This window comes from Hyphomicrobium sp. CS1BSMeth3 (assembly GCF_900117415.1).
Taxonomy (GTDB): domain Bacteria; phylum Pseudomonadota; class Alphaproteobacteria; order Rhizobiales; family Hyphomicrobiaceae.
Map to the genome: position 1 here is coordinate 1 of NZ_FPEI01000002.1, position 57671 is coordinate 57671.

Consider the following 57671-nt stretch of genomic DNA (forward strand, 5'->3'; position numbering starts at 1 on the left):
CTGGCTGGCCTACAAGAACTACTCGCTCGACTCAGCGCAGTTCAACGCGACGGTCGGCGGTGCGGAAGACCTCCACATGTTCACGGCTGGTACCCGCATCCGCTTCTGATCCGAAGCAGATCGAGACGCACAGCTAACGGAAAGGGCCGCCCGAGGGCGGCCCTTTTCATTTGCCCGCTTTCCGCGCGCGCACGCCGTACTACAGCGCCGGACCTCAAATCGACCCACGGTTCGGGCCGGGCTCAGTATTGCATTCTGAGGTCCAAAGACGCTTTAGCCTTATGGGGTTCCAAGGCAACTTTGGACTTGAAATTCGCTCCCTGCCCGCCATCGACGGGCTGCGAATTTCACGTCCGTTGCTTTAGCCGCGCACCAGCCAGACGATCAACACCCCGAGCGCCAGGACCACAACGCCGGTGATGCGCAACACCGCCTCCGGTGTCTCGACCACCGACTGGAGGATACGCGTCGTCAGTGATGGGAACGCGGCCCAGAGAAGGCCCTCGATAACGAGAACCAACCCGAGGGCCGCGACCAGATCGCTCATCTTTGCCCGGTGGTCTGGGGCGCCGGCGTCGGCGTGCCCGACGGGTTGTTGAAGTAGCGGAAGAACTCGCTATCGGGCGAGAGCAGCATCCGCGTATCACCCGACTTGATGCCCTGCTCATAGGCCTGCATCGAGCGATAGAAGGAGAAGAAGGCCGGATCGCGGTTGAACACCTCGGCGAAGATGCGATTGCGCTCGGCATCGCCTTCACCGCGAAGCTGGTCCGCCTTGCGGCGCGCCTCGGCGCGGATGGTGATCGCATCGCGGTCTGCGTCGGCCTGGATCTTGTTGGCCGCGGCACGCCCTTCGGCTCGGAGCTCCTCGGCCTCCTTGAAGCGATCGGCCTTCATGCGGTCGTAGACGCTCTGGAGGTTCTTCTCCGGCAAGTCGGCGCGCTTGATCCTGACGTCGACGACCTCGAGACCGAACTCCTGCCCCTGCTTGTTCACCTCGGTCGCGATCTGCTTCATCAGCGCCTCGCGCTTGTTGCGCACGATGTCGATGAAGCTCGCCGTGCCGAGCACGCGGCGCAGCGTCGACTGCACGATCGGCCCGAAGCGCTGGGGCACGTAGTATTCGCTCGTCACCGCCTGATAGAACTTCAGGGGGTCCTTGATCCGGTAGCGCGCGAACGCATCGACGAGGAGCAGCTTCTGATCCGCCGCCGGCACTTCCTGCGGGGTCATGTCGAGGTCGAGAATGCGCTTGTCGAAGTACTCGACGGTCTCCACGACCGGGATCTTCCAGTGAAGACCAGCGCGATCGATGACCCGCTTCGGCTTGCCGAACTCGAGAACAAGCGCCTGCTCGTTCTGGTTCACGATGAAGAACGCGAAGTAGGCGAGCAGCGCTGCACCTACGATCACCGCGATAAGGAAGGAGAAAATAGCACGCATGGTCACTTCACTCCCTGCGGCTGCGGCTTGCGCTGAAGCTGGTCCAGAGGCAGGTATGGCACCACGCCCGAGCCGACTTTGCTGTCCAGGATGATCTTGTCGGCACCGCCGAGCACGCGCTCCATCGTCTCGAGATAGAGACGCTCGCGCGTCACCTGAGGCGCCTTCTGATACTCGGCGAGCACCGCGCCGAAGCGGGACGCTTGGCCGATCGCCTCCTCGACGGTCTGCTTCCTGTAGGCTTCCGCTTCCGCCATGATGCGGTCCGCGGCGCCGCGCGCCTCGGGCACGATCTTGCTGGCATACGCCTGCGCCTGATTTTTCAGCGTCTCGAGATCGATCTTGGCCGCCTGGACGTCGCGGAAGGCGTCACCCACGGACTGAGGCGGGAACACGCGCTGCAGCGAGACCTCGTCGATGATGATGCCCGATTGATAGCTGTCGAGCGTATCCTGCATGAGCTTTTGAACCGATGTCCGGACAGCGCCCAGCTCGCTGGTCAGAATGCGCTCGAAGTCGCTCTTGCCGACCACCTCGCGCATGGCGCTCTCCGCCACGTCCTTCACCGTCTGCTCGGGATTCTGGATGCGGAAGAGGTACTTCTCGGCATCCTGAATGCGCCAGATGACGACGAACGGCACCTCGACGACGTTCTCGTCGCCGGTCAGCATGCCGCTTTCCTCGGGCACGTTGGTCGTACCCGTGGTCCCGCGGCGTACGACGCTCGAGCGGAAACCGACCTCGATCGTGTTCTTGCGGGTCACCTTGGGGAGACGGACTTCCTCGATCGGGTAGGGCAGGCGGAAGTGCAGGCCCGGCGGCTCCTGGCGCACGAACTCGCCGAAGCGCAGAACGACGCCAAGCTCGTCGGGCTGAACGCGGAACGTGAACGCATAAAAGCCAGCAACGGCGATGCCGATGGCCGCGAGGAGGAAGAGCAGCGGGCCCGGAATGCCCGATCCCGGCATCACCTGCTTGAGGCGGTCCTGGCTGCGCCTCAGAAGCTCTTCAAGGTCAGGTTGCTGGCCGCCGCCGCCGCCGGACGGGCCCTGTCCCCAGGGGCCACCACCGCCGCCGCCTTTCCATCCGCCGCCCCCGCCTCCTTGATTGCTCCACGGCATTACCACGCCCTTCTTCGCTGTTGGGAAATAAGCAGATGCCGGACTAAGAGCCTCGCTCCAGCTCCGCCCGGCATGTTGCTCTCTATATAGGTCGCTTTCGCTTATAGGCTATTCCGTCCGCCTTTCGCAAATTACGAGGCGGTCATCTTACTGGCTCGTTTTCGCCCACGCCCCGGCGCGGCACCAAGGTTGCGGCAGCCCGGCGAGCCGAGTATGAGTACGCCCGCGCTGCGTCGCCCGCGGCCCCCATCCGCGGCCTCTCGGGCGCGAGCGCTGGTCACCGGGCGATCCCGCAGCCGGGACACTTGAACTTAGCCATTATGGCACGGCCGGACAACCTGCGGCTGTCGAGAGCACGTTCTGCACCGGGAGAGCCATGACGACGGTCGTGATGAAGTTCGGGGGCACGTCGGTCGCCAATGTCGAGCGCATCCGCAACGTCGCTCAGCACGTCAAGCGCGAGGTCGACGCCGGCAACCGCGTGGCCGTCGTGGTCTCGGCCATGGCCGGGACCACCAACCAGCTCGTCGGCTGGGTCCGCGAGACGTCCCTGCTGCACGATGCACGTGAATACGATGCAATCGTCGCCTCGGGCGAGAACATTACCGCCGGCCTCCTGGCCATCGCGCTCCAGTCGATCGGTATTCAGGCCCGCTCATGGCAGGGCTGGCAGATCCCGGTCCTGACGGACTCGGCGCATGGTGCTGCACGCATCATCGACATCCCCGGCGAGAAGCTGCGCGAGCGGCTCGACTCGGGCGAGGTCGCCGTGGTCACGGGCTTCCAGGGCATCGAGCCCAACCGCAACCGCGTCGCGACCCTCGGGCGGGGCGGTTCCGACACGAGCGCCGTCGCCCTGGCAGTTGCCTTGCGCGCCGACCTTTGCGACATCTACACGGACGTGGATGGCGTTTACACGACCGACCCACGCGTCGTGCCCAAGGCGCGCCGGCTCTCGCGCATCTCCTACGAGGAGATGTTGGAGATGGCGTCGCTCGGGTCCAAGGTGCTCCAGACGCGGTCGGTCGAGCTCGCCATGGTCCACAGGATGCGGACGCGCGTCCTTTCGAGCTTTACGCCGCCGGACGAGATCCCGGCTGCACATCCGGACACCTGGCACGAAATCGGCACGATTGTTTGCGACGAGGATGAAATCGTGGAACAGCAAGTCGTCAGCGGCATCGCCTTCTCTCGCGACGAAGCCAAGATCACGCTTCGCAAAATCGCCGACCGACCGGGCGTGGCCGCCGCCATTTTCGGGCCTCTCGCCGACGCCAATATCAACGTCGATATGATCGTGCAGAACCTGTCCACGGACGGCAAGAACACGGACATGACCTTCACGGTGCTCCAATCGGATCTCGTGCGCTCGCTCGAGGTCGTGAAAAGCGCCGCCCGCGACATCGGGCACTTCGACGTCGAGAGCTCGGGGGATGTGGTCAAGGTATCCGTGATCGGCATCGGCATGCGCAGCCACGCGGGCGTTGCCGCGCGCATGTTTACGGCGCTGGCCGAGAAAGGGATCAACATCCAGGCGATCTCGACCTCGGAGATCAAGATCAGCGTCTTGATCGACCGCGCCTACTCCGAGCTTGCCGTGCGCACGCTCCATTCGCTCTACGGGCTCGACGCCGAGTAGGCGCCAGACGACAGGTCCCAAGGCCGGCAGGCGCCGCACGGGCGCCTGGCCTAGAAGGTCTAGAAAGACGGCGAGCCCCGGACTTGGGTAGTTCTGCCTGATCTTCGGGATCGCGGCTGAAGACGAACGTCGCATATTCTTGAGACACGAGACGTCGTCACTATTGGCAATGGGCCCGGCTGAAGGAGATCGGGCAGGGACAATCGCCGCGAGTGGCCGATCTGGGTCTCGCTCGGGCACGGCGTGGGAATGGCAGGGCCGAAATGATCAAGGCACCGTTCCAGGATGAGCATGTGCCGCCCACCGAGCCGGGGTTGCGGATCATCCTGCGTCGCCTGCGCGAGATCATCGAGGAACCAGGCGACGGACAGAGCCGGCTCGACAAGATCGTGCGCCAGATCGCCGGTCTCATGGTGGCCGAAGTCTGCTCGATCTACCTGAAGCGCCAGGACGGCAGCCTCGAGCTCTTCGCCACCGAAGGTCTCAACGTAACGGCCGTCCATCGCACCTTCATGAAGCGTGGCGAGGGCCTCGTCGGGCGCTGCGCCGAGATGGCCGTGCCCATCAACGAGCCCGATGCGCAGAGCCATCCGGCCTTCTCCTACCGGCCGGAGACGGGCGAAGAGATCTATCATTCCTTCCTCGCCGTGCCGATCCTGCGGAGCGGCGACGTCCTCGGCGTGCTCACGGTCCAGAACAAGACGCCGCGCGAATACTCCGACGAGGACGTCGAGATCCTCCAGACCACCGCCATGGTGCTCGCCGAGCAGCTCGTCTCGGCTGGCATTCCCGGCGCCAACATGGCCATCGAGTTCAGCCGGCGCGTCGGACACGTGGTCAGGGGACAGTCGATCTCCGATGGCATTGCGCTCGGCCATGCCGTGCTGCATCAGCCGCGCGTCGTCGTCACGCGGCTCACGGCCGATGATCCCAACGCGGAGTCCCTGCGCCTCGAAACGGCCATCACCGAGCTCAAGGCGACCGTCGATGAGATGCTCGGCTCCGGCGACCTCGCGCGCGAAGGCGAGCACAAGGACATCCTCGAAGCCTACCGCATGTTCGCCAACGACCGCGGCTGGCAGCGTCGCCTCAAGGAGGCCATCCAGTCGGGGCTGACGGCGGAGGCGGCAGTCGAGCGCGTGCAGAACGAGACGCGGGCGCGGATGCTGCGCCAGCGCGATCCCTACTGGCGCGACCGCGTGCGCGATCTCGAGGATCTCTCGGACCGCCTGCTGCGCATCCTGACCACGCCGAACGCAGGCGGCAGCGCCGCCGACAAGCAGCTCCCGCACGATGCCATCGTCATCGCGCGCAACATGGGAGCCGCCGATCTCCTCGACTACGACCGCACGCGCCTGCGCGGCCTCGTCATCGAGGAAGGCGGCGGCCAGAGCCATGTCGCCATCGTTGCGCGCGCGCTCGGCGTCGTGGCCGTGACGGATGTACGCCGCGTGATCGAGCGCATCGACGCGGGCGATCCCGTCATCGTCGACGGCAACACGGGCGAAGTTTTCGTGCGCCCCACGGGCGACGTGATCCAGGCCTACTCGGACAAGGTGCGTTTTCGCGCGCGCCAGCAGCGCCAGTACCGCTCGCTCGTCGGCCGGCCGGCCATTACTGCGGACGGCGAGCGCATCGCGCTGCAGATGAATGCCGGTCTTCCCGATGACCTCATCCATCTCGAGCAATCGGGCGCCGAGGGCATCGGGCTTTTCCGCACCGAGCTGCAATTCATGGTGGCGGCGACCTTCCCGCGCGGCGATCGCCAGACCCAGGTCTATCGCGCCGTGATCGAAGGCGCGGAAGGCAAGCCCATTACCTTCCGCACGCTCGACATCGGCGGCGACAAGGTGCTGCCCTACATGCGCCAGCACGCGGAGGACAATCCGGCGCTCGGCTGGCGCGGCATTCGCATGGGGCTCGACCGCACCGCGCTCCTGCGGACACAGCTCCGCTCGATGCTGCGTGCCGCGGAAGGTGCCGATCTGCGCGTGATGATCCCGATGGTGTCGGAGCCCGAGGAAATCATTGCGGCGCGCGCCATTCTCAATCGCGAGATCGAGGTCCTGCGCCGCCGTGGCGTGGGTGAGCCGACGCGCGTCCAGTTCGGCATCATGATCGAGGTGCCGTCGCTGCTCTTCGCGCTCGACCAGGCATTGCCGCTCGTCGATTTCGCCTCGGTCGGCAGCAACGACCTCATGCAGTACTTCTTTGCGTCCGACCGCGGGAATCCGAAGGTCTCGAGCCGCTTCGACGTGCTCGCACCGTCCTTCCTGCGTGCGCTCAAGAGCGTCACCGAAGCCGGCAAGCGCCTCGGCGTTCCCGTGGCGCTCTGCGGCGAGATCGGCGGCCGCCCGCTCGAGGCCCTGGCGCTCATCGGCGCCGGCTTCCGCACGCTGTCGATGGCGCCAGCGAGCATCGGCCCGGTCAAGACCATGGTGCTCGGCATGCACGCCGCGCGCACCGAGGCGGCTGTCGCCGAGCTCATAAACAAGGGTGGCCACAGCATTCGCGATGGTCTTGCGGCCTTCGCAGCAAGCGAAGGCATCGAAATCTAGGGAGGTATAGAGGAACGACCATGAGCGAGCGCGACATCGACATCAGCGTTGCCGACGAGATCCAGGTCATCCGCTTCACCCGACCCGACAAGAAGAACGCCTTCACCGGCGGCATGTACGATGCCATGTCCGAGGCGCTCGATCGGGCCGAGAAGGACGACGGCATTATCGCCAACGTCTTCATCGGCTCAGGCGGCATCTTCAACGCCGGCAACGACATCAACGACTTCATCCGCCGATCCAAAGCTGGCGGTGGCGAGGGCATACCGACGCCGTCGCTGAGCTTCATCCGGCGCCTGCCCAAGGTGACCAAGCCCATGATCGCCGCCGTCGACGGACTCGCGATCGGCATCGGCACGACCATGCTCTTCCACTGTGATCTCGTGTACGCGAGCCCGACGGCGAGCCTCAGAACGCCATTCCTCGATCTCGGTCTCGTGCCCGAGGCGGCATCGAGCCTCACGGCCGTCATGCGCATGGGCAATGCGCGCGCCTTCGAGCTGCTCTGCCTCGGCGAGCCCTTCAATGCCGAGCGTGGCAAGGAAGCCGGTATCATCAACGCCATCGTGCCGGCCGCGGAGCTGGAAGCCACGGCCATGAAGGCCGCGCGGCGTCTCGCGTCCAAGCCGCGGGCCGCGCTGCTCGCCGCACGGCGCCTCATGCGGGGTGATCCGGCGGCTCTCAGCGCCCAGATCGAGGCGGAATCCGAGGTCTTCAAGCAGTGCATGAGCAGCCCCGAGGCGCAGGAGGCCTTCGCGGCCTTCTTCGAGAGGCGACCGCCCGATTTCGCCAAGGCGCGGGCCAAGGCAAAGGGCTGAGGCCGCAACTCGCGCTGCATCCGCCGCAATCCCGCTGTTAGACTGGCGGCATGGATTTCTCGAAGGGCCATTTCCGACTGCTCGTGGCGGGTCTTCTCGCGCTGATGGCGCTTGCAGGGGCGCCCTCTGCCAGCGCGAACTGGCTGACGCGCATCCTGAAGCACGCGGACGATGGCGTCCCACACCGGACCGGTAAGCGCCTTGCGGCGATCGACGAGGCGGGCGCACATCTGAAAACGCTGCCGGCGGCGCGGCGGTCGCGCGCCGTCGCGGTCGAGCTGAGCGACGAAGGCCACTGGCGCCTGCGCAATGCCGAAGGCGAGATGTTCACCGCCGCGACGCCGGATGAGCTCAAGCGTGGCTTGCGCGTACTCACGCCCCTCAGCGAGGAGGCCGCCAAGCAAATCCTGCTTCTGAGCGGCAACACGCTCTTCAAGGACAGGGCGAAGCTCAAGGAATTGCCGGCCGATGCCGAGCTCACGGCGCTCATCGAGAGCCGCGTTTATGGCCTCCATCGGCGCATGGTCAACGGCGTCGAGCGCTACAGCCTCGATGTCGGCGGCGGCGTGCGTGTGCCCGTTCGCAGTAGCACCGAAGTCCATGAATTGCTCTGGCAGCTCGCGCGGCCGGTCGAGCTTTCGACGATCCGCGTGCTGGCACTGGAGCCGGGCGCGACGGGCCTCCTGAAGCGCACGCGGCCAGGAGATCCGGCACCGGCCCGCGTCGCCGTCGAGAGCGTCGATCCCGAGCGGTTGCCGCACATGATGAGCGCCGTCGCGCGCAGCACGGTCGTGATCACCGGCCGCATGAACGGACAAGCTCTGCTGTACCGGCCCTCTAGCGGCCCCGAGCGCACGCTCGCGCTCGATGAGCTACGCCAGGCGGCAGCCACGCACGACGTCAACCTCGTGGTCATCGAGAGCGGGAGTGCCCGCCAGCCGGGGACGCGCAACTGGTTCTGGCAGCGCGTGGCGCTCACCTCGCTCGATGGCCCGCGCGCAAAGCCCGCGCTTCCGGACCTCATCGGCCAGCTCACGGGCGGCATTCCTGTCGAGATCGACGCCGTCGTCATGCAGGAGTTGAGAACGGCCTTCCAGCTCATGGGGCTGGCGCGGGGAGCCGCGGGTGGGTGGACGGCGCCCGTCAGCGAGACGTGGCGTGATCTGGCGCCGGAAGTGACGGGTACGATCGTCGCCAGCGGACTGCGGCTCGATCTCACCAGCCGGGGGCGCCAGCGTGAGCTCGATGCGCGTCTCGTGCCCGGCATCCCCTCGCTCGTACAGATCGGCTACCTCGTGTTCCTGGTGCTCGGTCTCGCGGGCTTGAGTGTCGCGCGTGATTGGTGGCAGCGCCTCTGGCCTCTGGAAGCACGGTCCGACTATCCGCGCCGCGCCGGATACTGGGCTGCGCGCGGAGTCCGCGGCACGATCTTTCTGCTCATGTTCATGCCGCTGGTTGCGGTCGTGAGCGCCCCCGTCGCGTTCGTGCGCGGGACGTGGCGGTCGCTCGTCGCCATCGGCACGATCCTGGCTTATCCGTTCACGCGCCGACGGGCTGCCTGAAGGCGTGTCTGCCGGGACACGCCACCTTGGCCCCGCGCGCCCGCTTCTCGTTGATTTTATTAGATTTGTTTCTTCATGAAGGCCCGCGGATATTCTGGCCATATAAGAGCAAAGCCGGCATAATTCCGATTCGGTATTCAGCGACAGGCAGCACAAGCCCTGGCGCCTTGGTTTTCACCAGTTCCGCTTAGGACCAACGCGCCGCCGGGCCATTTGGCGATTCCCGGGACGGGATGGACACGACGGAACGCACGGGCAGACGGCGGCTGGCACGCGAGGATCTCGTCCTCCTGCTGATGGCGGCGGTTGCCTCCGTTTCCGTGCTGGCCATCGCAGCCTTCGACACCAGTATTCAGCTCTTCGGCACGATCAGGCTCGGCTGGCTGCTGACCGTCACGGTTCTCACTGGCGCCGCGGTCGCCATGGTCATGCTGATCTGGCGTTCCTGGCTGCAGCAGCGCTTGCGCCTTTGGCAGCGACGCGACGAGGTCGTCGAGCTGCGCCGCAGCCTCGCGGCCGCCGAAGCCATCATCAAGGCCGAGCCGCAGGTCCTGATCTTCTGGCAGCAGGGTGAGAACATGCGCGTTGCCGCGCATACGCTGACCACGGTGCCGGGCCTTCCCGAAGATCCTCAGCTCCTCATGCGCCTCGGCGCCTGGCTCGAGCCGGAGTCGGCGCGTGATCTCAAGGCCAAGCTCGATACGCTTTTCACGCAGGGCCAGCCATTCAACCTGCTGCTCCGCACGGGCGCCGGCGGGGATGTCGAGGCGGACGGACGCGTCTCGGGCGGCCGCGCCATCCTGCGCTTCCGGGACATCGCCGGTTACCGCAAGCAGGTCGCCGAGATCATCTCGCAGCACCGCCAGCTCGCCCGCGACATCGGCCTCGGCCGCGCGCTCTACAATGCCCTGCCCCATCCCGTATGGATCCGCGGCGGCAGCGGCCAGATCGAGTGGGTGAACAAGGCCTACGTGCGCGCGGTCGGCGCCAAGAGCGAAGTCGAGGTCACGGACCGCCAGCTCGAGCTCCTGGAGACGCGCCAGCGCGAGGAGCTCGCCAATGTGCTCGTGCGCGGGGAAAGCTTCCGCAAGCGCATGCCGCTCATCATCGGCGGCGAGCGCCGCCATCACGACATCGTGGTGCTGCCGTTCGGCGAGGCGAGCGTCGCCTGCGCGATCGACGTCACGGCCATCCAGAGTGCCGAAAGCGAGCTCGACCGGCTCGTCGCCACCTTCTATCGCACGCTGGACCGCGTCTCGACCGCCGTCGCCATCTTCTCGCGCGATCAGCGCCTGAGCTTCTTCAACGATGCCTTCGCCAAGCTCTGGCAGCTCGATGCGGACTGGCTCAGTCAGCGCCCCATGCACGGCGAGTTGCTCGATCGCCTGCGCGAGCGCAGCCGCATCCCCGAGGTCGTGAACTACCGCGAGTGGAAGACGAAAGTGCTCGCCGGCTACAAGACCGGCTCCGAGCCCGAGGAATGGTGGCACATTCCCGATGGCCGCTCGGTGCACGTCATGGCCGAGGAGCGCCCCGACGGCGGTATCACCTATCTCTATGAGGATGAGACCGAGCGCCTTGCGCTCGAAAGCCGTTACAATGAGCTGATCCGCGTGCAGCGCGAGACGCTCGACCATCTCGCGGAAGGCGTCGCGGTGTTCGGCACGGACGGCCGCCTCAAGCTCTTCAACCAGGCCTTCGAGCGCATCTGGAAGCTCGGCCGCCGCATGCTGCAGGACGAGCCGCACATCGACGAGATCATCCGTCAGTGCCAGATCCTGCACGACGAGCCGACCGAGTGGGGCAACATCGCCCAGGCGGCAACGGCCTTCTCCGACCAGCGTCAGCACGCAACCGGCCAGATGACGCGCGCGGATCAAAGCGTGATCGATTATGCTGCGCTGCCGCTGCCGGATGGCGGCACGCTCGTCAGCTTCGCCGATGTCACGGTCACCAAGCGCTACGCCCGCGCACTCGAGGAGCGCAATGAGGCGCTCATCGCGGCCGACCGGCTCAAGAGCCAGTTCATCAGCCACGTATCTTATGAACTGCGCACGCCGCTCACGAGCATCATCGGCTTCACGGAGCTGCTCGAGAGCCCGCGCATCGGTGAACTGAACGAGAAGCAGAGGGAATACCTTTCGGCCGTCTCGCGCTCGTCCGAGACGCTGCTCTCGACCATCAACGACATTCTGGATCTCGCCAACATCGACGCAGGCGCCCTGGAGCTTCGCCTTGCTCCGGCCAAGGTCGTCGGGCTCATCGAGGCGGCGGCGCTCGGCGTCAAAGAGCGCATGAGCCGCATTCATCTTGCGCTCGAGGTCGAGGTCGCCGAGGATGTCGACGAGTTGATCGCCGACGAGGCCCGCGTGCGCCAGATCCTCTACAATCTGCTCTCGAATGCGATCGGCTTCTCCGATCCTGGCGGCTTGATCCGCCTTTCGTGCGTTCGCGAGGGCCAGATGATCGCGTTCACCGTCACCGACCAGGGTGCCGGCATTCCGCATGACCAGCAGCGCGACGTGCTCGGACGGTTCGTCTCGAGGAGCCGCGGCTCCAAGCATCGCGGCGCCGGCCTCGGCCTGCCGATCGTGAAGAGCCTGGTCGAGCTGCATGGCGGCACCATGAGCCTCGTCAGCGAGCCGGGCGAAGGTACGTCCGCCACTGTGCGCTTCCCCGAGCATGGGCCGCGGCCGGGGACGGAGGCGGTGAGGTCCCTGTCCATCGCATGAGCGGCTCCTGGATCGTTGAAGGCGTCGACGAGGCGCGGCTCACGCGATTGGCCGAGCTGATCGCGCTCAAGGTGCGCGCGGGCGATCTCATCACGCTGACCGGCGATCTCGGTGCCGGCAAGACGACCTTCGCGCGCGCGCTCATCCGCGCCATGCTTGGCGATCCCGAGGCCGAGGTGCCGAGCCCGACCTTCACGATCGTCCAGCCCTATGCGACCGCGCGGATCGACGTCGCGCATTTCGATCTGTACCGGCTGACCGACCCCGCGGAGCTCGACGAGATCGGTTTCGATGAAGCTGTCACCGGTGGCCTCGCGCTTGTCGAGTGGCCCGAGCGGGCCGAGGGGCGCCTGCACGGTCATCATCTGGATATTGCGTTGAGCGCGGGGGCATCGGCAGAAACGCGGACGCTCAGTCTGACGCCTGATGAGCATTGGACGGCGCGCATCGAGCGCTTGCGCGAAATCGATGACTTCCTCGCCGATCGCGAGGGGACAGTGCACTATCTGCAGGGCGATGCTTCGACGCGCGCCTATGCGCGGCTCATTAGCGACGGCGGATCGCTCGTGCTCATGGACAGCCCGCGGATGCCGGACGGACCGCCGATCCGCGATGGCCTCCCGTACAGCCGCATCGCGCATCTCGCCGAGGATGTCACAGCCTTTCATGCCGTTGCGGAAGCGCTTGCCGCCTGCGGCATGATCGTGCCGACGATCCGTGCCTTCGATCACGAGCGCGGCCTGCTGCTGATCGACGATCTCGGCGATCTCACGTTCGGCCGTGCAATCGAAAGCGGGATGGATCAGCAGGCGTTGTGGTCTGCCGCCGTCGACGGGCTCGTCGCGCTCCGCGCGCATCCACCGCGGGATCTGCTACCGGTACCTGGCGGCGCCGATCATTTCCTCAACCGCTTTGATCGCACCGCGCTGCTGATCGAGGTCGAGCTGCTGACGGACTGGTATTGGCCCGCGGTCAAAGGCGCGCCCATGCCGCCTGATGCGAAGGCCGAGTTCCTCCGCCTCTGGAACGCTCAGATCGACTGGCTGGAGACGCTGCCGCTCGGCTGGGTGCTGCGCGACTATCACTCGCCCAATCTCATGTGGCTCAGCGACGGCCGCGTCGGCGTGCTCGATTTCCAGGATGCCATGCGCGGCCCCTGGGCCTATGACGTCGTGTCGCTGGTTCAGGACGCCCGTCTCGACGTGCCCGAGAATGTGGAACGCGCGCTGCTCGTTCACTATCGGAGCGAGGTCGCGCGCCGCGAGCCGGATTTCGATGCGGCCACCTTCGATACGGCCTACGCGGTGCTTGGCGCGCAGCGGAACAACAAGCTGCTGGGCCTCTGGAAGCGCCTCGCCAACCGCGACGGAAAGCACGGCTATCTCGCGCATCTTCCCCGCACATGGCACTACCTGGAGCGCAATCTGCGCCACCCCGCTCTCGCCGATCTCGCGCGCTGGTTCGATCGGCACTTCCCGCCAACCGCACGGGAACGAAACTCATAAAAGGCGGGGGTTCGGGGGTGTCCCCCGACTAGGGGTGCGGGGACTGGTCCCCGCGTCGCGAAGCGACCTTCGTGCCTTTGGCACGAACAGGGCTGCCGCCCTGTAACCCGCATCGTGCCGAAGGCGCGTGTCTCCGACACGACGGACCCCCCCCGGAACCCCCGCCTTTTTTTGACTATTTCCTCGCGAGCGAATAGCGCTTCCTCCATGACGCCACCGGATGAACAGCCGCAACGCCTGGACCTCGCGCTCGTCGCCCGCGGGCTCGTCGCGACGCGCGCCAAAGCGCGTGACCTCATTGCGCGTGGCGAAGTGCGCGTCGATGGCGAGGTCGCGCACAAGCCAGCCATGAGCGTGCGTGAAGAGCAGACGATTGTCGTTGATGCGGCGGCGGCGGCGCAAGTGTCGCGCGGGGCGGTGAAGCTTACGGCGGCGTTGGACCACTTCGGGCTCGATCCTGCTGGGCGGATCGCGCTCGATGTCGGGGCGTCGACGGGCGGTTTCACCCAGGTGCTGCTAAAGCGGGACGTGACACGCGTCTATGCGGTGGACGTCGGCAAGGGACAGCTTCATGCCTCGCTGGCGGGCGATACGCGCGTCGTGGCACTCGAAGAATGCGATGCGCGAACGCTGGATCGCACGATGGTGCCAGAGGCGATCAACGCGATCGTCGCGGATGTGAGTTTCATCTCATTGAGGAAGGTACTGCCGGCGGCGCTGGGGCTCGCGGCGCAGGGATGCTGGCTCATGGCGCTGGTGAAACCGCAGTTCGAGGTGGGGCGCGAGGGCGTCGGCAGAGGCGGCATCGTGCGAGATCCGGCTTTGCGGGAGAAGGCGCTGGCGGATGTGCGCGACTGGCTGGCGGCGCAGGAGGGCTGGACAGTGCTGGGCACGATGCCGTCGCCGATAGAAGGTGGATCGGGGAATGTCGAGTTTCTACTGGCGGCAGTGCGGTCATGAGCGAGATTGTAGAGATCACCGGGCTTGGGGCCGAAGGCGATGGCGTCGCAACAAACGCGGCGGGCGCACCGATCTTCATTCCGCAGGCTCTGCCGGGCGAGAGGTGGCAGGTCGAGGAGGGTTACGCACCCGAACCCGTGGAGCTGCGGCCTGATCGGCGCCGGCCGCCTGATCCGGATGACGAGCCGTGTGGCGGGTGCGTTGCGCGCCATATGCCGCTCGCAATGTACCAGGAATGGAAACGCGAATTCCTCGTGCGCGCGCTGCGCCAGCAGAATATCTCGGCCGACATTCAGCCGTTGATCACGGTTTCCGAGCACACGCGCAGGCGCGCGACATTCAATGCGCGCCGCATTCGTGGGGCAATGCGCATCGGCTACCACGGTCGGCGTTCGCACGATCTGGTTGCGGCCGAGGATTGCCCAGTACTGGACAAGCGTATTGTCGAGCTGCTGCCGGCGCTCGCTCAGCTCGCCAGTGTCGTGGCGGGGCAAGAGGAAGAGACGCGCGTCGCGATCACGCTGACCGATACGGGTGCGGATGTCGATCTGGAAGGCAATGAGCGGGCCTTGAGTGCTGCGGCACGGGCGAAGATCGGCGAGATCACAGGAGCGGCGCGCATGGCGCGCGTTTCCGTGGGCGGCGTGCCGGTGATCGAGCGGCAGGCGCCTGTCCTGCAGTTTGCGGGCAAGGCCGTGACACCGCCACCGGGTGCTTTTCTTCAGGCCGTACCCGAAGCCGAGCAGGCGATGATCGATCTGGTCACCGCGGCGCTCGGCAAGGCAAAACAGGTCGGCGATCTCTTCTGCGGGCTCGGCACGCTAACGCTGCCCATTGCGCAGAAGGCACGCGTGACGGCATTCGATGCCGATCGCAATGCCATCGCGGCGCTCAATGAAGCGCAGCGTAAGAACCAGGGGCTCAAGCCCTTCACGGCGAAGCCGCGCGATCTCTTCCGCGATGCGCTCTCGCCCATGGAGATGAAGGATCTCGACGCGGTCGTGCTCGATCCGCCGCGCGCAGGGGCGAAGGCGCAGTGCGAGCGGCTCGCGCAGTCCAAGGTCAAGCGTGTGGTGATGGTCTCGTGCAACCCGGCGACGTTGGCGCGCGACCTGCGCATTCTGATCGACGGCGGCTATCGGCTCGATGCGATCACGCCGATCGACCAGTTCCTCTATTCGCCGCACCTCGAGGCCGTTGCGGCGCTCACGCGCTGATCACTCCGCCACCGACTTTTCCTTCTCCCCGTGCTTACGGGGAGAAGGTCAGGATGAGGGGCGGCACAAGCTCAGACCTTGGCGTATGCCGCCCCCCTCATCCCGACCCTCTCCCCATTGAAGGCAATGGGGAGAGGGAGAAGTGAGTTACTCCGCCGCTTTCGGGAGCGCTGGCACCTCGCATCCGGTGACGCAGCAGCGGCCGGGCTGCTTCGAGACGCGATCGCCCGTATCGAGCACGCCGCGGTCCAGCAAGCGCTCGACGATCTCGCGCTTCTCGCCGACAGGGTAGTTGCGCCAGATCTCGCGCTTCATGGCTTCCGGGCTGCCGCCGCCGTGCAGCGAGATGAGGCTCATCCAGCCGCCGGTGTAAGAGGCTGTGAGGTCTTCCATCAGGCGCGCCACTTCGAGGCGCTGCGACGCCGGCACGTCCGGGCGACCCGCGAGAACGGCAGCAAGCGAAGCCTGCGTCTCGGGATTGTGGTCCTCGTCAGGACCGGGAAGCGCCACGATCAGGCCGCCCGAGACATAGTGCGCAAGGCGGTGCATGTCGTAGATCTGCGTTGCGAGCAGGAGCTTGCCGACATTCGAGAAGACCGCGTCCGGCATGACCGAGCCTGCGGGATCCTTTGCCGCGTAGACGGACGCCGCGACGCCGCACGCGAAGAAGCCCTCGACGATCTTGATCAGATCGACCATGGCATCGCGGATGTGGCCGTGCTTGGCCGGGTCGAGCCCGTTGGCCTCGATCATGAGCGCGCCGGCGCCGATCAGCAGATCGCCGAAGCCGGCGCGCGCGCCAATGCAGGAATGGCGGTGATGCGTCGCGTAGCTCGTCGTGAGGTAGCCTGCTTCTTCGTACTGGCCATCGGCGAACACGCGCTCCCAGGGCACGAACACGTCGTCGAACTGGACGACGGCCGTGCACTGGCCATAGCGCGCGGAGAACTTCGCGGCGCTCTCGCCGGGCCGGCCGGCCGGGCGCGAGATGATCGTCACGCCTTCGGCGTCGACGGGCACGGCACAGCAGACGGCGAAGTCGGCGTCCTCGGCCGTCATCGTGCGACAAGGCATGACGAGCAGCTCATGCATGTACGGCGCGCCAGTGACGATCGCCTTGGTGCCGCGGATCACGATGCCATCGCGGCGCCGCTCCTTGATGTGCACGTAGACATCGGGATTTTCCTGGCCACCGGGACGCCGTGAGCGATCGCCTTTCGCGTCCGTCATGGCGACGCCGAGCGTCAGATCCTCGTCCTGAACGCGGTGGAGATACGCGAGGAAGCGCGCGTGATAGTCCGTGCCGTTGTTGGCATCGATGCGCCGCGTCGCCTGGAAGATGGCATTGAGGCCGTCGTGGCTGAGATAGCGCTGCGCGCATCCGCTCTCGCAGCACACGAGCCGCACGGCTTCCAGCTTGTAGAGAAGGTCGGTCGACGTCTCGCAGATGTGCAACATCCGGTTGACGGTCTTGCCGGACGTCATCTGCCGCGCGGTCATCAGCGGCGCGTGCTGCTCTTTGAGGGCGAAGTCATAGGTCACGCCGACGGCGGCGACGCCTGGGGCGAGCAGCGGCTCGTCCGCGACGCTTTCGACCTGCTGCCCGTTGATGAAGACCCGCGGGCGATAGCGGCGGAGGGATTCCCGATAGTCGGCGGCCGACATCAGCATTTGGGCGCTCCTTTGTTGAAAGCGCGTTTCCTCGCCCGGAAGTCTAGCACGCCGCATTTCCGGCAACAGCCGTCAACGCGGCGGGTCAGAGCCTCCGCCCCTACAAGAACGCAGCCTGCCTGTGCGCTCACGCAGGGCTCAGGGCGATGACAAGGCGAGGAAAAATGAGCTATGAGCAAACTATCCGATAGGCAGCTCCGAGGGTGCAGAAATGCAGCTTCATACGAAACGCGCACTCACCTCGCGGGTCCACGAAGCGCCGGACTTTGCCGCCGCCCAGGAACTCTATCACAGCAATGGCTGGACGGACGGCCTGCCGATCGTTCCGCCGACCGAGGCGGCCGTCGAAGCGTGCCTCGAATGGGCCGGCATGGACCCGGACCAGCTCCTCGGCATAGAGCCCGTGCGCGGGCAGCCGATCACCGCCGAGAAGCTTGCCATCAATGCTGTCATGGCCGGCTGCCTGCCGATGCACTTCCCGGCAGTGGCGACGGCATGGCAGGCTATGCACAAGGATGAGTTTCTGCTCCACGGCGTGACATCGAGCACGGGCGGATGTGCGATCCTCGTGATCTTGAATGGTCCGATCCGCCTGGAGATCGGCGCCAACGCCACGTTCAACGCGCTCGGCAATAGCGATCGTGCCACGGCCGTCATCGGCAGGGCGATCCGGCTGGCGCTCATCAACCTGATGGACGTGCGCCCCGGCGGCATCGACCGCGCGACGCTCGGGCATCCCGGGAAATACTCCTACTGCCTCGCCGAGGACGAGGAGGACATGACCTGGGAGCCGCTGCACATCCAGCGCGGCATGCCAGAGGGCACGTCCGGCGTCACGGTGTTTGCGGCCATGGGCCCGCGCCAGATCATGAATGAGTGGACGACCGATCCGAAAGAGATCCTGGAGACGTTCGCCGCCGAGATGCGCGCGAACCAGCTCCATTACTCGATCTATGGCGGCAACTACGTCATCGTCATTCCGAAGCAGCTCCGCGATCACATCCAGGCCGCCGGATGGACCAAGAAGAACATCGCCGAGTACATCTTCGAGCGCGCGCGCGTGGAGCGCGGCGAATGGGCCAATGTCGGCAAGGGCTCGGTCGTTCGCGATCGCGCGAGCAAGGTGCACCCGGCACTGCAGTCGCCCGATGATCTGCTGGTGGTGGCCGCCGGCGGTCCGGCGGGCGGGTTCGGCGCCGTGATCCCGCCGTGGATGGGCAGCAAGACGCGAGCCGTGACGGCGGCGATCGGCGTCTGCGTCGATTGCGAGCCGCCGAAGCCCGTCAAATGAGATTTCCGGTCCCCGAGGCCGGTAAGAACAAGAAACTCAAGAAAAGGATACGCTGATGAGACTACTCGATCCCACGAATGAGACGATGGCGGCGGGCCTCACGCCCGCACCGCGTCTCGCTTCGCTCGAGGGCCTGACTGTCGGCATCATCACCAATGCCAAGGAAGGCACCAAGGGCTACTTCGGCCACCTCGATCGGATGCTGCGCGAAGAGATGGGCGTCGCCGACGTCGTCTGGCGCGAGAAATCCAACTACAGCGCGCCCTGCGATGCCCATATCGTGCAGGAGATCACGAACTGGCACGCGGTCTTCGCCGGTGTCGGTGATTGAGGGAGCTGCTCGTCGTGCAGTCTGCATGACACGATTGTAGCTGAACGGCTTGGTGTCCCCGCGGTCGGCGTGATGACGACGCGCTTCGTGAGCGCGGCCGAACTCATGTGCCGGGTGCTCGGCGCACCGGATTTCAAGTTCGCGGTGATCGATCATCCGATCTCCAGCGCCTCGGACGAGCTGCTGCGCGCATATGCGCGGGCGACCATCGATCAGGCGCGCGAGCTGCTGCTCGCCCGCTAGTACAAAGCGGCCTGGACACTGCTCGGGGTCTTAGCGATTCTGGGCAGGCCGGGCCGTTGAGCTATGATGGACGGTACGTCTGAACAGAACCGAGTTACCAGGAGCGAAAATGGCCAAGCAGCGCGAGATGATCCTGATCGGGTTCCTGCAGGCCCAGAATTGCTCCAACTACGTCGGCTCGTGGCGCCATCCGCATTCGGCGACCGACTTCCTCGGGCCGGAATATTTCATGCGCATTGCGCGCACGCTCGAGTACGGCAAGTTCCACCTCGGCTTCTTCGACGACCGCCTCGCCATGCCGGACATCCTCGGCAGCGACCATCGTGAGGCGGTCGCGAACGGCGTGCGCGTCGTGAAGATGGATCCGACCACGATCCTCTCCATCATGAGCACGGCGACGTCGCGCCTCGGCCTCGGCTCGACCTACTCGACGACCTATTACGAGCCCTTCCACGTCGCGCGCGTGTTCGCGACGCTCGACCTCATGTCGAACGGGCGCAGTGCTTGGAATGTCGTGACGTCGCTCAACGATTCGGAGGCCGAGAACTTCTCGCAGTCCGAGCATCCCCAGCACGATCTGCGCTACGACAAGGCCGACGAGTTCATGGAGGTCGTGCTCGGGCATTGGGACTCCTGGGAGGACGACGCGATCGTCATCGACAAGGAGACGGGCCTCTTCGCCCACCCCGACAAGGTCCACCGCCTCGACCACCAGGGCCGCTGGTTCCGCTCGAAGGGGCCGCTCCCGGTGCCGCGCAGCAAGCAGGGCAGGCCCGTCGTCATCCAGGCCGGGCAGTCCGGACGCGGGCAGGTCTTCTCCGCCCGCTGGGGCGAGCTGGTCTTCTGCGTCTATCCGAACATCGATATCGGCAAGAAGAACTACGCGACATTCAAGGATCTTGTCACAAAGTGCGGCCGCAATCCCGACGAGGTCGGCGTGGCGCCGGCCATCTACGCCGTCATCGGCGAAACCAAGTCCATGGCCGAGGATAAGATGGCGGTCATCGACAAGCTGGCGAAACCGGTGGATGGGCTGGCGCTGCTTTCGGAGGCCCTGAACTTCGACTTCTACTCGAAGGGGATGGACGAGGCCTTCAACGACGACGAGCTGCAGCGCATCTCAGGCCTGCGCGCCATTCTCGATCGCGTCGTCAATCTCTCGGGCAAGAAGAACCCCACCATCCGGGACTTCGTTGAGTTCTCGAACCGCGGCACCGTGCGCGAGTTCCCGCGCTTTGTGGGCACAGCCAAGGATGTCGCCGACGGGCTCGAGGAATGGTTTACGGGGCGTGCCTGCGACGGCTTCGTGGTCGCGGCGACCCACCTCCCGGGGGGCTATGAGGACTTCGTGCGCATGGTCGTGCCGGAGTTGCAGCGCCGCGGCCTGCACCAGAAGGACTACAAGGGCCCGACGCTCCGCGACAACCTGGGGCTCGCCAAGGCCGAGATCGGTGACTGGAAGCTCAAGAGCTGAGCCACCCTCGCTGATCAAGAATGCGGCTGGGCGGCTTGCATCGCCGGCGCGGTCAGATACCCTGCGTGGCGCCCGCGCAGGAGCGGTCGACGAGGAAGAGCATGGACTCCGACAAATACCGCAATGTGATGCGCCATCAGGCCGGCGCAGTGACGATCATCGCCGTCGGATCCCCGGGCAACCGCACTGGGTTGACCGCAACGGCCGTCTGCTCGCTGACCGACAGTCCACCCATGGTGATCGCCTGCGTGAACCGCAATGCGAGCGCGCACGCGCCGATCCATTCGGGGCAGAGCTTCTCGATCAATCTGCTGGCGAGCGACCAGAACGAGCTGGCGCGCCGCTTCTCCTCCAAGAAGCTCGAGGGCGAGGCGCGTTTCGATCCTGATACCTGGGACACGCTCGTCACCGGCGCACCGCTCCTGAAGGGCGCCATTGCCAACCTCGACTGCGAGGTGGCGCAGGAGCACTCCTTCGACACGCATACGATCTTCATCGGCCGCGTGCGCGACTGCCGCTTCCGCGCGGATGTGGAGCCGCTGCTCTACTTCCGCGGCGACTTCTGGGATCTGAAGGCGAGGTAGTCTTCTTTCCGCGGACTGCGGGGAAGATGCCCAAAGAAGGATTAGCCGTCACCCACTAATTGATGCAAGATCCTCGGATTGGTTCGTCCTTATTCCGGGGGGCACTATGCGGCACTGGATATTTGTTGTGGCAGCAGTAGTTGTCGGCAGTGTCGTTGGATACTTGGTTCGGGGAAACGTCACCAACAAACAAACCATTCACTTCTCGAAGTACGCGGTGACCTCCAATCAACTAGGCTGTAAGGCCCAGGCGAGCGCAACACTGTTTGTGAGCATGTTTGATAATACCATTGAGGCTGAGAGTGGCCGTGCTACGGATGTCGTCGCCTTAAATATCGACACCGTGGCGAAGCGCATTTCCTTCCTGACAGCTGCGGCAGTTCGAAATGGGACCATGGATGGCGACAAGTTCGTCATCGTTCACGAAGATGATCGAAAAATCTCCGCGGTACACGTCAATGACATGGGTGGCGTTAGCGCCGTGATTGTGATCAAGGAATCCGGGCTAGCGATTTGGACCAAGGCAGCTGACGTTTTGTTCACAAATGCTCAAGCATACATTCTTCAATGCTCATAGCAGCCATCGCGCCACGAATTCTTGGCGACATTGGCTAGGACTATCTCTGCGTTCGGGCAGCAGGTGGAACATCACGCCAAGCCTCCAGCGACACAGCCCCATCCTCCGCCATCCAGCCGGCAATGCGGCGCGCGATCTCGGCTTCGCCGTGCTCGGGCGGCAGTAGCCCGTAGTGGCGCGCGAGCCGGGTCAGCGCGGTTCTCAGCAGCATCTTGCCGGAGCGCATGGGCAGGCCGTTCGTGCGCTCGATGTCATCGAGACCGAGCATGTGACCGCACACATCGATGAGTGGTCCGGCGAACTCGGGGCCAACAGCCCTGAGCGCACGCTCGACACGGACTTTCGCCGCGATAACCGTATCAGCAATGTCGATGCCAGCGCCGGGCGACGCACGGCGACTGCCTGCATCGCCGGGAACGCCGGTCCACACCGACGTCACGCGCGGCGTCATGCGCGCCCGCCAGAGATCGCCGGCGAGACGTTCGCCGGCCGCAAGCTGCTCGGCGCTGATGAGGGGCTGGCCATCCTTGTCGCGGCGGCTGTGCAGCCAGGCGAGTGAACCACCCGCATCACGCGAAGCCCCATGATGGACGTCGCGTGATTTTTCCGCAGGCCGGCGCGCGACGGGCAGCGACAGCGCGCGACCACTCGATTGCGGCGACGCTGCCGCACGCGCTGCAACGCCTGACGCGCGGGCGGCGCGCACGACCGCAGCACCAGCGCGCGTGATCTTCCAGCCCCAGCCGTCACCCGCGGCCTCGATCCAGCCCTGTGACGCAGCAGCTTCGGCATCCTCAGGCGCGAAGGCTGCGGACGGCGTCGCCACATCCGCACGGCTCGAGACGACGATCGCAACCGGATCCTCGGGATTGCCGGATGCCATCAGAACCGCACCCGGCCGGGCCAGCGCCGAGAGAAGCGGCAGGCATCGCGAACGAAGCCTCTCGTCCGATGGCGCCGCCGCCACCGGCAATTTCGCAGCATTGGTCATGGCAATCACTCCGCGTGGAGGTCCGGACGCATGGCGTCGACAGAGGCGAGATGCTTGGCAATGGCTTCGAGCAATTCGAGCGTGCGGTCGAAATCGGGATTGTCGCGCGCATCCTCGACGAGGGCGCAAGCATGAGCGACGGTGGTCCGGTCGCGGCCAAAGGCCCGGCCGACCGTCGTCAGCGTCAGGCCGAACGTGACGTGAGCGAGGTACATGGCCACCTGCCGGGCGAAGGCCACACGCGAGCTGCCCCGCGTTGGATGGCCGAGAAGCCCCTTATCAATTCGGTAGACCACCGCGACGGCCTCCCGGACCGAGCGCACCTTGGTCTCCAGCGCGCTCTGCGCCCCGTGTTCCGATCGATCTACATGCCGGCCCGAGTACAGGATCGGCCCGGGCGCCTCTATTGCTATTGAGGTCATAAGCCGGCTACCTCCGTTGGCTGCGCATCCTCGATTCAACTTTTGTTAGTAGGAACAAATGCCTACGCTGCCCGTAGTGTACGGACGGAATAATTGAACGGGGATAACTCACGGATTGGAACCAGCGGATGTGGTTTCGGCCGGGTTTTCTCGAAGGCAGCACGAGCCACGGGCTCGGGAGCTGTGCGGGGCGGGGGAACGTCGGGTGGACAGTATTTCGGCGCCTCGCTAAGAAGTGAAGGGAGGCCTTTCAGCACGGCGCAGATACGTCGGGGCACCCGCCCGTGGGCGGGCCAGCTCGGCTTGTATGCGCTGCGGTTCGGCGGCCGGCCCGAGAATGTGCCTTGAGCCTTGACCGCAGCGCCTTCGAGCGCGCGCTCTGTGCAGGCTCTTGCCCAAGAGAAACTATTCAGGTGCGCTTTCCCGCGCCCCATCGATGCGAGCCCGCGACATGACCGGCGTCAACCAGATCCGCTCCACGTTCGTCGACTTCTTTGCCAAGAACGGCCACGAGCATGTGCCCTCGTCGTCGCTCGTCCCGCGCAACGACCCGACACTGATGTTCACGACCGCCGGCATGGTGCAGTTCAAGAACATCTTCACGGGTGCCGAGACGCGGCCCTACAAGCGCGCGGTCACCTCGCAGAAGTGCGTGCGTGCCGGCGGCAAGCACAATGATCTCGACAACGTCGGCTACACCGCGCGTCACCACACGTTCTTCGAGATGCTCGGCAATTTCTCGTTCGGCGACTACTTCAAGGAGCTCGCGATCGAGCTTGCCTGGAACCTCGTGACGAAAGAGTACGGGCTCGACAAGAAGAAGCTCTACATCACCGTCTATCACACGGACGACGAGGCCTTCGGCATCTGGAAGAAGCTCACGGGCTTTGCCGACGAGAAGATCATCCGCATCCCGACCTCGGACAACTTCTGGGCCATGGGCGATACCGGCCCGTGCGGTCCCTGCTCGGAAATCTTCTTCGATCATGGGCCGAAAATTCCAGGCGGCCCTCCAGGCTCGGCGGAAGCGGATGGCGACCGCTTCATCGAGATCTGGAATCTCGTCTTCATGCAGTACGAGACGCTCGAAGGCGGCGAGCGCATCGACCTGCCGAAGCCCTCGATCGATACGGGCATGGGCCTCGAGCGCATCTCGGCCGTGCTGCAAGGCACGCACGACAACTACGAGATCGACCTCTTCAAGGCGCTGATCGCGGCGTCGGAAGAGGCGACCGGCGTCAAGGCCACGGGCGAGCACAAGGCCTCGCATCGCGTGATCGCCGACCACCTGCGCGCGACGAGCTTCCTCATTGCGGACGGCGTGCTGCCTTCGAACGAGGGGCGCGGCTACGTGCTCCGCCGCATCATGCGCCGCGCCATGCGCCATGCGCACCTGCTCGGCGCGCGCGAGCCGCTCATGTACCGCCTCGTGCCGGCGCTCGTGCGCCAGATGGGCGATACCTACACCGAGCTCGTCCGCGCGCAGCCGCTCATCACCGAGACGCTCAAGCACGAGGAGACGCGCTTCAGGAAGACGCTGGAGCGCGGCCTCGTGCTGCTCGACGAGGAGACATCGGGCCTCAAGAAGGGCGCGACCTTCTCCGGCGCGACTGCTTTCAAGCTCTACGACACCTATGGCTTCCCGCTCGATCTGACGCAGGACGCACTGCGCGCGCGCGGCATCGAGGTGGATACGGCCGGCTTCAGCAAGGCCATGGAGCACCAGAAGGAGGAAGCACGGCGCGCCTGGAAGGGCTCGGGCGAAGCAGCGACCGAAACCATCTGGTTCGAAGTGCGCGAGCAGGTCGGGCCGACGGAATTCCTCGGCTATGAGACCGAAACGGCGGAAGGCGTCGTCAAGACCGTGATCGCCGGCGGCAAAACCGCGGCGGCCCTCAAGATGGGCGAAGAGGGCGCGCTCGTCCTCAACCAGACGCCCTTCTATGGCGAGTCGGGCGGCCAGGTCGGCGACCAGGGCGTGATCAAGGGGCCGAAGGGCGCGATCTTCCGCGTGACCGATACGCAGAAGAAAGTCGGCGATCTCTTCGTGCATTTGGGCGTCGTCGAGAGCGGATCATTCGCGACCGGCGATGCAGTCGAGCTCGTCGTCGATCATGGACGCCGCTCGGCGACACGGTCCAATCACTCCGCGACGCACCTCCTGCATGAGGCGCTGCGCGAGGTCCTCGGCACGCACGTCGCGCAGAAGGGCTCGCTCGTCTCGCCTGATCGCCTGCGCTTCGACTTCTCCCACACGAAGCCGATGTCGCCGGAGGAAGTGGCGCGGGTCGAGGAGATCGCGAACACGATCATTGCGCAGAACGCGCCCGTGGAGACGCGGCTCATGGGGCTCGAGGACGCCATGCAGTCCGGCGCCATGGCCCTTTTCGGCGAGAAGTACGGCGATGAGGTGCGCGTCGTCTCCATGGGGCTGCCGCAAGCGGGGTCGAACAAGGCCTGGTCGGTGGAGCTTTGCGGCGGCACGCACGTATCGCGCACGGGCGACATCGGCCTCGTCCACGTCATTGCCGAAAGCGCGAGCGCGGCAGGCGTTCGCCGTATCGAGGCGCTGACCGGAGATGGCGCGCGGGCCTATCTCGTCGCCCAGGAGGCGCGGGTGCGGGAGCTTGCCAGCCTGCTGCGCACGAAACCCGAGGATGTCGTCGACCGCGTTAAGCAGATTGTCGAGGAGCGCCGCCAGTTCGAGCGCCAGCTCGCCGATGCCAAGCGCCAGATCGCCCTTGGCGGCGGGGGCAATGGTGCCGCGGGTGCCGAAGCGCCACAGGCCATTCGCACGATCGGCCAGGTGAAGATGCTCGCGCGCACGGTTCAGGGGCTCAACCCGAAGGATCTGCGCGGGCTCGTCGACGACGGCAAGAAGCAGGTCGGCTCCGGGATCGTCGCCATCGTCGGCATCACGGAGGACGGCAAGGCCGGTCTCGCCGTCGGCGTCACCGACGATCTCACCAAATCGCACAGTGCCGTCGAGCTCGTGAAGGTCGGCGCGGCCGCACTCGGCGGCAAGGGCGGCGGCGGTCGGCCGGACATGGCGCAGGCCGGTGGCCCCGACGGCTCGAAGGCGGCGGATGCGCTGAGCGCAATCGAAAAGGCGCTCGCCGGTTAAGGACGAGCGCCACTTTCCTGAACACGCAGAAAAACGCGCGCGCGTGCGGCATCCCCGATGCCGGACCGCGCCGTTTCGCGTTTAGTGCCAGGGATTTCGGATCAGTGGATTTCGGATCAGTTCTTGGGGGCGGGCGCAGAAGGCGCCGGGCCGCCGGGGCCGGGTGCTGCTGGCGGTGCCGGCGAGGCCCCGCCACCACTACCCGGCCTGTCGGGTGAATCGGGACCGTCGTAGTAGAGGAACCCGTCCTCTATGGCCACGATGTCCTCGGCCTCCACCTCGTACTCGTCTTCCTCGCCATCGTTGAGGCGAACGATGCACCCCTTCATGCAGACCTTGTCGAGCACCCCCATCGGCGGGATCGTATGCTCGGCGGTGGTCCCGCCCTCGGTGATCGTAACCTTGACGTCTTTGGTGTCGCGATTGGTGATGCTGGCGGCTTCGGCAGCGATGCTGCTCATGAGCAGCGCTGCCGCGCCAGACATCGAGACAAACCTCGATGGCATTTAGTGTCGCTCCGTTGCGTTAAGACAACGGAGATAGTCTTACCGCTTTGCGGCTTTCTTCGCACGCTTCACGGCGACCTTCTTGCCCGCCTTCTTGGCCGGCTTCTTGGCGGGCTTCTTCGCCGCCTTCTTCGCTACCTTCTTCGCAGCGGACTTCTTCTTTGCGCTCTTCGTCGCGACTTTCTTCGCCGCAGCCTTCTTCGCTCTCATTGCCATTTGAAAGGCTCCTTTCCAGCTATTCAACTTGTAGTGTGGTGCCGATGCATCATCTAATGTGTGCAATGAATGAACATCGCAAACGCAAAATTTCGCTGTCATCTATCGATCATTTCGATACATCACGTCGATCGACATCACTTGAGCGAGATCACACACCATGGACATCGCGCTCGCACGCACCTTTCTGATGATCGCTGAAACCGGCAGTTTCATTGAAGCTGCGCGCCGCATGAACATCACGCAATCGACTGTCTCGTCGCGCGTGCGCAACTTGGAATCGCTGCTTGGCCGTCAGCTCTTCGAGCGTTCGAAGGTCGGCGCGCAGATCACGCCGGCCGGCGAACAGTTCCAGAAACACGCACTCGCCATGGTGCGTGTATGGCAACAAGCCCAGCTAGATGTGGGTTTTTCGGGCCAACACGACCAGCATCTCGCAGTCGGCGCAGAAGCGGCGCTGTGGCAGGGACTGCTCATCTCCTGGATCGCAAACCTCAAGGCCGACTACCCCGAGCTCGCGCTCACGGCGGTCACCGATACGGGGCCGATGCTCACGCAACGCCTGCTCGATGGCACGCTCGACGTTGCCGTCGTTTACCAGCCGCTGCAGTCGCCGGGGCTTCTGATCGAGCATCTCTTCGAGGAAGAACTCGTGCTCGTGTCGGGTGGAAGAGGCGACGCGCGACGGCGAACGGACGACTACATTCTTGTGGATTGGGGCCCGGACTTCCGCGAAGACCACGCCATTGCCTTCCCAAAACGGGCCGGCGCGCGACTCACTCTCGACATCGGACCGCTCGCCATCGACTACGTTCTCAACAGCGAAGGCTCGGGCTATCTGCCCTATCGTCTCGTGCGCGGACACCTCTCGCGCGGGCGCCTGAAGCTCGTCGCGCGTGCCCGCCGCTTCAGTGTGCCGGTGGGGGCCCTCTATCCCGAAGCGCGAGAGGAATCCGAGTTCGCCCCCATCCTCGACAGCCTTCGCGCCCGCGTCGCCCGGCTTGCTTGATCATTGTCCACTAAGCTGCGCCACGTCCTGCTCGCTCAAACCACAAACAAACGAGGAACGTCCCAATGACAGCGCTTACGCCCGAGAACCGCGAGAAGCTCAGGAAGATCAGCGTCGCCACGATCACGACGGCGCTCTTCAAGCGCAACCTCCGCAATCAGTTCATCCAGGATGTGCGCCCGGTCGGCACAAAGGCGCCGCAGATGGTCGGCGAGGCCTACACACTGCGCTACATTCCGGCGCGCGAGGATCTCGACCACATCGGCGTCTTCGAGGACCGCTCACACCCGCAGCGCCGCACGATCGAGGAGTGCCCGCCGGGTCACGTGCTCGTGATCGACAGTCGCAAGGATGCAAGGGCAGCTTCCGCAGGCGGCATCTTGGTCACGCGGCTCATGATGCGCGGCGCGGCCGGCATCGTTACGGACGGCGGCTTTCGCGATTGTCCCGAGATCGCCGAGATGGCCTTCCCCGTGTATCAGAACCGCCCCGCACCTCCGACCAACCTCACGCGCCAGCGCGCCGTCGACATCAACGTGCCGATCGGCTGCGGCGATGCGCCCGTCTTTCCCGGGGACATCATCGTGGGTGATGGCGAAGGCGTGGTGGTCATCCCCGCGCATCTTGCCAACGAGATCGCCGAGGAGGGCCACGAGATGACGGCCTACGAGGACTTCGTCATGGAGAAGGTGCGCGAAGGGCGCGGCATCTTCGGTCTCTATCCTGGCGGGCCGGAGACCAAGGCCGAGTTCGCCGCGTGGCGCAAGGCGAACGGGCGCTGAGAGCAGGAAGAGACCAATGGCCGAGCAAACTTCCGGAGCTGGGCTTGTCCAGGGCGTACCGCCAGCCGAACGCGCGCCCCGCGCCGTCGCGGACCTCTATCATGCCTATTTCACCGGCCTGATCCTGACGCTCGTCAGCCGGCGCGGCAGCGGCGATGCGGCGCGCTGGATGCACGCCGTGTTCCGCCATCAGCATCACGAGAAATTCCTCTCGAGCTTCGAGAAGCTTGGCCTCTCCGGGATGCCGCACGCGGTGGCCTGCGCGGCTTATCATTACCTCTCGAACAGCATTGGCGGCGTCGGCGTCGAGTTCATGAAGGAGAGCGACCGCAAGGCGTGGGTACGTTTTGTTCCGCCGCGCTGGATCTACATGGGCGCGGCCATCTGCGGTGTGCCGAGCGAGGTCTCGCGCGGCTTTCTCACCGGCTGGTACGCGCAGAACGGTGTGTCGCTGAAGAACCCGCGGCTTGGGTTCGTGTGCACGGCGCAGACGGTCGATGGCCAGCACGGGCTCGCCGGCTACTTCATGGAGTACGACCACGATCTCGCCCCCGAGGAGCGGCTCGTCTTCCGTCCGGGCGAGATACCGCCGCCCTTCGATCCTGATGCGGCGCCGCGCCTCCCCGCAGGCGATTGGACATCCGAGCGCCTAGCGCGCGCCTATCGCAACTACGCCATGGAGTACGTCCGCTCGGGCCTGCCGCGGCTCATGGAGCTGTTCGGCGAGACCGAAGGTGCGCACCTCGGCCACCTCACCGGCCGCATGATTGGCGCACAGTTGTATAAGGACATCGCGAACGCGGCCGGCGTTCAGAACGATGATGCCGAAGCGCTGGCGCAGCTCCTGGCGTGGATTGCAGAGGGCGAAGGCGACAGCGCGAGCATCACGCGCGATGGCGACAGCGTGCTGCTCTCACGTACGGGCTGGCGGCTCATGCGCGGTATCGCCAATCCTTCTCAAGGCGTGCTCGAAGCCTGGAACGGCCTCATCGAGGGCCTCGCCATGGTGCACAATCGCTTCCTGACGATTGATCTCATCGCCCGCGTCGATCACGGCGCGCCGCAGACCGTCTGGCGCATTCAGCAGCGGCCGCACGGAGCGATCGTGATCGCGTAATCGCCGCCGGCAGTCCCGAGCCATGCGGCAGTGATCCGCGCGGGCCCGCCAATTGGCACTTGTCGCACCCGCCAGCGAGCGCTTACTCACTTCAGCAACAAAACAAGAGAGGAGCCGCCCGCCATGCCGGAGTTCCGCTTCGAGCCGGTGGACATGCCGCCGGCCGCAACGCATCTCAGAGCCGAGGTGCGCGCCTTCCTCGATGAGGAGAAGGCCAAGGGCACCTTCACGCCGACCGTCGGCGCCATGGTCGCGGCCGATCCTTCCTTCAGCGCACGGCTTGGCGCCCGCGGCTATCTTGGTATGACATGGCCCAAAGAGTACGGCGGGCACGAGCGCTCGGCACTGGAGCGCTACGTCGTCGTCGAGGAGTTGCTGGCGGCCGGATCGCCCGTCATGGCGCACTGGATTGCCGACCGCCAGAGCGGCCCGCAGATCCGCAAGCATGGCGCCGAGCGCGTGAAGAAGATGATCCTGCCCGAGATCGCGGCGGGCCGCTGCTTCTTCGCCATCGGCATGAGCGAGCCGGATACGGGCTCGGACCTCGCCAGCGTCAAGACGCGCGCCGTGCCCGTCGAGGGCGGCTTCCGCGTCACGGGCCGCAAGGTGTGGACGAGCTACGCGCACATGGCGCACTACGTCATTGCCCTCGTACGCACGGGCGGGCGTCCCGAGGACCGCCACGTCGGCCTCACGCAGCTCATCATCGACATGAAATCGCCGGGCATCGAGGTGCGCCCGATCATCAACGTCTACGGCTCGCACGAGTTCAACGAGGTGACCTTCGACGATGTGTTCGTGCCGGAGGACATGAGCGTCGGCGGCATCGGCAATGGCTGGGCCATGGTGACCTCGGAGCTGGCCTTCGAGCGCTCGGGGCCGGACCGCTTCATGTCGACCTATCCCCTGCTCGTCGAAGCCTTTCGCGAGATCGGCGAGAGCCCGAATGCGAGCGAGGCCGCGGAGCTTGGCCGCCTCGTCGCGCATCTGGCGACGCTCCGGCGCATGTCGACCTCCATTGCGGGAATGCTCAACGAGGGCAAATCGCCGGTCACGGAGGCGGCGCTCGTGAAGGACCTCGGCACGACCTTCGAGCAGTCCATCCCCGAGATCACGCGGCGATTGCTGCCGCTCGAGCCGCGCGGTGGCGGCAACGGACAGGTCTATGACGGCCTTCAGCAGCTCGCGCAGATGCAGGCGCCCTGCTACTCGATCCGCGGCGGCACGCGCGAAATTCTGCGCGGCATGATTGCACGGGGGCTCGGCCTCAGATGAGCAACGAAACCGAAGACGGCGTGCGCGACCTCATGCTGCGGTCACTGGATCGCATCGTGGAGGAAAAGGCCGAGGGTGCGGCGCAGAAAGCCGATGGCAAGCCGGGTTTTCCGGCGGCCCTGTGGACGGCACTCGAAGAAGCGGGGATGACCGCGCTCGGCGAGGAGAACGAGGGTGATCTCGGGCTTGGCAATGCCGCGGCGCTCATCGAGCGGGCGGCCTACCACACGCTGCCCGTGCCGCTCGCCGAGACCATCCTGGCCCGCCGGCTGCTCGCCAAGGCAGGTATCGATATTCCCGATGGTGCCCTCTCTGTGGCGCCGCCATCGGCCAATCGCGATGGCAAGGCCGCAGGCGTGCCCTGGGCGGGCTCGGTGGCGGGCGTGGTCGTGGTGACCAGCCCCGATACGCTCGCCCTGGTCGATGCGCGTGGGGCGTCGTCGCCGGGCTTCAACATGGCCGGCGAGCCGCGTCAGACCATCGATCTCGCCCGCGCCAAGGTCGTGGCTTCGGCCAAGCTCGCCGAGGCGGCCAAAATTGCGGAAGCCGAGGGCGCACTGATCCGCGCCGTGCAGATGTCGGGCGCCATGTCGCGCGTGCTGGAGCACGGGCTCACCTGGGCCAATGACCGCGTCCAGTTCGGCCGGCCCATTGCCCGCTTCCAGGCCATCCAGCATCTCATGGCGGAGCTCGCCGCCGAAGGCGCCGCGGGCAGCGCATCGGCCCTCATGGCCGTCGAAGCCATGGCCGAGCGCGGCGATCGTCTCTCTGCTGCCATTGCCAAGGCGCGCACGGGCGAGGCGGCGGGTCGCGTGTGTGCCATCGCGCACGAGGTGTTCGGCGCCATGGGCTTCACGCAGGAGCATACGCTCCACTATGCGACGCGGCGGCTCTGGAGCTGGCGCAACGAGTTCGGCTCCGAGGTGCAGTGGCAGGCGGAGATCGGGCGCACGATCGCGGCCGGCGGTGCCGATAATCTCTGGGCGACGCTGACGGCGCATGGCTGACGGGCGCTCGGCCGTCCTTGTACGGCCGAGAAAGCCCTTGCGCGAGCCGACCACGGCCCGCCAACTTAGACATATGAAATGACGTGGTTCACGCCCACGAGAGGCGAAGGCATACGCGCGGGAGGAAAAGAAACATGAAAGTTCTCATCATCGGCGGCGCCGGCATGGTCGGGCGCAAGCTCGCGGAACGCCTTGCCAAGGAGGGCAAGCTCGGCAGCAAGGCCATTTCCTCGCTCGCGCTCTATGATGTCGTGCCACCGCAGAAGCCGGCCGGCGCCTCATTCCCAGTCGAGATCTCGACCGGCGATCTTCCCGCGCCCGGCGAGACCGACAAGCTCGTCGCCGGCAGGCCTGATGTGATCTTCCATCTGGCCGCGATCGTCTCCGGCGAGGCCGAGCAGGACTTCGACAAGGGCTATCGCATCAATCTGCAGGGCACCATGAACCTGCTCGACAGCGTGCGCCGCGCCGGCAACAAGCCGCGCCTCGTCTTCACGAGCTCGATCGCGGTGTTCGGTGCGCCCTTCCCGGAGAAGATCGGCGACGAGTTCTTCCAGACGCCGCTCACGTCCTACGGCACGCAGAAGGCCATCGGCGAGCTTCTGATTTCAGACTACACGCGCAAAGGCCTCCTCGACGGCGTCTCGATCCGCCTGCCGACCATATGCGTGCGCCCGGGCGCGCCGAACAAGGCGGCTTCCGGCTTCTTCTCGAACATCATGCGCGAGCCGCTGGCCGGCAAGGAAGCCGTGCTTCCCGTCTCCGAGGACGTGCGCCATTGGCACGCCTCGCCGCGCGCCGCGACGGGCTTCCTGATCCATGCCGCCACCATCGACGGCGAGAAGCTTGGAGCCCGCCGCGCGCTCTCCATGCCCGGCCTTTCCGTCACGGTCGGTGAGCAGATCGAGGCCTTGCGCAAAGTGGCCGGCGACAAGGTCGTCGCGCGCATCAAGCGTGAGCCGGATGCCTTCATCCAGGGCATTGTCGCGGGCTGGCCGCGCAATTTCGATACGCGCCGCGCGCTCGAGCTCGGCTTCAAGCCCGATGCGAGCTTCGAGGAGATCATCCGCATTCACATAGAGGACGAACTCGGCGGCAAGATCGCCTGAACGATCATCCGCGCCACACGAAAACAAGAGACCGAGGACGAGATCATGAGCAACAAGCTGCAGGCCCTGCTGTATCTGTCGAACCCCAAGCCGTACCTGGAAAGGCTCGCTGCGGACGGGCTCAACGAGCGCGTCGACTTCAAAGTGATCGCCGCCGGCGAACAGGCAACGGACGACGATCTTGCAAAAGCCGAGATCCTTTTCGCACCGGGCGTGCCGCCGGGCACGCTCTCGAAAATGCCGCGCCTCAAGGTCATTCAGTCGCTCACGGCGGGCGTCGATCATTGGCTCGCGCGCAAGGATCTGAAGCCGGAGCACACGCTGATCGCCGCGCGTGGCACGCATCGCATCCAGGTGCCCGAGAACATTCTCGGCGCGCTCTTCCACATCACCAAACGCTATCATCAGATCGCGCTCAATCAGGCCGAGAGCCACTGGCAGCGCAGCGTCTCCGATACGCTTGCCGGCAAGACGCTCGGTATTCTGGGTCTCGGCGCCATCGGCCAGCAGCTCGCGATGAAGGCCTCGGCCCTCGAGATGCGCGTCATCGGCACGAAGCGGACGCCTGAGCCTGTTACGGGCGTCGATAAGGTCTATGGCTTCAATGAAACCGATAAGGTGCTGGCCGAAAGCGACTATGTCGTCGTCCTGCTGCCAGTGACGCCGCTCACCGAGAATTTCTTGAACACGACGCAAATTGCAAAGATGAAGCCGAGCGCCTGGCTCATCAACTTCGCGCGCGGCGCCATCATCGTCGACGACGACCTCATTGCGGCGGTGAAGGCGAAGACGATCGCGGGTGCTGTACTGGATGTGTTCCGCACCGAGCCGCTGCCGCCCGAACATCCCTTCTGGAAAACGCCGGGGATCTCGGTGCTCCCGCACATCGGTGGCTATCATCCGCAACGCGATAGCTGGGTCGCCGAGCTGCTCGCGGACAACATTCGCCGGCATCTGGATGGCCAACCGCTGCGTGAAGTCGTCGACCGCGAACGGGGTTATTGAGTATCGCCGTCGCGGGCCGAATGGGCGCACAAATGGCGGCGAAGTGTCGCGTCGCGAGACATGCCTAATTTGCGCCCCGATGCGGCAAGACGGCACCGAAAGCGAGCGTTGATGTGGCCGCCGGGCCGTGCTAGACGAACGGCCGTCTTTCTGAACATGGCGCCGCCGGTATTGCAGCCGCGTGGGCGCCGTGGTCTATCCCCACGCATGAGGGGCGGCTTTCACCCGACGGGGCCGGCCGCGCATGGGTTCAGCGCCGGTCACGCGGCGCAGATGTTGAGCATTATGAGAGGGGCAGAGCGCGACCAGTGGCCACGGACGACACCATAGCAGGGGGCGTGGCAGGTCGCTACGCATCGGCCCTGTTCGACCTCGCCGAGGAAGCCAATCAGGTCCGGCAGGTAGAGGCGGATCTGAAGTCGCTTCAGAGCCTGCTCGATGAGAGCGCCGACCTCAAGCGCATGGTCAGGAGCCCCGTGTTCTCGAGCGAGGAACAGGGCCGCGCCATTGCCGCCGTTGCAGAGAAGAGCGGTCTCGCGCCGCTCGTCGTGAACTTCCTCAAGGTGCTGGCTCGCAACCGGCGCCTTTTTGCACTCAATGAAATGATCCGCACGTTCCTCGCGCTCGCCGCCCGCCAGCGCGGCGAGGTCAATGCCGAGGTCGCGACCGCCTATCCCCTGAGCGATGAGCAGCTTGCCGCGCTCAAGGAGACGCTCCGTGCCACTGCCGGCAAGGACGTCCAACTGATCACCAAGGTCGACGCAACGCTGCTCGGCGGGCTCATCGTCAAGATGGGCTCGCGCATGATCGACAGCTCGCTTCGCACCAAGCTCACGTCACTCAAGACCGCCATGAAAGAGGTCCGCTGATGGAAATCAAGGCCGCTGAGATCTCCGCGATCCTCAAGGAGCAGATCAAGAATTTCGGCCAGGAGGCGGAAGTCTCCGAAATCGGTCAGGTGCTGTCGGTCGGCGACGGTATTGCCCGCGTCTATGGCCTCGATAACGTCCAGGCCGGTGAAATGGTCGAGTTCCCGGGCGGCATCCGGGGCATGGCGCTGAACCTCGAAGCCGATAACGTCGGCGTCGTTATCTTCGGCGACGACCGCGGCATCAAGGAAGGCGACACCGTCAAGCGGACCGGCGCCATCGTCGAGGTTCCCGTCGGCAAGGGCCTGCTCGGCCGCGTCGTCGACGCGCTCGGCAACCCGATCGACGGCAAGGGTCCGATCAAGGGCGACCACATGGCCCGCGTGGACGTCAAGGCGCCGGGCATCATCCCGCGCAAGTCCGTGCACGAGCCGATGGCGACCGGCCTCAAGGCGATCGACGCCCTGATCCCGATCGGCCGCGGCCAGCGCGAGCTGATCATCGGCGACCGCCAGACCGGCAAGACCGCCGTCGCCCTCGACACGATCCTCAATCAGAAGCCGCTCAACCAGGGCAGTGACGAGAGCCAGAAGCTCTACTGCGTCTATGTCGCCGTCGGCCAGAAGCGCTCGACGGTCGCCCAGTTCGTGAAGGCGCTCGAGGAGAACGGCGCGCTCGACTACTCGATCGTCGTCGCCGCCACGGCCTCCGACCCGGCACCGATGCAGTTCCTGGCGCCGTTCGCCGGCTGCGCCATGGGCGAGTACTTCCGCGATAACGCCATGCACGCGGTCATCATCTACGACGACCTCTCCAAGCAGGCCGTCGCCTACCGCCAGATGTCGCTCCTGCTCCGCCGCCCGCCGGGCCGCGAAGCCTACCCGGGCGACGTCTTCTATCTCCACTCGCGCCTCCTCGAGCGCGCCGCCAAGATGGGCGACGCCGCCGGCAAGGGCTCGCTCACCGCGCTCCCGGTCATCGAGACGCAGGCCAACGACGTGTCGGCCTACATTCCGACGAACGTCATCTCGATCACCGACGGCCAGATCTTCCTCGAGACGGATCTCTTCTTCCAGGGCATCCGCCCGGCCGTGAACGTCGGTCTCTCGGTGTCGCGCGTCGGCTCCTCGGCCCAGACGAAGGCCATGAAGAAGGTCGCCGGCAAGATCAAGGGCGAGCTCGCGCAGTACCGCGAGATGGCCGCCTTCGCGCAGTTCGGCTCGGACCTCGATGCCGCGACCCAGCGCCTCCTGAACCGCGGCTCGAAGCTCACAGAGCTTCTGAAGCAGCCGCAGTTCTCGCCGCTCAAGATGGAAGAGCAGGTCTGCGTGATCTATGCCGGCGTGAACGGCTACCTCGATCCCATGCCGCTCGCGCAGGTGAAGCCTTTCGAAGAGGCGCTTCTGACAGCGCTGCGCGGGCCGAATGCCGCGATCCTCGACGACATCCGCTCGACGAAGGATCTGTCGAAGGACACCGAGACCAAGCTCAAGGGCGTGGTCGAGAGCGTCGCCAAGCAGTTCGGTTAATGGTGCCCCCGGCCCCAACGGGCCGGGCTCAACTGAGACAGGGCCCAACCAAGACAGGGTAGCCGCGACGTCATGGCATCACTGAAAGACATGCGCACGCGCATCGCCTCGGTCAAGGCGACGCGCAAGATCACCAAGGCCATGCAGATGGTCGCCGCGGCGAAGCTGAGGCGCGCCCAGGAGTCCGCCCAGGCGGCACGTCCCTATGCCCAGCGCATGGACCAGATCCTGGCGAACCTGAACAGCCGCCTCGCCAGCAAGGAGGGGATGTCGCCCCTCCTCGTCGGCACCGGCAAGGAAGACGTGCACCTGCTGATCGTGATGACCGCCGAGCGCGGTCTCTGCGGCGGTTTCAATTCGAACATCGCGCGCCGCGTCCGTCAGGACATCCGGCGCCTCGTCCCGGCCGGCAAGACCGTGAAGATCCTCGCGGTCGGCCGCAAGGGCTTCGACAACCTGCGCCGTGATCACCAAAGGCAGATCGTCGATCGCATCGACCTCAAGGGCGTCAAGCAGCTCGGCTTCGCCAATGCCGAGGAGATCGCCGACAAGGTCATGGCGATGTACGCGGCGGGCGAGTTCGACGTCGCCACGATCTACTACTCCGAGTTCCAGAACGTCATCACGCAGAAGCCGACGGCGCTGCAGATCATCCCGGCCAAGCTTCCCGAAACCGCCGAGGGCACGCAGCCCGGCAAGGCCGAGGCGATCTACGAGTACGAGCCCTCCGAGGAAGAGATCCTCGGCCAGCTCCTCAAGCGCAACATCGCGACGCAGATCTTCCGCGGGCTCCTCGAGAACGCGGCCGGCGAGCAGGGCGCGCGCATGACCGCCATGGACAACGCCACGCGCAATGCCGGCGACATGATCAACAAGCTGACGATCAAGTACAATCGCCAGCGCCAGGCGAACATCACCAAGGAGCTGATCGAGATCATCTCGGGTGCCGAGGCGCTGTAGCGGCCGGCCAATGATGGGTTAGCGCGATGAGTAAATTGGGCGGGTTGATCTGGCTCGGTCGCGACTTGCGGTCCTTCGGAACCGGAGTCATCCCATTCTATGCTGCCCGCTTGTGGGGACGGCCCAGAAGTACGCTTGTGCTGGCCGGAATTGGCGAATTGACCGTACGGACCCGAGATTCGGACATGGACGTCCTTCGGCAGGTCTTCGTGGAGCGCCAGTATGACATCGGCGATGGCGCTCATCGCGAATGGTTGCGCCGGCGCTACGAGCGGATATTGAGTGAGGGGGGAACGCCCATCGTGATCGATGCCGGAGCCAATATAGGGGCAGCCTCGCTCTGGTTCTCGCAGCAGTATCCCTTGGCTCGCGTGATTGCTGTCGAGCCGGATCGGGAGAATGTCGAGATCTGCCGGAAGAACGTCGCAGGACGATCCAACATCGAGGTCCGGCTGGATGCGATCGGAGGGACATCGGGCCGGGTAGCGGTGCTGGCAGTCGACGATGGAATGTCCTGGGGTGTCCAGACGACCCGTGCTGATGCTGCCGTGGCTGAGCATGGCAGCGTCGGCGTCGTTACCGTCGCCGACATCATGAAGGCCGCGGGAGACGGCGCGGAGCTGTTCCTGGTCAAGGTGGATATTGAAGGCTTCGAGGACGACTTGTTCCGCCACAATACAGAGTGGCTCGACGACGTCTCGGCACTCTACATCGAGACCCACGACAGTTTGTTCCCCGGGCAGGGCAAGAGCATTCCGCTGCAGCGCGCGATTTTCGACCAGGGTTTCGAGATCCTGCTGCGCGGCGAGACGATGACCTTTCTCCGCGAGGAAGGAGCGGTCGGCCAGCCGGCGGACATGTAGGTAGAGCACACGGGACCTGTCGATGAGACAGGGTTGATTGGGCATTCGGTCGCCAACGCGATCGACGATAGGTTGAGACGAGGAACACCATGGCATCGAACAAGGTTGGCAAGATCCGGCAGGTGATGGGCGCCGTCGTGGACGTCCAGTTCGAAGGGCATCTCCCGGAGATCCTGAACGCGCTCGAGACGACGAACCAGGGCCAGCGCCTCGTCCTCGAGGTCGCCCAGCATCTCGGCGAGAGCACCGTGCGCACGATCGCCATGGACTCGAGCGAAGGTCTGACGCGCGGCCACGAGGTGACCGATACCGGCCAGCCGATCTCCGTGCCGGTCGGTGACGAGACGCTCGGGCGCATCATGAACGTGATCGGCGAGCCGGTCGACGAAGCCGGCCCCGTCAAGACCACCTCGAAGCGCGCGATCCACCAGCCCGCGCCCATGTTCGCCGAGCAGTCGACCGAAGCCGAGCTGCTCGTCACGGGCATCAAGGTCGTCGACCTGCTGGCGCCCTACGCCAAGGGCGGCAAGGTCGGCCTGTTCGGCGGCGCCGGCGTCGGCAAGACCGTGCTGATCATGGAGCTCATCAACAACGTCGCGAAGGCCCACGGCGGCTACTCGGTGTTCGCCGGCGTCGGCGAGCGTACGCGCGAGGGCAACGACCTCTATCACGAGATGATCGAGTCCAAGGTCAACATCGACCCGAAGGAGAACAACGGGTCGACGGCCGGCTCGAAGTGCGCGCTGGTGTACGGCCAGATGAACGAGCCGCCGGGCGCCCGCATGCGCGTCGCGCTCTCGGGCCTGACGGTCGCCGAGCACTTCCGCGACCAGGGCCAGGACGTGCTCTTCTTCGTCGACAACATCTTCCGCTTTACGCAGGCGGGCTCTGAGGTGTCGGCCCTCCTCGGCCGTATTCCTTCGGCGGTCGGCTACCAGCCGACGCTCGCCACGGACATGGGCGCCCTGCAGGAGCGAATCACCACCACCCAGAAGGGCTCGATCACCTCGGTGCAGGCCATCTACGTGCCCGCCGACGACCTGACCGACCCGGCGCCTGCGACCTCGTTCGCCCACCTTGACGCGACGACCGTGCTCTCGCGCTCGATCGCCGAGAAGGGCATCTACCCGGCCGTGGACCCGCTCGACTCGACCTCGCGCATTCTCGAGCCGCGCGTCGTTGGCGAGGAGCACTACCAGGTGGCCCGCCAGGTCCAGCAGATTCTCCAGAAATACAAGTCCTTGCAGGACATCATCGCCATTCTGGGCATGGACGAGCTCTCCGAGGACGACAAGATGACGGTCGCCCGCGCGCGCAAGATCGAGCGCTTCCTGTCGCAGCCCTTCCACGTCGCCGAGGTCTTCACCGGCTCGCCGGGCGTCCTCGTCTCGATCACAGACACCATCAAGGGCTTCAAGGGCCTGTGCAATGGTGACTACGACCATCTCCCCGAGCAGGCCTTCTATATGGTAGGCACGATCGAGGAGGCGATCGCCAAGGCCGAGAAGCTGGCCGAGGCGGCGTGATCCGGGAACTTGGCAGGGGCAGGGGCTGAGCCACGGGCCACGGTCGGCGCGTCGCGGAGGTCCCATCAGGAGACGGCCACGGCCGCAGAGAGGGGAACGGCATGAGCGACGAATTCGGAACCTGCTGCGCGACGCTCAAAGAGCTGATTTCGACGAAAGAGTTCTCGCCGCTGATCGAGGTGGGTGACGACGGTGTGCTCTATATGTCCGTCGGCATCATGGACAACGGCAAGGAAGACGAAGAAGGCATGGTCGACTATCCGGTTTTCTATTGCCCCTTCTGCGGCACGCAGCTGCAGGAGCAGGACGAAGAGAAGACCTGAGGCGATCACGCACCGCCCCACGGCGCACGAGTAATCGGCGAGCGCTCCCCGAGAGGCTGGCGCTCGCCTCGGTAGCTAGAGACCAGGAACGGCCCGGATACAGTCATGGCAGGCACTTTCAAGATCGAGCTCGTGAGCCCCGAGCGGGTGCTTCTCTCAGGAGAGGCCACCGAGGTGATCGTGCCGGGCGTCGCAGGCGACTTCACGGTGCTCGCAGGCCATGCGCCGGTCATCAGCGCCATCAGGCCCGGCGTCCTCGACATCCGCCTGCCCTCGGGGCAGCGCCGCATCTACGTGCGCGGCGGCTTCGCCGAGGTCGATCCGACGCAGCTCACCATCCTGGCGCAGAACCTCGTCGACGTGACCGAGGGCGATGCGGCCCAGCTTGCCATGGAAATGCGCGTCGCCGAGCAGATGCTGGCCTCCGCCACGGACGACGACAGCCGCCTGCTGGCGAACGACGCCATTGCCGCGCTCAAGTCGCTCGGCGCCCGGGTTGCGGCCTGAGATCAACTCAGGTCCGGCCAAACCATCCTCTGATCCGCGTGAAAAGCTCCGCCGCGCTGGCGCGCATGGCCTGCGCCAGCGGACGGAGGGCACGGCGCAGGCGTTCCTTGAGCACACGGCCGTAGCGCCAGGGCCATGAATTGTGGACCCAGGCCGTCATCGCGTTCTTCCACGGCATGAAGACAGCATAGGCACGCGCGAACCAGGGGATGCGCAGGAGCTGCGTTTCCGTGAGCTGGAAGAGCCGCGCGACGAGGGCCGTGCCGACGATCTTCGCGCCTATGAAGAGCAGCGTGGCCTCGAATTCGCGTCCTGATGCGATCAGAAAGACCGCGACGAGCTTCAGCGGCAGGATCAGCACCGAGGGCGCACCGAAGACGAGGAGCGCGCCGTAGGGCGGCAGCTCCTGGATGCGAGCCTCGAGCCAGGCAATCGGTTTCAGCCGCGCGAATTGCGCCAGCGCCGCCGCCAGCGGTCGCCAGCCCCATTCTTCGAAGACGATGATAAGGGCCAGCAGCGCCTGCAGGGTGAGCTTCGCGGCACCGGCGAGCGCGCGCAAAGCCTGCAGCGTGAAGCGCGTCACCTGCGTATTGGCAAAGCGCGGTCTGCGTTGCGGCGGTAAGGGTTCGGTCGGCAAGCGGCGCGAGCTCCTGGAGATTGGACAAGCTAGCCGAATTCGTCGTCTCGCGCCTCTGGTGCGAAGCTCGCCGCTTGCCGCTGCCACGACATGTCCCTTCTCCCCGTCCTCAACGGGGAGAAGGTTAGGATGAGGGGCGGGAACTTGCGCGACGTTTGCGTATGCCGCCGCCCCTCACCCTAACCCTCTCCCCGCAAGCGCGGGGAGAGGGGATTCTGGGGCGCCTCATACGATCGCTGTCGCTCTTGCCGCCGCGGGCATAGCACCGCGGTGGGGTTGCGAAGCACCCCTTCCCAGCAGCCCGCGGCACCAAATAAAAGGCAGGGGCTCCGGGGTGTCCCGTCGTGTCGAAGACGCGCCCCCGACACGGCGGGTTACGGGGCCGCGGGCATGGCAGCGCCATTGTGGTTGAGCCTCAGTGCCAGCAGCCCGCACAAAAAGAAGCGCGGCCTGTTCGCGCCGCAGGCGCGAGCGCCCCCAATAAGAAAAGCCCGCGGGATCGCTCCCACGGGCCTTCTGGCAGGGCGCTGCGCCGCATCAGACGCGCTTGCGGGCCTTCTCGACGGACTTGGCAGTCGCCTCGCTCGCGCTCTCGAAAGCCTGGGTCGCGAAACGGGTCGACAGCTCGAACAGCTCCTTGGTCTGCTCGCTGGCTACGGTGAACTGGCGCTGGACGAACTCGGCCTGGAGCCGGAGCGCCTCGGGAACCGTGTTGGCGCGGGCAATAGCGCGAGCGGCCTCGAACGCAGCCTCGGTATTGACGACCGTGTTGTCCATGATCTTGTGGCTGATCGACTTGAAACCGGCCTGGGTCGTGAGCGCCAGTTCCTCCGCAACCTTGACCTGATCCTTGGCCGCGGCACTGAGCGTGTCGAAAGCCTCTTTGGAGCGGCTCACGCCCTCCTGGGCAAGGGCCTGAATATTCTCAGGGATCTTGGCCGCCTTGGCAGCATCCATGAACTGCTCTGCCTGGCGCGTGAACTGCTCATTCATCCGATTGTCTCCATTCTTCGACGAGGGTCGAGGGCTCGCTTGCATGAAACTCGGGCAAGTGCCCGGGGGCGTTCGTAGCTGCTATGTAGGGAGATCAATTGTGCATTGCAACATTATTGTTGCGTCGCACAATTACGACTTTAGTCGTAGGAAGCGGTGTCAGCCAAGCGCGCCGCTTCCGTGCGGACTCGTTAATTGCAGATGCTAGGCACAGAGCGAGGCTAGCGGACTTGATCTCGCTCAAGAGAGCTCGTCGCGATCGCCCGGCCCGAGCAGGATCTCGCGCTTGCCGACATTGTTCGCCGGCCCGACGAGACCCTCGCGCTCCATGCGATCCATGAGATCGGCGGCCCGGTTGTAGCCAATGGCAAGGCGGCGCTGCAGGAAGCTCGTCGAGGCCCGCTGCTCGCGCACGACGAGCGCCACGGCGCGGTCGAAAAGCTCGTCGGCCTCGTCCTCGGGATCGGCTTCCTCATCCTCGGGCGCGTGGTCGAGGACGACGTCGACGTACGCCGGCTCGCCCTGCAGGCGCAGATGATTGGCGACCTGCTCGACTTCCTCGTCCGACACGAATGGCCCGTGCACACGCATGATGGAGCCGGAAGCGAACAGCATGTCGCCGGCACCGAGGAGCTGCTCGGCGCCTTGCTCGTTGAGGATGGTGCGGCTGTCGATCTTGGATGCGACCTTGAAGCTGATGCGCGTCGGGAAGTTGGCCTTGATGGTGCCGGTGATGACATCGACGCTCGGGCGCTGCGTCGCCATGATGAGATGGATGCCGGCCGCGCGCGCCATCTGCGCAAGACGCTGCACGGCGCCTTCGATCTCCTTGCCCGCGACCACCATGAGATCAGCGAACTCGTCGACCACGACGACGATGAACGGCATGGGCGCGTAGTCGAGCGCCTCGCTCTCGAACATCGGCTTGCCGGTCTCGGGATGGAAGCCGGTCTGCACGCGGCGCGCGAGCTTCTCGCCGCGCTCGGCGGCCGTGCGCACGCGCGTGTTGAACATCTCGATGTTGCGCACGCCGAGCTTGGACATGCGCCGATAGCGCTCCTCCATCTCGCGCACGACCCATTCGAGCGCGGCCGAGGCCTGATGCGGATCCGTGACGACGGGCGTCAGAAGATGCGGAATGCCGTTGTAGGCCGAAAGCTCCAGCATCTTCGGATCGATCATGAGAAAGCGGCACGTCTCGGGCGAATGCCGATAGAGCAGCGACAGGATGAGCGCATTCACGCCGACGGACTTGCCCGAGCCCGTGGTGCCGGCGATCAGCAGATGCGGCATACGCGCGAGATCGACGACGATGGGCTCGCCGGCAATACTCTTCCCAAGCGTGATCGGCAGATGCGCCTCGCTCGCGACGAACGGCTCGGTTTCGAGCAGCTCGCGCAGGAAAACGGATTCGCGTCGTGCGTTCGGCAGCTCGATGCCGATGGCATTGCGGCCCGGAACCACGGCAATGCGGGCCGAGGCCGCGCTCATGGAACGTGCGATGTCGTCGGCCAGCGCGATCACGCGCGCCGACTTGGTGCCACGCGCCGGCACCAGCTCATAGAGCGTGACGACGGGGCCCGGCCGGATGTCCTTGATCTCGCCCTTCACGCCGAAGTCGGCGAGCACGTCCTCGAGCAGGCGCGCATTGCCGCGCATGACCGCGTGATTGATCTCGGCGCCCTGCTTCGAGGGCGGCGGACGGCGGAGAATGTCGAGCGAGGGACGCTGGAAGCCCTGTGGACGCGGCGCGCGGCGGCGCGGCGGCGGCGGTGCTGGCTGAGGTTCCGGCTCGAGGCGAGGTGCGGGCTCGGGCGCGAGCGACGGCTCACGCTCCAGACGCGGCCCTGGCTGGGGGCGCGCGCCCGGCGGCGCGAAGCGCTCGGCAATGCGGCGGCTCTGCTTCTCGGTTGCCGTATCGAAGGTGATCGGCGGCTCGTCCTCGCCAGGGACGTGAACGGGCGCGCGATGGACGGCGCGGCGATCGGAGGCGCCGGCGTAGGCCATCATGGGGCCGGTCGGCGGAACGAAGTCCGGCTCGTTGTGGTAGTCGTGGTGGCTCTTCGTGCGGCGCCAATTGCTGCGGCCGTCCTTGAGGCGCTGCGTGAGGCCGCTCATGGCCTCGCCAAAGACGCTCGGCTCGGCGCGCGGATCGCGCTGCCAGATGAGAGCGTACTCGCGCTGCGTGAGACCGAGCGCTGCCGAAAGCGCGCACATGCCGCTGGCGAACAGCAGCAAGCCCGCGACGATCCCGGCCCGCGCCGGATTGATGAAGGCGAAGACGCTCGACGCGAGCTTCAGGATCATGCCGCCGAACGCGCCGCCGAGCCCATGGTGCAGCGGCCAGCTCGCGGGCGGCGGCAGAGACGAGAGGGCGCCCGCCAGGATCAGCAGCGCGACCGGCGCCACCATGATGCGCCACCGCGCTTCGATGAGGCGGCGGCGCAGGATCAGCTCCGCGCTCCAGAAACTGAGCACGACCATGCCGAAGATGGCGGCGAGGCCGATCGACTGCAGCAGGAGATCGGAGACGATGGCGCCGAGCGGGCCCATCCAGTTGCGCGTTGCGCCGCCCGCGGCGTGCGTGAGGCTCGGGTCGGCCGCCGACCAGGTCATCAGGCTCAGCCAGCCAGCCGCCGTCAGCGCCGCGAGCACGAGGCCCGCGAGCCGCCAAAAGCTGCCTCTCAGCCGCTCTTCCAGTGGATGAGGAAGAATCGGCCTCGGCTCATAGCTGGAGCCATGCAACGCCTTAATCCCATGTTGCTGCTACGCCTCGACCGCAACGATACGCTGAAGTGCTTCCCGGATCGTGGCCACATCGTGCACCAGGGCAACACGAATGTACTGCTCGGCCGGATTGACCCCACGCGCATTCGGCTGCGCCAGATAGGCACCTGGGACAACCTTTACACCGCAGCGTTTCCAAAGCGTTACGGTTGCCGGCACAGAGCCGCCGAGATGGCTCATATCGAGCCACAGAAAAAAGCCGCCAGCAGGGCGCTTGTAGCCGAACTTGCCCTTCAGCAGCTCGTCGCAGACGTCGAATTTGGCGCGGTAGGCCTGCCGGATGACGGCGACGTGCTGCTCCTCGCTCCAGACGGCGACGGATGCGTGCTGGACGACGCCCGGCATCTGCGGGGCGGTGAGATTGCGAATCTCGGCGAAGATTTCGAGGAAATCGGCGTCGCCTGCCGCGAATCCCGAGCGCAGGCCCGGCAGGTTCGACCGCTTCGAGAGCGAATTGAAGACGATGATGTTCTTGAAGCCCTCGGGCGTGCCCGCCGCCACCTGCAGGCCACCGATCGGAGGCTCCTGCGTGTAGATCTCCGAGTAGCACTCGTCGAAGAAGAGCATGAAGTTGTACTGGCGCGCGAGCGCGAGCGCCTTGCGGATGTAGTCGGGCGAGGCGACGGCGCCCTGCGGATTGGCCGGCGAGCAGAGATAGAAGGCGACCGTGCGCGCGAGGATCTCGGGTTGCTTCTCCAGCTCGTCAAGATCGGGCAAGAAACCGGTTTCGGCCGTCGCATCGAGGAACACGGGCTCGCAGTTGGCCGCGTACGTCGCCCCGAGATAGGCGTGGTACATGGGGTTGGGCAGGAGCACGACCGGCCGCCCCTCCACGACCTTGCGACCGACCGCCGGCAGGATCGCGAAGAAGAGCCCCTCGCGCGATCCATTCAGCGGATGCACGTGGCGCAGTGCGTCGATGCTGCCCGTAATGCCGTAGCGCCGCTCGATCCAGGCCCCGATGGTCTTGCGCAGCTCCTCGCTCGTGCGGATCGGCGGGTACTTGGCGAGCGTCTCCCTGGCTTCGACCATCCTGTCCGGCACGAAGCTCGGCATGACCTCGCGCGGCTCACCGACCATCATCTCGATCGGCGGCGAGATCCCAGGCTCGATGCCTTCGAGCAGGCGGCGCAGGCGCGTGAAGGGAGAAAGGATCACGCCCTGGGCGAGCGCGTGCAGTCCGGTCGGGGCGGCGGTCATGTCTGGTCGATCCTGCTGGTCAGTAGTGCTCAGTCGACGATCGCCTGGAGCACGAGCGAACGAATGAGCTGGCGGTAGCGGAGCCGAAGCGGGCCTGGCGCCACGATCCCGGCGACGACAGTCATGCGCTCAGTCGGGTCGTTCCAGAAGTACGTGCCGTAGACGCCGGACCAGTAGTAATCGCCGGCCGTGCCGTTGGCTGCCGAGAGGCCTTGCTCTTTGCGCACGGCAAAGCCGAGGCCGAAGCCATAGCCCGCAAAGGCCGGATCCATGGTCTGCGTCAGGCGATTGACGATCTTGTCGCCGAGATGGTCGGACGTCATGAGGGCAATCGTCTTCCGCCCGAGAATGCGCTGGCCATTTCCGACACCACCATCGAGCAGCATCTGCGAAAAGCGCAGATAATCCGCCACCGTCGAGACGCAGCCACCGCCGCCCGACTCCCACTTCGAGACCTTGCCCGTCGCATGATGCACGACCAGCGGATCGCCCGTCAGCGGGTCCTTGGGCAACGCACGCGCATAGCGCTCGCGTGTGTGATCGGTGAGCTCGAAGCCCGTGTCGGCCATGCCGAGCGGCTGCCACAGGCGCTCTGAGAGGAACGCGCCGAGGCGCTGGCCCGAGACGGCTTCGATGATGAAGCCGAGAATGTCCGTCGAGAGGCCGTACTCCCAGGTCGTGCCCGGCTGGAAGAGCAGCGGTGCCTTGCCGAGCTGAACGAGGAAGTCGTCCTTGCTGAGCGCCGCGCTCGTCCCGTGCACGGGATAGGCGCGATAGGCCGCGCTCGTGCCGCGGTTCTGATACGTGAGACCCGAGGTATGCCGCAGCAGATCCTGCACGGTCATCTCGCGCTCGGCCGGCACGGTCTCGAGCGTATCGCTCGTGATCGACTTCGCGACCTTCATGCCTGCGAGTTGCGGCAGGAACTTCGAGACGGGATCGCCGAGGAGAAGGCGCCCCTCCTCGGCCAGCATCATGATGCCGACGGAGGCCATCGGCTTGGTCATCGAGGCAATGGAGAAGACGGCGTCCGCCCACATGGGTGTGCCGGCCGTCTTGTCGCGGAAGCCATAGCCTTCGAGCAGCGCGATCTTGCCGTGCCGCGCAATGCCGATCACGGCACCGGGGATGAGGCCCGCGGCCACGTCGCGGTCGATGGCCTCGCGGATGCGGCCAAGCCGTCCGACGTCGAAACCGAGTTCCGCGGGCGCGGCCCGCTGAAGGACGGTGTTGGGAATCGATACGGACGGCATGGGCTTGTCTCCTTCGCGTGCGTACCGCCGGAATCTGCCCCGGCGGCGCCATTCGCCAATTTCGTTACTCGACGAGTGCCTGGAGCACCAGCGTGTTCACGAATTTCCGATAATAGGTCCGGATCGCCCCAGGCCCCTGCGACATGAATACGACCGTGAGCTGCTCCTTCGGGTCGTTCCAGAAGAACGTGCCGTAGGCGCCGCCCCAGTTGTAGTCGCCTTCCGTCCCCGAGACGCCGGCAACGCCCGGGGTCATGCGCACGGCGAAGCCGAGGCCGAAGCCGTAGCCCTCCCGCGACGGATCTGTAAGCGCGACGTTGTTCGCGATTTGCGGCCCGAGGTGGTTGGCGGTCATGTATTCGACGGTCTTCTTGCCGAGAACGCGCTTGCCATCGAGGACGCCGCCATTGAGCAGCATCTGCGAGAAGCGGATGTAGTCGCCAGCCGTCGCCACCGCGCAGGCGCCCCCGCATTCGAACTTTATGGGCTTGCTGCCCGCATGCAGAACCGTCTGGGGCTTGCCGGTCAGCGGGTCATTGGGGAAGGCGCGTGCGTAGCGGCCCTTCTTGTCGTCGGCCAGCGCAAACGAGGTGTCCGTCATTCCGAGCGGCCCCCAGATCCTCTCCGAGAGGAAAGCCGAGAGCGGCTTGCCTGTGATCGCCTCGATCACCAGGCCGAGCACATCAGTCGAGAGGCTGTAGTCCCACACTGTTCCCGGATCGTGCAGCAAGGGCAGCTTGCTGATCGTCTCGAGGAATTCGGGACCGGTGAACTGCAGCACGGCACTGCCGGAGCCGGCCGGCCAGAGCTTGTGCACCGGCGTGGTTCCACGCCCTCCATACGTCAGGCCCGAGGTGTGGCGGAGAAGATCCTGGATGGTCGGCTGGCGCTTCGCGGCGCGGGTGCCGACGGTCTGCTTGCCACTGGCGTCCGTCGTGACCTCGGCGGCCTTCATGTCCTTGAGCTGCGGCAGATACGTGCCGACGGGGTCGTTGAGGAACAGCTTGCCCTCCTCATGGAGGATCATAATGCCGACCGACACCATCGGCTTGGTCATGCTCGCCAGCGAGAACAGCGCATCGGTCGTCATCGGCGCCTTGGTCGCCGGATCGATTTCACCGATAGCCTCGAAGTAAGCGAGCTTGCCGCGCCGGGCAATCGCAACGACTACGCCCGGGATGCGCCCCTTTTCGATCTCGCTCTTGAATGCCGGCACAATGCGCGCGAGGCGCTCGGGCGAGAGGCCGACCGTCGCCGGATCCACCCGCGGCAGCGGGTCCTTGCCATTGGCATGGGCAGCAGCGGCCAGCGGCACCATCAGCGCGGCCGCGCATAGTCCTTTCAAGGCACTCGATGCAGGCATGGTTGGAATCCTCCCGTCAAAGCCCGGCGCTCTTGGGCGGCGCCGGAGATTTCGGAAGGATAAACCAACTCAAGTGGCGGAACTACGCCATGGTCGAAGGGCAGGTCACGCGGCAATGCGTTGCTGCGAATGCGAACGCACGCCGCGCACCTATTGAACGATCGCCTGGAGCACGAGCTTGGTCATGAGCCGGCGGTAGTGATAGCGGATCGGCCCTGGCGCCTGCGACATGAACACGACCGCGAGACCGAGCTTCGGGTCATTCCAGAAATAAGTCCCATAAGCGCCGCCCCAATTGTACTCACCGACGTCACCGGGTGCGGCGGGCGTGCCGGGCTTCAGGCGCACGGCAAATCCTAGGCCGAAGCCAAAGCCGGGACGCGTCCCTTCGGCATTCACGCCGAAATCCGCGCCGAGGTGGTTGGTGGTCATGTCGGCAACGATTTCAGGTTTGAGAATGCGCTTGCCGTCGAGCGTGCCGCCGTTCAGCAGCATTTGCGTGAAGCGAATGTAGTCCGCCGCTGTCGAGACAGCGCAGCCGGTCCCGCATTCGTATTTCAGCGGCTTGCCTTCCGCGTGCAGCACGCGCTGCGGTTTGCCCGTGCGCGGGCTCAGCGGGAATGCGCGCGCGTAGCGATCCCACTTGTCTTTGGGAACGACGAAGCCCGTGTCCTTCATGCCGAGCGGCTGCCAGAGGCGCTCTGACAGGAAAGCCGAGAGCTTCTGGCCGGATATCTTCTCGATGAGCAAGCCGAGCACGTCCGTCGAGAAGCCATAGTCCCACGCCGTGCCGGGATCATGCAGCAGGGGGAGCTTGGCGATCGTATCCAGGAGTTGATCGCTGGTCATGCTCACTGCCGCGCGCGCACCGCTGTACGGCCAGAGCTTGTTCACCGCCGACTTGCCGCGATTGCCGGATGTCATGCCGGAGGTGTGGCGCAGCAGATCCTCGATCGTCGGCTGGCGTTTTGCTGGCCGTGTCTCGACCTCACCGCTCTTCGCATCCGGATCCACGGCGACGCGCAGATCGGCGATCTGAGGCAGATACTTTCCGACCGGATCGGAGAGCGCGATCTTGCCCTCCTCGACCAGCATCATGATGCCGACCGAGACCATCGGCTTGGTCATGCTTGCAATCGAGAAGATCGCGTCCGTGGTCATCGGCGCCTTGGTGTCGGGGTCGCGCGCGCCGAAGGCCTGGAAGAAGCCGATCTTGCCGTGCCGCGCGATGAGGAGCACCGCACCGGGGATCTGCCCCTTGGCAATGTCGGCATTGAGCGTATCGGCAATCGTCTTCAGCCCATCCGCGGAGAGGCCGAGCGAGACCGGATCAGCGTTTGGCAGGGGGAGGGGATCCGCAGCCTTGGCCGCAAAGGCAGACAGCGCCAGGACGAGCGCGGCGGCCATGGCGCATTTCGATAGGATGGACATGAGGAAGCCTCCCGCATGGACCGGGAACCTGAATGCCCTGAGTTGTAGTCGAAAATTACGGCGCCGCCGTTAGCGCATTCGCCGCGGGTTCATGTAGAGGTCGGCTTCCTGGCGGTCGATCTTCGGGATGATCCGGCCCGACCGCACGCCACGCCACAAAGCCTTGAGGTGATTGCGAACATCCCGCGCGAACACCTCCTTGGCGCAGAACAGCTTCAGAACGTGCAGCAAGCGCGGATCGGCATGATCGCGCAGAATGCGGCAGCGCCACTTGCCGCCAAGCGAGAACACCTTGCCGTCCAGGAAGGCAACGATGTTCCCGGCTGCATCGTAGAGTTTGAAATCACCGCCGAGGTCGATCATGTCGCGGCGCAGGCGATAGAGGATCGGCTGGTGATTATCGAGCACGAAGAACGAATAGTTCTCCGGCATGAGCGGCCATTTGTTTGCGGAGCGCTCGAGGTAGATGTTGTGGACCTGCTCGCCCGTATTGATCGAGTAGGCCGACACTGGAATCCCGCGCGCGCCGATCGTGAGCTGGAGCGAGCGCGCCAGCATGAGGTCCATGGTCGCGCGCCAGTTCAGCTTGTCGCCGAACAGGCGCAGCACGAGCCGGCGATCCATGCCCTCCTTCTTCTTCCAGAGCTCCTCGCGATAGGCGATGAGCCCCGTCCGCTGGCCGCCCTCGATGACCTCGGCGAACACGTCCATGTCGGTCGTGAACTGGCGTGACTTGGCGCGGTTGCGGCTGTGCTTGAAGATGCCGAACTCGACGGAGTTGAAATTGGTGATCCAGACGTCGACGATAAACTCGTGCCAGTCGCCCTTGCCGCGCCGCACGCGCTGCGTGCGCTTGCCAGACGGAATGGGGAGCTTTGAAGCCGCCTGCTCGAAGGCCTCGGCCTTCGCCTCGCGGGCCGCCTCAGCGCCCGCAGCTTCTGCCTCGATCTCGATCGTCCTGCTGCCGTCTGCCATGACCGGCCTCCCCTCTCACGGGTGCCCGCACGCAGAGACAAAGCATGGGCGAATCGTCGGAAAACATAGCACCGGGCACACCTTGGGCGGCGCCCGACACTGTGGATAACCCGCGGATAAAGTGATCGGTTCCGATGTGACAATCAGAACATGGCCGGATAGACACGGTCCGGCGGCGAGTGGCCGTCGAGGAAGGTCTTGATGTTGATGATGACCTTCTCGCCCATGTCGACGCGCCCCTCGATCGTCGCCGAGCCCATGTGCGGCAAGGCGACCACACGCGGCGACGCGAGCAGCTTCGGATTGATCGCCGGCTCGTTCTCGAACACGTCGAGGCCGGCGCCAGCTATCGCGCCCGACTCGACGAGGCGCGCAAGCTCGTTCTCGTCGATCACCTCGCCGCGCGCCGTGTTCACGATGTAGGCCGTTGGCTTCATCAGCTTGAGGCGCCGCGCCGAGAGCAGGTGATAGGTCGCCGGCGTGTGCGGGCAGTTCACCGAGATGATGTCCATGCGCGCCAGCATCTGGTCGAGGCTGTCCCAGTAGGTGGCATCGAGCTCTTGCTCGACGGCCTCGGGCAGACGGCGGCGGTTGTGATAGTGCACCTGCAGACCAAAGGCGACGGCGCGGCGCGCCACGGCCTGGCCGATACGGCCCATGCCGATGATGCCGAGGCGCTTGCCGAAAATGCGATGTCCGAGCATCCAGGTCGGCGACCAGCCGCCCCAGTTCGCGCGCGGGTCCCTGAGCAGGGTCGCGCCTTCGACGAGACGGCGCGGCACGGCCAGGATGAGGGCCATGGTCATGTCGGCCGTGTCCTCGGTGAGGACGCCCGGCGTATTGGTGACGGTGATGCCGCGGTTGCGCGCCGTGTCGAGGTCGATGTTGTCGACACCCGTGCCGAAATTGGCGATCAGCTTGAGCTGGGGCCCGGCCTGGGACAGCACGGCGCGATCGATGCGGTCCGTCACCGTCGGGACCAGGACCTCGGCGGCCTTTGCGGCCTCGACGAGGGCGGCCTGCGACAGGGGCGCGTCATCGAGGTTGAGCCGCGCATTGAACAGCTCCCGCATGCGCGTCTCGACGATCTCCGGCAGCTTGCGCGTGACGATGACGAGGGGCTTTTTGGGGGCATTGGGCATGGGGGATGTCCGAAGCTCACTCTTGCGGCAGCCGCCTGCCGCAACCTCGGCCCTCTCTAGCAGAAGCCCCGCGGGAACTCAAAGCCAAGGAATGACAGTGCATTGCACACTATTTCAGCCCTTCGCGCCCGCCCCGGAGGCACCGCATTGCCTCGCCGCGCGGAAGCCGCTAGAGCAGGCGGGGCGTTGCGATAAACGCAAGACTATCGCAACAGCCTCTTTGCGTTAAAACACAACACCCTATCAACAACCCGTTGCGATAGCCGCAACGGCAATCGCAACACCCTGGTCGAGAGCCCCCATGCGCCTCACACGCTTCTTCCTGCCGGTCCTGCGCGAGACGCCGAAAGAGGCGGAGATCGTCTCCCACCAGCTCATGCTGCGCGCCGCCATGGTCAAGCAGGCGAGCGCCGGCATCTATTCCTGGCTGCCGCTCGGCTACCGGGTGCTGAAGAAGATCGAGCAGATCGTGCGCGAGGAGCAGAACCGCTCGGGCGCCATCGAGGTGCTCATGCCGACCATTCAGTCGGCCGACCTCTGGCGCCAGTCGGGCCGTTACGACGCCTACGGCAAGGAGATGCTGCGCATCAAGGACCGCCACGAGCGCGACATGCTCTACGGGCCGACCAACGAGGAGCAGATCACCGAGATCTTCCGCGACAGCGTGAAGTCCTACAAGGACCTGCCGCGCAATCTCTATCACATCCAGTGGAAGTTCCGTGACGAGGTGCGCCCGCGCTTCGGCGTCATGCGCGGTCGCGAGTTCCTCATGAAGGATGCCTACTCGTTCGACCTGAACGCGGAGGCGGCGCGCCACGCCTACAACCGCATGTTCGTCGCCTACCTGCGCACGTTCGCGCGCATGGGGCTCAAGGCGATCCCCATGGCGGCGGATACCGGCCCGATCGGCGGCGACCTCAGCCACGAGTTCATCATCCTCGCCGATACGGGCGAGAGCCAGGTCTACTGCCACACGGATCTCGTCGAGATGCCCGTGCCCGGCAAGGACGTCGACTTCGACGGCGATCTCTCGCCGATCATCAAGCAGTGGACCTCGCAGTACGCCGCGACCGACGAGAAGCACGATGCGGCGAAGTTTGTGGCCGAGGTGCCCGCCGACAAGCAGGTCTCGGCGCGCGGCATCGAGGTCGGCCACATCTTCTATTTCGGCACGAAGTACTCCGAACCCATGGGCTGCAAGGTGCAGGGCCCGGACGGCAAGCTCGTCGCCGTGCACATGGGCTCGTATGGTGTCGGCGTCTCGCGCCTCGTCGGCGGGATCATCGAGGCGAGCCATGACGACGCGGGCTGCGTGTGGCCGGTGCCGGTCGCGCCCTTCGAGGTCGGGCTCGTCAATCTCAAGTCGGGCGACAAGGACACCGATGCGGCCGCTAATGCGGTGTACGAGAAGCTGACCAATGCCGGCATCGACGTGCTCTACGACGACACGGACGAGCGCGCAGGTGGCAAATTCGCGACCATGGACGTGATCGGCCTTCCTTATCAGATCGTGATCGGGCCGAAGGGCGTGAAGGCCGGCGAGGCCGAGATCAAGACGCGCAAGGGCGGCGCCAAGGAGACGATCGGCATCGACGCCGCCGTCGCCAAGGTCATCGACCTCGTAACCACGGGCCGCGATCTGGCCTGAGAGCTTCTGGCTGAAGGCCCCCGAATCGCGGGATAATCGGTTGCATGAACCAGCCGGATCCCGCGAGCCGGACCCACATTCGCACGTTCCTCGAGATGCAGGCGGCCGAGAAAGGTTCCGCCCGCAATACGCTCGACGCCTATGCGCGCGACCTCGAGGACCTGGCGCTGTTCCTCGATGATCTCGGCTGTGCCGTCGAAGATGCTTCGCCGGCCGGCCTGACGGCCTACGTGACCCACCTCACGGATCAGGGCTTCGCGACAGCGACGCGCGCGCGAAAGATCTCCGCCGTGCGCCAGCTCTATCGCTTTCTCATGATGGAGGGGATCGTCGAGGAGGACCCCGCCGCCGGCCTGAGCGGTCCGAAGCTCGCGCGCGCCCTTCCGAAGACGCTATCCATTGCCGAGGTCGAGCGCCTGCTCGAGACCGCACGGCGGCGCACGGAAACGGCCACAGGCCGCGAGCGGCTGCGCGCCTTGCGGCTCCACGCCATGCTGGAGGTGCTGTACGCCTCGGGAATGCGCGTCTCGGAGCTGGTAGCGCTGCCGCGTCAGGTGCTGAGCGGTGACCCGCGCGTGCTCACCATCACCGGCAAGGGCCAGCGCGAGCGCCTCGTGCCGCTGAACAACGAGGCGCGCATGGCCCTCGATCGCTATCTCACCGCGCTCGCCGATCCGGAGAACACATCACCGACCTTGCGACCCGCGAAGTGGCTCTTTCCGGCGCGCAGTGCCGAGGGGCACGTCACGCGCCAGCATCTCGGCGTCGAGCTCAAAGAGCTGGCAAGCGAGGCCGGCCTCGATCCCGAGCGCGTGAGCCCGCACGTGCTGCGCCATGCCTTCGCGAGCCATCTGCTCGACCGCGGTGCCGATCTGCGCGCTGTTCAGCAGCTTCTCGGCCACGCCGATATCTCGACGACGCAGATCTACACGCATGTGCTCGAAGAGCGGCTCAAGAAGATCGTCTACGAGCACCATCCGCTGGCGCGCACGAAGTCGGAGCCTTCGGGTTGAGGCCCGACCTCGGCCCTACGACCGGCTCGCGCCGCCCGCTTTGCGCTCCTGATTGCGCTGCCAGTAGACGAAGGCCACCGCGACCGCGGCCGTCAGGATCATGGTCGAGAGAATGTCGGGCCGCTGGATGAAGGACAGCCAGACGTTCCAGCCGCTGCGGAAGCTCGGCGCCTTCCCGACCAGGAAGCCGTTGCCGACGATGACGATCAGCAGCACGCTCGCCGTCAGCGCAACCGCAGTCGCGATCTGAAGCATCCGTTTGAACAACCGGGGCACCATGGCCTTTTTCCCGGCCGCCACCAGCATCGTTCTCTCGATCATGGCGATGTCTCCATGCGGGATTTCGTGTTGGATTCGGTGAATCTACCTGACTCGTGGGCATTTTTCCATGTCGGCCCGCGCGGACATCACGCCGACATCTGACGTTCTCGCACTCGGCTGAGATAAGCCGCGCACACAAGCCATCTCGATGCGCGTTCTCTTACGGTCACTCCAGAAAAGCGCGCACGATTTCGATCGTGGCCCTTGGATTTTCTTCCATGATCCAGTGACCCGATTCCGGCACGACGGCTTCGTGCACGTCATTGGCTGCAAAGCGCATGATGGTTGCCATCATCGGCCCGAACGATTTCTCGCCGCCGACGGCCAGTACTGGCATCGACAATTTGCCATTTGCCAGGAACGCCTTGTTGTCGGCGGCGTCCTGGTCGAAGGCTGCGAACTGAGCGAAGCCGGAGTGCATGGCCCCCGGTAGCGCATAGAGCTTGGCATAATGCTCGCGCGCTGCTTCGCTGAAGCGGGCCGGCGTGGCCGAGAACTCGTTCCAGAAGCGATCGAGGTAGATGCGCTCGCGGCCGGCAACCAAACGCTCCATGTCGGGGCCTCCGAAACGGAAGTGCCAAAGCAACGGGTTCTTGAGGATCTCCTCCCAGGGCCCAATACCAGGGATAGGCGCATCGATGACAACGAGCTTCCTCACACGATCGGGATACTGGGCAGCAAAGGCGTAGGCCACCATGTTGCCGATGTCGTGCGCTACGACATCCACGCGACCAAGATTCAGCGTGTCCAGGACGCCCACCACATCGACGGCCTGCGTTTTCTTGTCGTAACCACCGGCCGGCTTCGACGACAGGCCAAGTCCGCGGAGATCGGGCACCACGACGGTGTGCTTTTGCGCGAATTCGACCGCCATCGGCACCCACATGTCGCCGGTCTCACCATAGCCGTGCAGGAGCAGGATCGCCGGACCCTTCCCTCCGACGCGCACGTGGATCGTCGCGCCGTTCGTCGCGATCTCCCTGGTCGTGAAAGTCGCCGGATACGAGAGTTCCTGCGCGGTGCATGGCGACGCCACGAGCGCAGCAATGACAGCGAGAAGATTGCGGAGCATGGATCACTCCAAATTGGCTGGTGGACGCGCTTTATTGGCCCGATAGGGTCGGCCCATGCCGCGCCGATTGGCTAGAAACTCATTCGGCTTCAAACGGTTAGAGCTTCTGGCCGCTGCTGAGAGCCAGGCTGTACCGCAACCAGCGAGGGCGTCGTCACTGTCATCTTAAGCAGTTATCATGGTATCTTAAAACAAGCCGATCGGCGACAGCCGGCCGGCCAAACCGAGCTGGAGCCCTCACGCCCAATGCGCATTCTCGTGACCAACGACGACGGCATCGACGCCCCTGGCCTGCACGCGCTGCGCCAGATCGCCGAGGAAGTCGCCGGGGCTGATGGAGAGATTTGGGTCTTCGCGCCTGAGACGAACCAGTCGGGCACCGGCCATTCGCTCTCGCTCAACGAGCCGTTGCGCATGCGCGAGGTGAGCCCGCGCGTCTATGCCGTGCGCGGCACGCCGACGGACAGCGTCATCATGGGCACGCGCCACGTCATGCGCGATGGCGGGCCGGATCTCGTGCTGAGCGGCGTCAATCGCGGCGCCAACATGGCCGAGGACGTCACCTACTCGGGCACGATCGCGGGCGCCTTCGAAGGCACGCTTCTCGGCATCCGCTCCATGGCGCTCTCGCTCTCCTATGGCATGCGCTCGCCGGCCGACAACCTCCGCTGGGAGACGCCGATCGCGCACGCCCCGCGCATCATCCGCAACCTGCTCACGCACGAGTGGCCGGCGGGCGTGCTCATGAACATCAACTTCCCAGATTGCCTGCCGGACGAGGTCGTGGCCATCGACGTCACGGCGCAGGGGCGGCGCGACATCAATCCCCTCGGCGTGGAGGAGCGGCTCGATACCTGGGGCACGCCCTACTACTGGCTCGGTTTCGCGCGGCGGCGCTCGAACCCGCGCGAGGGCACGGACCTCTGGTCGGTCTACAACAACCGCATCTCGGTCACGCCCCTGTCGATGA

The 57671-nt window shown here is 65.4% G+C and carries 50 protein-coding genes (1 of these 50 running past the window's edge); 31 read left to right on the forward strand and 19 right to left on the reverse strand.

The window, feature by feature from the left end:
- Positions 1-361: 361 nt before the first annotated feature.
- From CS1BSM3_RS00010 to hflK, 3 genes are read right to left on the reverse strand one after another with little or no spacing between them, the layout of a single operon-like run.
- Positions 362-547, reverse strand: a complete 186-nt coding sequence (locus tag CS1BSM3_RS00010) for a DUF2065 domain-containing protein (RefSeq protein ID WP_072384930.1) — start codon at positions 545-547, stop codon at positions 362-364.
- Entirely contained in the window at positions 544-1443 is a 900-nt protein-coding gene (locus tag CS1BSM3_RS00015) for a protease modulator HflC (RefSeq protein WP_072384931.1), read from the reverse strand. Before CS1BSM3_RS00015 ends, CS1BSM3_RS00010 begins: the two co-directional genes overlap by 4 nt.
- A gap of 2 nt (positions 1444-1445) precedes the next feature.
- Entirely contained in the window at positions 1446-2564 is a 1119-nt protein-coding gene (gene hflK / locus CS1BSM3_RS00020) for an FtsH protease activity modulator HflK (RefSeq protein WP_072384932.1), read from the reverse strand.
- Between the two features lie 376 nt (positions 2565-2940).
- On the opposite strand from hflK, the gene CS1BSM3_RS00025 reads away from it, so the two are divergent.
- The 8 genes from CS1BSM3_RS00025 to CS1BSM3_RS00060 all read left to right on the forward strand — a co-directional run bounded on the left by CS1BSM3_RS00025 (position 2941) and on the right by CS1BSM3_RS00060 (position 15555).
- The gene (locus CS1BSM3_RS00025; RefSeq protein ID WP_072384933.1) at positions 2941-4203 is read left to right on the forward strand and encodes an aspartate kinase; all 1263 of its coding nucleotides are present in this window, start codon (positions 2941-2943) and stop codon (positions 4201-4203) included.
- A 263-nt stretch (positions 4204-4466) separates the two neighbouring features.
- Entirely contained in the window at positions 4467-6761 is a 2295-nt protein-coding gene (gene ptsP, locus CS1BSM3_RS00030) for a phosphoenolpyruvate--protein phosphotransferase (protein WP_072384934.1), read from the forward strand.
- 20 nt (positions 6762-6781) lie between these two features.
- Entirely contained in the window at positions 6782-7579 is a 798-nt protein-coding gene (locus tag CS1BSM3_RS00035; protein WP_072384935.1) for an enoyl-CoA hydratase-related protein, read from the forward strand.
- Positions 7580-7629: 50 nt separating this feature from the next.
- Positions 7630-9141: a hypothetical protein gene (locus tag CS1BSM3_RS00040; RefSeq protein ID WP_072384936.1), complete on the forward strand. Its 1512-nt coding sequence runs from the start codon at positions 7630-7632 to the stop codon at positions 9139-9141.
- A gap of 233 nt (positions 9142-9374) precedes the next feature.
- A complete protein-coding gene (locus CS1BSM3_RS00045) occupies positions 9375-11873 on the forward strand; it encodes a sensor histidine kinase (RefSeq protein ID WP_083528105.1) in 2499 nt (832 codons plus the stop codon).
- Positions 11870-13378 (forward strand): tRNA (adenosine(37)-N6)-threonylcarbamoyltransferase complex ATPase subunit type 1 TsaE, encoded by a 1509-nt coding sequence (gene tsaE, locus CS1BSM3_RS00050; protein ID WP_072384937.1) that lies wholly within the window; start codon positions 11870-11872, stop codon positions 13376-13378. The genes CS1BSM3_RS00045 and tsaE overlap by 4 nt, the downstream gene beginning before the upstream one ends.
- A 207-nt stretch (positions 13379-13585) precedes the next feature.
- Positions 13586-14338, forward strand: a complete 753-nt coding sequence (locus tag CS1BSM3_RS00055) for a TlyA family RNA methyltransferase (RefSeq protein ID WP_072384938.1) — start codon at positions 13586-13588, stop codon at positions 14336-14338.
- Positions 14335-15555 (forward strand): class I SAM-dependent RNA methyltransferase, encoded by a 1221-nt coding sequence (locus tag CS1BSM3_RS00060; protein ID WP_072384939.1) that lies wholly within the window; start codon positions 14335-14337, stop codon positions 15553-15555. The genes CS1BSM3_RS00055 and CS1BSM3_RS00060 overlap by 4 nt, the downstream gene beginning before the upstream one ends.
- 147 nt (positions 15556-15702) lie before the next feature.
- Here CS1BSM3_RS00060 and CS1BSM3_RS00065 read toward each other — a convergent pair whose 3' ends face one another.
- A complete protein-coding gene (locus CS1BSM3_RS00065; RefSeq protein WP_072384940.1) occupies positions 15703-17226 on the reverse strand; it encodes a 4-hydroxyphenylacetate 3-hydroxylase family protein in 1524 nt (507 codons plus the stop codon).
- A 211-nt stretch (positions 17227-17437) separates the two neighbouring features.
- On the opposite strand from CS1BSM3_RS00065, the gene CS1BSM3_RS00070 reads away from it, so the two are divergent.
- From CS1BSM3_RS00070 to CS1BSM3_RS00090, 5 genes are all read left to right on the forward strand, one after another.
- A complete protein-coding gene (locus CS1BSM3_RS00070; protein WP_072384941.1) occupies positions 17438-18517 on the forward strand; it encodes a hypothetical protein in 1080 nt (359 codons plus the stop codon).
- 55 nt (positions 18518-18572) lie between these two features.
- Positions 18573-19091, forward strand: a complete 519-nt coding sequence (locus CS1BSM3_RS28745) for a UGSC family (seleno)protein (RefSeq protein WP_280174698.1) — start codon at positions 18573-18575, stop codon at positions 19089-19091.
- 109 nt (positions 19092-19200) lie between these two features.
- Positions 19201-20565: an LLM class flavin-dependent oxidoreductase gene (locus tag CS1BSM3_RS00080; RefSeq protein WP_072384943.1), complete on the forward strand. Its 1365-nt coding sequence runs from the start codon at positions 19201-19203 to the stop codon at positions 20563-20565.
- Between the two features lie 101 nt (positions 20566-20666).
- A complete protein-coding gene (locus tag CS1BSM3_RS00085; RefSeq protein ID WP_072384944.1) occupies positions 20667-21149 on the forward strand; it encodes a flavin reductase family protein in 483 nt (160 codons plus the stop codon).
- A gap of 127 nt (positions 21150-21276) precedes the next feature.
- The gene (locus CS1BSM3_RS00090) at positions 21277-21726 is read left to right on the forward strand and encodes a hypothetical protein (RefSeq protein ID WP_072384945.1); all 450 of its coding nucleotides are present in this window, start codon (positions 21277-21279) and stop codon (positions 21724-21726) included.
- Between the two features lie 40 nt (positions 21727-21766).
- Here CS1BSM3_RS00090 and CS1BSM3_RS00095 read toward each other — a convergent pair whose 3' ends face one another.
- Both CS1BSM3_RS00095 and CS1BSM3_RS00100 read right to left on the reverse strand, forming a co-directional pair.
- A complete protein-coding gene (locus tag CS1BSM3_RS00095) occupies positions 21767-22717 on the reverse strand; it encodes a DUF6456 domain-containing protein (protein ID WP_083528106.1) in 951 nt (316 codons plus the stop codon).
- Positions 22718-22722: 5 nt separating this feature from the next.
- Entirely contained in the window at positions 22723-23139 is a 417-nt protein-coding gene (locus CS1BSM3_RS00100) for a helix-turn-helix domain-containing protein (protein WP_083528107.1), read from the reverse strand.
- 451 nt (positions 23140-23590) lie between these two features.
- On the opposite strand from CS1BSM3_RS00100, the gene alaS reads away from it, so the two are divergent.
- Complete coding sequence (gene alaS / locus CS1BSM3_RS00105) at positions 23591-26263, forward strand: alanine--tRNA ligase (protein ID WP_072384946.1); 2673 nt, start codon at positions 23591-23593, stop codon at positions 26261-26263.
- 116 nt (positions 26264-26379) lie between these two features.
- On the opposite strand, the gene CS1BSM3_RS00110 is transcribed toward alaS, so the two are convergent.
- Both CS1BSM3_RS00110 and CS1BSM3_RS00115 read right to left on the reverse strand, forming a co-directional pair.
- Positions 26380-26769: a hypothetical protein gene (locus tag CS1BSM3_RS00110; protein ID WP_143149022.1), complete on the reverse strand. Its 390-nt coding sequence runs from the start codon at positions 26767-26769 to the stop codon at positions 26380-26382.
- A 39-nt stretch (positions 26770-26808) separates the two neighbouring features.
- The gene (locus tag CS1BSM3_RS00115; protein WP_210188726.1) at positions 26809-26985 is read right to left on the reverse strand and encodes a hypothetical protein; all 177 of its coding nucleotides are present in this window, start codon (positions 26983-26985) and stop codon (positions 26809-26811) included.
- Positions 26986-27145: 160 nt separating this feature from the next.
- Between CS1BSM3_RS00115 and CS1BSM3_RS00120 the strand changes: the two genes are divergently transcribed.
- The 14 genes from CS1BSM3_RS00120 (at position 27146) to CS1BSM3_RS00185 (ending at position 40866) form a co-directional block, all read left to right on the forward strand.
- Positions 27146-27994 carry a LysR family transcriptional regulator gene (locus CS1BSM3_RS00120; RefSeq protein WP_072384948.1) on the forward strand — a complete coding sequence of 283 codons (849 nt, stop codon included), beginning with the start codon at positions 27146-27148 and terminating at the stop codon, positions 27992-27994.
- Positions 27995-28059: 65 nt separating this feature from the next.
- Positions 28060-28776: a ribonuclease activity regulator RraA gene (locus CS1BSM3_RS00125; RefSeq protein WP_072384949.1), complete on the forward strand. Its 717-nt coding sequence runs from the start codon at positions 28060-28062 to the stop codon at positions 28774-28776.
- 16 nt (positions 28777-28792) lie between these two features.
- Entirely contained in the window at positions 28793-29893 is a 1101-nt protein-coding gene (locus CS1BSM3_RS00130; RefSeq protein WP_072384950.1) for a hypothetical protein, read from the forward strand.
- A 123-nt stretch (positions 29894-30016) separates the two neighbouring features.
- Positions 30017-31168 carry an acyl-CoA dehydrogenase family protein gene (locus CS1BSM3_RS00135; RefSeq protein ID WP_072384951.1) on the forward strand — a complete coding sequence of 384 codons (1152 nt, stop codon included), beginning with the start codon at positions 30017-30019 and terminating at the stop codon, positions 31166-31168.
- A complete protein-coding gene (locus CS1BSM3_RS00140; RefSeq protein WP_072384952.1) occupies positions 31165-32175 on the forward strand; it encodes an acyl-CoA dehydrogenase family protein in 1011 nt (336 codons plus the stop codon). The genes CS1BSM3_RS00135 and CS1BSM3_RS00140 overlap by 4 nt, the downstream gene beginning before the upstream one ends.
- Positions 32176-32309: 134 nt before the next feature.
- A complete protein-coding gene (gene denD / locus CS1BSM3_RS00145; protein ID WP_072384953.1) occupies positions 32310-33284 on the forward strand; it encodes a D-erythronate dehydrogenase in 975 nt (324 codons plus the stop codon).
- A gap of 45 nt (positions 33285-33329) precedes the next feature.
- Positions 33330-34289 carry a D-2-hydroxyacid dehydrogenase gene (locus CS1BSM3_RS00150; protein WP_072384954.1) on the forward strand — a complete coding sequence of 320 codons (960 nt, stop codon included), beginning with the start codon at positions 33330-33332 and terminating at the stop codon, positions 34287-34289.
- Between the two features lie 308 nt (positions 34290-34597).
- Complete coding sequence (locus tag CS1BSM3_RS00155) at positions 34598-35158, forward strand: F0F1 ATP synthase subunit delta (protein WP_072384955.1); 561 nt, start codon at positions 34598-34600, stop codon at positions 35156-35158.
- Positions 35158-36687, forward strand: coding sequence for a F0F1 ATP synthase subunit alpha (gene atpA, locus CS1BSM3_RS00160; protein WP_072384956.1), 1530 nt, complete (start codon positions 35158-35160; stop codon positions 36685-36687). Before CS1BSM3_RS00155 ends, atpA begins: the two co-directional genes overlap by 1 nt.
- Before the next feature lie 72 nt (positions 36688-36759).
- The gene (locus CS1BSM3_RS00165) at positions 36760-37647 is read left to right on the forward strand and encodes a F0F1 ATP synthase subunit gamma (RefSeq protein ID WP_072384957.1); all 888 of its coding nucleotides are present in this window, start codon (positions 36760-36762) and stop codon (positions 37645-37647) included.
- A 137-nt stretch (positions 37648-37784) separates the two neighbouring features.
- Positions 37785-38510: an FkbM family methyltransferase gene (locus CS1BSM3_RS00170; RefSeq protein ID WP_174263584.1), complete on the forward strand. Its 726-nt coding sequence runs from the start codon at positions 37785-37787 to the stop codon at positions 38508-38510.
- A gap of 89 nt (positions 38511-38599) precedes the next feature.
- A complete protein-coding gene (gene atpD, locus CS1BSM3_RS00175) occupies positions 38600-40036 on the forward strand; it encodes a F0F1 ATP synthase subunit beta (protein ID WP_072384959.1) in 1437 nt (478 codons plus the stop codon).
- Positions 40037-40137: 101 nt separating this feature from the next.
- Positions 40138-40359, forward strand: coding sequence for a hypothetical protein (locus CS1BSM3_RS00180; RefSeq protein WP_072384960.1), 222 nt, complete (start codon positions 40138-40140; stop codon positions 40357-40359).
- A 105-nt stretch (positions 40360-40464) separates the two neighbouring features.
- Complete coding sequence (locus CS1BSM3_RS00185; RefSeq protein WP_072384961.1) at positions 40465-40866, forward strand: F0F1 ATP synthase subunit epsilon; 402 nt, start codon at positions 40465-40467, stop codon at positions 40864-40866.
- A gap of 7 nt (positions 40867-40873) precedes the next feature.
- Here the strand turns inward: CS1BSM3_RS00185 and CS1BSM3_RS00190 are convergent, their stop codons facing one another.
- The 9 genes from CS1BSM3_RS00190 to CS1BSM3_RS00230 form a co-directional block, all read right to left on the reverse strand.
- Positions 40874-41503, reverse strand: a complete 630-nt coding sequence (locus CS1BSM3_RS00190) for a hypothetical protein (RefSeq protein ID WP_210188727.1) — start codon at positions 41501-41503, stop codon at positions 40874-40876.
- A gap of 537 nt (positions 41504-42040) precedes the next feature.
- Positions 42041-42496, reverse strand: a complete 456-nt coding sequence (locus CS1BSM3_RS00195) for a phasin family protein (protein WP_072384962.1) — start codon at positions 42494-42496, stop codon at positions 42041-42043.
- Positions 42497-42736: 240 nt separating this feature from the next.
- Positions 42737-45241, reverse strand: coding sequence for a DNA translocase FtsK (locus CS1BSM3_RS00200; protein WP_072384963.1), 2505 nt, complete (start codon positions 45239-45241; stop codon positions 42737-42739).
- 21 nt (positions 45242-45262) lie between these two features.
- Positions 45263-46483: an aminotransferase class I/II-fold pyridoxal phosphate-dependent enzyme gene (locus tag CS1BSM3_RS00205; RefSeq protein WP_072384964.1), complete on the reverse strand. Its 1221-nt coding sequence runs from the start codon at positions 46481-46483 to the stop codon at positions 45263-45265.
- A gap of 29 nt (positions 46484-46512) precedes the next feature.
- Entirely contained in the window at positions 46513-47736 is a 1224-nt protein-coding gene (locus tag CS1BSM3_RS00210) for a serine hydrolase domain-containing protein (protein WP_072384965.1), read from the reverse strand.
- Positions 47737-47800: 64 nt separating this feature from the next.
- Positions 47801-49099 (reverse strand): serine hydrolase domain-containing protein, encoded by a 1299-nt coding sequence (locus CS1BSM3_RS00215; protein ID WP_072384966.1) that lies wholly within the window; start codon positions 49097-49099, stop codon positions 47801-47803.
- A 150-nt stretch (positions 49100-49249) separates the two neighbouring features.
- A complete protein-coding gene (locus CS1BSM3_RS00220) occupies positions 49250-50530 on the reverse strand; it encodes a serine hydrolase domain-containing protein (RefSeq protein WP_072384967.1) in 1281 nt (426 codons plus the stop codon).
- 69 nt (positions 50531-50599) lie between these two features.
- Complete coding sequence (locus CS1BSM3_RS00225; RefSeq protein ID WP_072384968.1) at positions 50600-51505, reverse strand: LURP-one-related/scramblase family protein; 906 nt, start codon at positions 51503-51505, stop codon at positions 50600-50602.
- A gap of 143 nt (positions 51506-51648) precedes the next feature.
- Entirely contained in the window at positions 51649-52647 is a 999-nt protein-coding gene (locus tag CS1BSM3_RS00230) for a 2-hydroxyacid dehydrogenase (RefSeq protein WP_072384969.1), read from the reverse strand.
- Between the two features lie 301 nt (positions 52648-52948).
- On the opposite strand from CS1BSM3_RS00230, the gene proS reads away from it, so the two are divergent.
- Positions 52949-54295 (forward strand): proline--tRNA ligase, encoded by a 1347-nt coding sequence (gene proS / locus CS1BSM3_RS00235; protein ID WP_072384970.1) that lies wholly within the window; start codon positions 52949-52951, stop codon positions 54293-54295.
- Positions 54296-54339: 44 nt separating this feature from the next.
- Positions 54340-55308 carry a site-specific tyrosine recombinase XerD gene (locus CS1BSM3_RS00240; protein WP_072384971.1) on the forward strand — a complete coding sequence of 323 codons (969 nt, stop codon included), beginning with the start codon at positions 54340-54342 and terminating at the stop codon, positions 55306-55308.
- Positions 55309-55323: 15 nt separating this feature from the next.
- Here the strand turns inward: CS1BSM3_RS00240 and CS1BSM3_RS00245 are convergent, their stop codons facing one another.
- Together CS1BSM3_RS00245 and CS1BSM3_RS00250 are read right to left on the reverse strand one after the other, a co-directional pair.
- Positions 55324-55629: a hypothetical protein gene (locus CS1BSM3_RS00245; protein ID WP_072384972.1), complete on the reverse strand. Its 306-nt coding sequence runs from the start codon at positions 55627-55629 to the stop codon at positions 55324-55326.
- 166 nt (positions 55630-55795) lie between these two features.
- Complete coding sequence (locus CS1BSM3_RS00250) at positions 55796-56701, reverse strand: alpha/beta fold hydrolase (protein WP_072384973.1); 906 nt, start codon at positions 56699-56701, stop codon at positions 55796-55798.
- A gap of 246 nt (positions 56702-56947) precedes the next feature.
- Between CS1BSM3_RS00250 and surE the strand changes: the two genes are divergently transcribed.
- On the forward strand, positions 56948-57671 hold the 5' portion of the coding sequence (gene surE / locus CS1BSM3_RS00255) for a 5'/3'-nucleotidase SurE (RefSeq protein WP_072384974.1). Its footprint extends 53 nt past the window's final position; only the first 724 of its 777 coding nucleotides appear in the window; its start codon is at positions 56948-56950; its stop codon lies beyond the right edge, outside the window.

Bases quoted from the DNA above. Each gene is read 5' to 3' on its own strand.
- CS1BSM3_RS00100 (WP_083528107.1), bottom strand. From the start codon at position 23,139: ATGACCTCAATAGCAATAGAGGCGCCCGGGCCGATCCTGTACTCGGGC.
- CS1BSM3_RS00035 (WP_072384935.1), top strand. From the start codon at position 6,782: ATGAGCGAGCGCGACATCGACATCAGCGTTGCCGACGAGATCCAGGTC.
- ptsP (WP_072384934.1), top strand. From the start codon at position 4,467: ATGATCAAGGCACCGTTCCAGGATGAGCATGTGCCGCCCACCGAGCCG.
- CS1BSM3_RS00055 (WP_072384938.1), top strand. From the start codon at position 13,586: ATGACGCCACCGGATGAACAGCCGCAACGCCTGGACCTCGCGCTCGTC.
- CS1BSM3_RS00230 (WP_072384969.1), bottom strand. From the start codon at position 52,647: ATGCCCAATGCCCCCAAAAAGCCCCTCGTCATCGTCACGCGCAAGCTG.
- CS1BSM3_RS00015 (WP_072384931.1), bottom strand. From the start codon at position 1,443: ATGCGTGCTATTTTCTCCTTCCTTATCGCGGTGATCGTAGGTGCAGCG.
- CS1BSM3_RS00110 (WP_143149022.1), bottom strand. From the start codon at position 26,769: ATGCCATCGAGGTTTGTCTCGATGTCTGGCGCGGCAGCGCTGCTCATG.
- CS1BSM3_RS00115 (WP_210188726.1), bottom strand. From the start codon at position 26,985: ATGGCAATGAGAGCGAAGAAGGCTGCGGCGAAGAAAGTCGCGACGAAG.
- CS1BSM3_RS00185 (WP_072384961.1), top strand. From the start codon at position 40,465: ATGGCAGGCACTTTCAAGATCGAGCTCGTGAGCCCCGAGCGGGTGCTT.
- CS1BSM3_RS00120 (WP_072384948.1), top strand. From the start codon at position 27,146: ATGGACATCGCGCTCGCACGCACCTTTCTGATGATCGCTGAAACCGGC.
- CS1BSM3_RS00080 (WP_072384943.1), top strand. From the start codon at position 19,201: ATGGCCAAGCAGCGCGAGATGATCCTGATCGGGTTCCTGCAGGCCCAG.
- CS1BSM3_RS00245 (WP_072384972.1), bottom strand. From the start codon at position 55,629: ATGATCGAGAGAACGATGCTGGTGGCGGCCGGGAAAAAGGCCATGGTG.
- CS1BSM3_RS00045 (WP_083528105.1), top strand. From the start codon at position 9,375: ATGGACACGACGGAACGCACGGGCAGACGGCGGCTGGCACGCGAGGAT.
- CS1BSM3_RS00065 (WP_072384940.1), bottom strand. From the start codon at position 17,226: ATGCTGATGTCGGCCGCCGACTATCGGGAATCCCTCCGCCGCTATCGC.
- CS1BSM3_RS00220 (WP_072384967.1), bottom strand. From the start codon at position 50,530: ATGTCCATCCTATCGAAATGCGCCATGGCCGCCGCGCTCGTCCTGGCG.
- CS1BSM3_RS00130 (WP_072384950.1), top strand. From the start codon at position 28,793: ATGGCCGAGCAAACTTCCGGAGCTGGGCTTGTCCAGGGCGTACCGCCA.
- CS1BSM3_RS00180 (WP_072384960.1), top strand. From the start codon at position 40,138: ATGAGCGACGAATTCGGAACCTGCTGCGCGACGCTCAAAGAGCTGATT.
- CS1BSM3_RS00010 (WP_072384930.1), bottom strand. From the start codon at position 547: ATGAGCGATCTGGTCGCGGCCCTCGGGTTGGTTCTCGTTATCGAGGGC.
- alaS (WP_072384946.1), top strand. From the start codon at position 23,591: ATGACCGGCGTCAACCAGATCCGCTCCACGTTCGTCGACTTCTTTGCC.
- CS1BSM3_RS00215 (WP_072384966.1), bottom strand. From the start codon at position 49,099: ATGCCTGCATCGAGTGCCTTGAAAGGACTATGCGCGGCCGCGCTGATG.
- CS1BSM3_RS00085 (WP_072384944.1), top strand. From the start codon at position 20,667: ATGGACTCCGACAAATACCGCAATGTGATGCGCCATCAGGCCGGCGCA.
- atpD (WP_072384959.1), top strand. From the start codon at position 38,600: ATGGCATCGAACAAGGTTGGCAAGATCCGGCAGGTGATGGGCGCCGTC.
- CS1BSM3_RS00150 (WP_072384954.1), top strand. From the start codon at position 33,330: ATGAGCAACAAGCTGCAGGCCCTGCTGTATCTGTCGAACCCCAAGCCG.
- CS1BSM3_RS00070 (WP_072384941.1), top strand. From the start codon at position 17,438: ATGCAGCTTCATACGAAACGCGCACTCACCTCGCGGGTCCACGAAGCG.
- CS1BSM3_RS00210 (WP_072384965.1), bottom strand. From the start codon at position 47,736: ATGCCGTCCGTATCGATTCCCAACACCGTCCTTCAGCGGGCCGCGCCC.
- proS (WP_072384970.1), top strand. From the start codon at position 52,949: ATGCGCCTCACACGCTTCTTCCTGCCGGTCCTGCGCGAGACGCCGAAA.
- CS1BSM3_RS00195 (WP_072384962.1), bottom strand. From the start codon at position 42,496: ATGAATGAGCAGTTCACGCGCCAGGCAGAGCAGTTCATGGATGCTGCC.
- CS1BSM3_RS00125 (WP_072384949.1), top strand. From the start codon at position 28,060: ATGACAGCGCTTACGCCCGAGAACCGCGAGAAGCTCAGGAAGATCAGC.
- CS1BSM3_RS00140 (WP_072384952.1), top strand. From the start codon at position 31,165: ATGAGCAACGAAACCGAAGACGGCGTGCGCGACCTCATGCTGCGGTCA.
- CS1BSM3_RS00205 (WP_072384964.1), bottom strand. From the start codon at position 46,483: ATGACCGCCGCCCCGACCGGACTGCACGCGCTCGCCCAGGGCGTGATC.
- tsaE (WP_072384937.1), top strand. From the start codon at position 11,870: ATGAGCGGCTCCTGGATCGTTGAAGGCGTCGACGAGGCGCGGCTCACG.
- CS1BSM3_RS00025 (WP_072384933.1), top strand. From the start codon at position 2,941: ATGACGACGGTCGTGATGAAGTTCGGGGGCACGTCGGTCGCCAATGTC.
- CS1BSM3_RS00060 (WP_072384939.1), top strand. From the start codon at position 14,335: ATGAGCGAGATTGTAGAGATCACCGGGCTTGGGGCCGAAGGCGATGGC.
- denD (WP_072384953.1), top strand. From the start codon at position 32,310: ATGAAAGTTCTCATCATCGGCGGCGCCGGCATGGTCGGGCGCAAGCTC.
- CS1BSM3_RS00250 (WP_072384973.1), bottom strand. From the start codon at position 56,701: ATGCTCCGCAATCTTCTCGCTGTCATTGCTGCGCTCGTGGCGTCGCCA.
- CS1BSM3_RS00095 (WP_083528106.1), bottom strand. From the start codon at position 22,717: ATGACCAATGCTGCGAAATTGCCGGTGGCGGCGGCGCCATCGGACGAG.
- CS1BSM3_RS00240 (WP_072384971.1), top strand. From the start codon at position 54,340: ATGAACCAGCCGGATCCCGCGAGCCGGACCCACATTCGCACGTTCCTC.
- CS1BSM3_RS00225 (WP_072384968.1), bottom strand. From the start codon at position 51,505: ATGGCAGACGGCAGCAGGACGATCGAGATCGAGGCAGAAGCTGCGGGC.
- hflK (WP_072384932.1), bottom strand. From the start codon at position 2,564: ATGCCGTGGAGCAATCAAGGAGGCGGGGGCGGCGGATGGAAAGGCGGC.
- CS1BSM3_RS00165 (WP_072384957.1), top strand. From the start codon at position 36,760: ATGGCATCACTGAAAGACATGCGCACGCGCATCGCCTCGGTCAAGGCG.
- CS1BSM3_RS00040 (WP_072384936.1), top strand. From the start codon at position 7,630: ATGGATTTCTCGAAGGGCCATTTCCGACTGCTCGTGGCGGGTCTTCTC.
- atpA (WP_072384956.1), top strand. From the start codon at position 35,158: ATGGAAATCAAGGCCGCTGAGATCTCCGCGATCCTCAAGGAGCAGATC.
- CS1BSM3_RS00135 (WP_072384951.1), top strand. From the start codon at position 30,017: ATGCCGGAGTTCCGCTTCGAGCCGGTGGACATGCCGCCGGCCGCAACG.